61 protein-coding genes (1 of these 61 only partly in view) are annotated in these 55,794 nt (G+C 52.9%); 28 read left to right on the top strand and 33 right to left on the bottom strand.

The features are described from left to right. Positions 1–511, bottom strand: partial view of a xylulokinase gene (xylB, locus tag ACT3RT_RS05450; RefSeq protein ID WP_485900939.1) — the beginning only. The gene continues 944 nt to the left of window position 1, outside the view; 511 of the gene's 1,455 nt are visible here — the first part of the coding sequence; its start codon is at positions 509–511; its stop codon lies beyond the left edge, outside the window. Between the two features lie 90 nt (positions 512–601). Continuing rightward, positions 602–1,921, bottom strand: a complete 1,320-nt coding sequence (xylA, locus tag ACT3RT_RS05445; protein WP_496202626.1) for a xylose isomerase — start codon at positions 1,919–1,921, stop codon at positions 602–604. A gap of 408 nt (positions 1,922–2,329) precedes the next feature. Between xylA and xylF the strand changes: the two genes are divergently transcribed. The 4 genes from xylF (at position 2,330) to xylR (ending at position 7,503) form a co-directional block, all read left to right on the top strand. Next, on the top strand, positions 2,330–3,325 hold the full coding sequence (xylF, locus tag ACT3RT_RS05440) for a D-xylose ABC transporter substrate-binding protein (protein ID WP_353501878.1): 996 nt from the start codon (positions 2,330–2,332) through the stop codon (positions 3,323–3,325). 89 nt (positions 3,326–3,414) lie between these two features. Next, complete coding sequence (locus ACT3RT_RS05435; protein WP_496202625.1) at positions 3,415–4,956, top strand: xylose ABC transporter ATP-binding protein; 1,542 nt, start codon at positions 3,415–3,417, stop codon at positions 4,954–4,956. After that, positions 4,949–6,136 (top strand): sugar ABC transporter permease, encoded by a 1,188-nt coding sequence (locus tag ACT3RT_RS05430; protein WP_496202624.1) that lies wholly within the window; start codon positions 4,949–4,951, stop codon positions 6,134–6,136. Before ACT3RT_RS05435 ends, ACT3RT_RS05430 begins: the two co-directional genes overlap by 8 nt. A 188-nt stretch (positions 6,137–6,324) precedes the next feature. Then, entirely contained in the window at positions 6,325–7,503 is a 1,179-nt protein-coding gene (xylR, locus tag ACT3RT_RS05425; RefSeq protein WP_496202623.1) for a D-xylose utilization transcriptional activator XylR, read from the top strand. A 64-nt stretch (positions 7,504–7,567) separates the two neighbouring features. On the opposite strand, the gene ACT3RT_RS05420 is transcribed toward xylR, so the two are convergent. The 3 genes from ACT3RT_RS05420 to ACT3RT_RS05410 form a co-directional block, all read right to left on the bottom strand. Then, the gene (locus ACT3RT_RS05420) at positions 7,568–8,992 is read right to left on the bottom strand and encodes a CBM96 family carbohydrate-binding protein (RefSeq protein WP_496202622.1); all 1,425 of its coding nucleotides are present in this window, start codon (positions 8,990–8,992) and stop codon (positions 7,568–7,570) included. Positions 8,993–9,216: 224 nt separating this feature from the next. Continuing rightward, positions 9,217–11,541 (bottom strand): alpha-xylosidase, encoded by a 2,325-nt coding sequence (yicI, locus tag ACT3RT_RS05415; RefSeq protein WP_496202621.1) that lies wholly within the window; start codon positions 11,539–11,541, stop codon positions 9,217–9,219. 56 nt (positions 11,542–11,597) lie between these two features. Then, on the bottom strand, positions 11,598–12,986 hold the full coding sequence (locus tag ACT3RT_RS05410) for a glycoside-pentoside-hexuronide family transporter (protein WP_496202620.1): 1,389 nt from the start codon (positions 12,984–12,986) through the stop codon (positions 11,598–11,600). A gap of 225 nt (positions 12,987–13,211) precedes the next feature. Here ACT3RT_RS05410 and ACT3RT_RS05405 point away from each other — a divergent pair, with 225 nt between their 5' ends. Further along, positions 13,212–14,360, top strand: coding sequence for a PQQ-dependent sugar dehydrogenase (locus ACT3RT_RS05405; RefSeq protein WP_496202619.1), 1,149 nt, complete (start codon positions 13,212–13,214; stop codon positions 14,358–14,360). A 38-nt stretch (positions 14,361–14,398) separates the two neighbouring features. On the opposite strand, the gene ACT3RT_RS05400 is transcribed toward ACT3RT_RS05405, so the two are convergent. Together ACT3RT_RS05400 and ACT3RT_RS05395 are read right to left on the bottom strand one after the other, a co-directional pair. Then, the gene (locus tag ACT3RT_RS05400) at positions 14,399–15,019 is read right to left on the bottom strand and encodes a glutathione S-transferase family protein (RefSeq protein WP_496202618.1); all 621 of its coding nucleotides are present in this window, start codon (positions 15,017–15,019) and stop codon (positions 14,399–14,401) included. A 35-nt stretch (positions 15,020–15,054) separates the two neighbouring features. Next, positions 15,055–15,393, bottom strand: a complete 339-nt coding sequence (locus tag ACT3RT_RS05395; protein WP_486029650.1) for a GlpM family protein — start codon at positions 15,391–15,393, stop codon at positions 15,055–15,057. Positions 15,394–15,721: 328 nt separating this feature from the next. Between ACT3RT_RS05395 and ACT3RT_RS05390 the strand changes: the two genes are divergently transcribed. After that, the gene (locus ACT3RT_RS05390) at positions 15,722–16,933 is read left to right on the top strand and encodes a serine hydrolase (protein WP_353501888.1); all 1,212 of its coding nucleotides are present in this window, start codon (positions 15,722–15,724) and stop codon (positions 16,931–16,933) included. 86 nt (positions 16,934–17,019) lie between these two features. Here ACT3RT_RS05390 and ybjG read toward each other — a convergent pair whose 3' ends face one another. Both ybjG and ACT3RT_RS05380 read right to left on the bottom strand, forming a co-directional pair. Then, entirely contained in the window at positions 17,020–17,625 is a 606-nt protein-coding gene (ybjG, locus tag ACT3RT_RS05385) for an undecaprenyl-diphosphate phosphatase (RefSeq protein ID WP_485900330.1), read from the bottom strand. Between the two features lie 341 nt (positions 17,626–17,966). Next, entirely contained in the window at positions 17,967–18,701 is a 735-nt protein-coding gene (locus ACT3RT_RS05380) for a class I SAM-dependent methyltransferase (RefSeq protein ID WP_496202617.1), read from the bottom strand. A gap of 79 nt (positions 18,702–18,780) precedes the next feature. On the opposite strand from ACT3RT_RS05380, the gene ACT3RT_RS05375 reads away from it, so the two are divergent. From ACT3RT_RS05375 to ACT3RT_RS05355, 5 genes are all read left to right on the top strand, one after another. Continuing rightward, a complete protein-coding gene (locus tag ACT3RT_RS05375; protein WP_496202616.1) occupies positions 18,781–19,293 on the top strand; it encodes a GNAT family N-acetyltransferase in 513 nt (170 codons plus the stop codon). 13 nt (positions 19,294–19,306) lie between these two features. Continuing rightward, positions 19,307–19,594 carry a hypothetical protein gene (locus ACT3RT_RS05370; protein ID WP_353501892.1) on the top strand — a complete coding sequence of 96 codons (288 nt, stop codon included), beginning with the start codon at positions 19,307–19,309 and terminating at the stop codon, positions 19,592–19,594. A 19-nt stretch (positions 19,595–19,613) separates the two neighbouring features. Continuing rightward, on the top strand, positions 19,614–20,225 hold the full coding sequence (locus tag ACT3RT_RS05365) for a class I SAM-dependent DNA methyltransferase (RefSeq protein ID WP_496202615.1): 612 nt from the start codon (positions 19,614–19,616) through the stop codon (positions 20,223–20,225). Positions 20,226–20,484: 259 nt separating this feature from the next. Further along, on the top strand, positions 20,485–20,661 hold the full coding sequence (locus tag ACT3RT_RS05360; RefSeq protein WP_396130860.1) for a hypothetical protein: 177 nt from the start codon (positions 20,485–20,487) through the stop codon (positions 20,659–20,661). 107 nt (positions 20,662–20,768) lie between these two features. Continuing rightward, entirely contained in the window at positions 20,769–20,999 is a 231-nt protein-coding gene (locus tag ACT3RT_RS05355) for a DUF6434 domain-containing protein (protein WP_353501895.1), read from the top strand. Between the two features lie 168 nt (positions 21,000–21,167). On the opposite strand, the gene ACT3RT_RS05350 is transcribed toward ACT3RT_RS05355, so the two are convergent. Then, complete coding sequence (locus ACT3RT_RS05350) at positions 21,168–22,850, bottom strand: aspartate:alanine antiporter (protein WP_353501896.1); 1,683 nt, start codon at positions 22,848–22,850, stop codon at positions 21,168–21,170. A gap of 306 nt (positions 22,851–23,156) precedes the next feature. Here ACT3RT_RS05350 and ybjM point away from each other — a divergent pair, with 306 nt between their 5' ends. After that, entirely contained in the window at positions 23,157–23,525 is a 369-nt protein-coding gene (gene ybjM, locus ACT3RT_RS05345; RefSeq protein WP_353501897.1) for an inner membrane protein YbjM, read from the top strand. 76 nt (positions 23,526–23,601) lie between these two features. Here the strand turns inward: ybjM and ACT3RT_RS05340 are convergent, their stop codons facing one another. Beyond that, on the bottom strand, positions 23,602–23,868 hold the full coding sequence (locus ACT3RT_RS05340; RefSeq protein ID WP_034790052.1) for a GrxA family glutaredoxin: 267 nt from the start codon (positions 23,866–23,868) through the stop codon (positions 23,602–23,604). A gap of 318 nt (positions 23,869–24,186) precedes the next feature. Between ACT3RT_RS05340 and nfsA the strand changes: the two genes are divergently transcribed. From nfsA to rlmC, 9 genes are all read left to right on the top strand, one after another. After that, entirely contained in the window at positions 24,187–24,909 is a 723-nt protein-coding gene (nfsA, locus tag ACT3RT_RS05335) for an oxygen-insensitive NADPH nitroreductase (RefSeq protein ID WP_496202614.1), read from the top strand. 27 nt (positions 24,910–24,936) lie between these two features. Next, complete coding sequence (gene rimK, locus ACT3RT_RS05330) at positions 24,937–25,839, top strand: 30S ribosomal protein S6--L-glutamate ligase (RefSeq protein ID WP_353501899.1); 903 nt, start codon at positions 24,937–24,939, stop codon at positions 25,837–25,839. 146 nt (positions 25,840–25,985) lie between these two features. After that, positions 25,986–26,468 (top strand): YbjN domain-containing protein, encoded by a 483-nt coding sequence (locus tag ACT3RT_RS05325; protein WP_353501900.1) that lies wholly within the window; start codon positions 25,986–25,988, stop codon positions 26,466–26,468. A gap of 441 nt (positions 26,469–26,909) precedes the next feature. After that, positions 26,910–28,019 (top strand): spermidine/putrescine ABC transporter substrate-binding protein PotF, encoded by a 1,110-nt coding sequence (potF, locus tag ACT3RT_RS05320; RefSeq protein ID WP_496202613.1) that lies wholly within the window; start codon positions 26,910–26,912, stop codon positions 28,017–28,019. A gap of 156 nt (positions 28,020–28,175) precedes the next feature. After that, entirely contained in the window at positions 28,176–29,309 is a 1,134-nt protein-coding gene (gene potG / locus ACT3RT_RS05315) for a putrescine ABC transporter ATP-binding subunit PotG (protein WP_496202612.1), read from the top strand. Positions 29,310–29,323: 14 nt separating this feature from the next. Then, on the top strand, positions 29,324–30,280 hold the full coding sequence (gene potH, locus ACT3RT_RS05310) for a putrescine ABC transporter permease PotH (protein ID WP_496200337.1): 957 nt from the start codon (positions 29,324–29,326) through the stop codon (positions 30,278–30,280). Further along, a complete protein-coding gene (gene potI / locus ACT3RT_RS05305; protein WP_034790066.1) occupies positions 30,277–31,122 on the top strand; it encodes a putrescine ABC transporter permease PotI in 846 nt (281 codons plus the stop codon). Before potH ends, potI begins: the two co-directional genes overlap by 4 nt. Before the next feature lie 89 nt (positions 31,123–31,211). Next, a complete protein-coding gene (locus ACT3RT_RS05300; RefSeq protein WP_353501904.1) occupies positions 31,212–31,673 on the top strand; it encodes a YbjO family protein in 462 nt (153 codons plus the stop codon). A gap of 50 nt (positions 31,674–31,723) precedes the next feature. After that, on the top strand, positions 31,724–32,851 hold the full coding sequence (gene rlmC / locus ACT3RT_RS05295; RefSeq protein ID WP_353501905.1) for a 23S rRNA (uracil(747)-C(5))-methyltransferase RlmC: 1,128 nt from the start codon (positions 31,724–31,726) through the stop codon (positions 32,849–32,851). On the opposite strand, the gene fliR is transcribed toward rlmC, so the two are convergent. The 13 genes from fliR to fliF form a co-directional block, all read right to left on the bottom strand. Next, positions 32,848–33,633 (bottom strand): flagellar biosynthetic protein FliR, encoded by a 786-nt coding sequence (gene fliR / locus ACT3RT_RS05290; protein ID WP_353501906.1) that lies wholly within the window; start codon positions 33,631–33,633, stop codon positions 32,848–32,850. The genes rlmC and fliR overlap by 4 nt on opposite strands. A gap of 2 nt (positions 33,634–33,635) precedes the next feature. Next, positions 33,636–33,905, bottom strand: a complete 270-nt coding sequence (fliQ, locus tag ACT3RT_RS05285) for a flagellar biosynthesis protein FliQ (RefSeq protein WP_353501907.1) — start codon at positions 33,903–33,905, stop codon at positions 33,636–33,638. Positions 33,906–34,068: 163 nt separating this feature from the next. Continuing rightward, positions 34,069–34,815, bottom strand: coding sequence for a flagellar type III secretion system pore protein FliP (gene fliP / locus ACT3RT_RS05280; protein ID WP_034790072.1), 747 nt, complete (start codon positions 34,813–34,815; stop codon positions 34,069–34,071). Next, on the bottom strand, positions 34,812–35,261 hold the full coding sequence (fliO, locus tag ACT3RT_RS05275) for a flagellar biosynthetic protein FliO (RefSeq protein ID WP_353501908.1): 450 nt from the start codon (positions 35,259–35,261) through the stop codon (positions 34,812–34,814). Before fliO ends, fliP begins: the two co-directional genes overlap by 4 nt. A gap of 12 nt (positions 35,262–35,273) precedes the next feature. Beyond that, complete coding sequence (gene fliN, locus ACT3RT_RS05270; protein ID WP_353501909.1) at positions 35,274–35,693, bottom strand: flagellar motor switch protein FliN; 420 nt, start codon at positions 35,691–35,693, stop codon at positions 35,274–35,276. Further along, a complete protein-coding gene (gene fliM, locus ACT3RT_RS05265; protein WP_496202611.1) occupies positions 35,686–36,702 on the bottom strand; it encodes a flagellar motor switch protein FliM in 1,017 nt (338 codons plus the stop codon). Before fliM ends, fliN begins: the two co-directional genes overlap by 8 nt. A 7-nt stretch (positions 36,703–36,709) precedes the next feature. Then, entirely contained in the window at positions 36,710–37,204 is a 495-nt protein-coding gene (gene fliL, locus ACT3RT_RS05260) for a flagellar basal body-associated protein FliL (RefSeq protein ID WP_353501911.1), read from the bottom strand. 149 nt (positions 37,205–37,353) lie between these two features. After that, complete coding sequence (locus ACT3RT_RS05255) at positions 37,354–38,712, bottom strand: flagellar hook-length control protein FliK (protein WP_496202610.1); 1,359 nt, start codon at positions 38,710–38,712, stop codon at positions 37,354–37,356. Further along, complete coding sequence (gene fliJ / locus ACT3RT_RS05250) at positions 38,709–39,155, bottom strand: flagellar export protein FliJ (RefSeq protein ID WP_353501913.1); 447 nt, start codon at positions 39,153–39,155, stop codon at positions 38,709–38,711. Before fliJ ends, ACT3RT_RS05255 begins: the two co-directional genes overlap by 4 nt. Positions 39,156–39,173: 18 nt before the next feature. Next, positions 39,174–40,538 carry a flagellar protein export ATPase FliI gene (gene fliI, locus ACT3RT_RS05245; protein ID WP_353501914.1) on the bottom strand — a complete coding sequence of 455 codons (1,365 nt, stop codon included), beginning with the start codon at positions 40,536–40,538 and terminating at the stop codon, positions 39,174–39,176. Beyond that, positions 40,538–41,338, bottom strand: a complete 801-nt coding sequence (gene fliH, locus ACT3RT_RS05240; RefSeq protein ID WP_496202609.1) for a flagellar assembly protein FliH — start codon at positions 41,336–41,338, stop codon at positions 40,538–40,540. Before fliH ends, fliI begins: the two co-directional genes overlap by 1 nt. Then, positions 41,331–42,323, bottom strand: a complete 993-nt coding sequence (gene fliG / locus ACT3RT_RS05235) for a flagellar motor switch protein FliG (RefSeq protein ID WP_034790081.1) — start codon at positions 42,321–42,323, stop codon at positions 41,331–41,333. The genes fliH and fliG overlap by 8 nt, the downstream gene beginning before the upstream one ends. Beyond that, positions 42,320–44,044, bottom strand: coding sequence for a flagellar basal-body MS-ring/collar protein FliF (fliF, locus tag ACT3RT_RS05230; RefSeq protein ID WP_396130809.1), 1,725 nt, complete (start codon positions 44,042–44,044; stop codon positions 42,320–42,322). Before fliF ends, fliG begins: the two co-directional genes overlap by 4 nt. Before the next feature lie 316 nt (positions 44,045–44,360). Between fliF and fliE the strand changes: the two genes are divergently transcribed. Then, a complete protein-coding gene (fliE, locus tag ACT3RT_RS05225) occupies positions 44,361–44,675 on the top strand; it encodes a flagellar hook-basal body complex protein FliE (protein ID WP_353503957.1) in 315 nt (104 codons plus the stop codon). A gap of 67 nt (positions 44,676–44,742) precedes the next feature. Here fliE and ACT3RT_RS05220 read toward each other — a convergent pair whose 3' ends face one another. Then, positions 44,743–44,943 (bottom strand): DUF7736 domain-containing protein, encoded by a 201-nt coding sequence (locus tag ACT3RT_RS05220; protein ID WP_353501917.1) that lies wholly within the window; start codon positions 44,941–44,943, stop codon positions 44,743–44,745. Positions 44,944–45,261: 318 nt separating this feature from the next. On the opposite strand from ACT3RT_RS05220, the gene ACT3RT_RS05215 reads away from it, so the two are divergent. Beyond that, on the top strand, positions 45,262–45,534 hold the full coding sequence (locus tag ACT3RT_RS05215) for a hypothetical protein (RefSeq protein WP_353501918.1): 273 nt from the start codon (positions 45,262–45,264) through the stop codon (positions 45,532–45,534). 111 nt (positions 45,535–45,645) lie between these two features. Here the strand turns inward: ACT3RT_RS05215 and ACT3RT_RS05210 are convergent, their stop codons facing one another. Together ACT3RT_RS05210 and ACT3RT_RS05205 are read right to left on the bottom strand one after the other, a co-directional pair. Next, complete coding sequence (locus ACT3RT_RS05210; RefSeq protein ID WP_034790093.1) at positions 45,646–45,930, bottom strand: hypothetical protein; 285 nt, start codon at positions 45,928–45,930, stop codon at positions 45,646–45,648. Positions 45,931–46,182: 252 nt separating this feature from the next. Further along, complete coding sequence (locus ACT3RT_RS05205; protein ID WP_396130807.1) at positions 46,183–46,704, bottom strand: DUF1003 domain-containing protein; 522 nt, start codon at positions 46,702–46,704, stop codon at positions 46,183–46,185. A 213-nt stretch (positions 46,705–46,917) separates the two neighbouring features. Here ACT3RT_RS05205 and ACT3RT_RS05200 point away from each other — a divergent pair, with 213 nt between their 5' ends. Both ACT3RT_RS05200 and ACT3RT_RS05195 read left to right on the top strand, forming a co-directional pair. Next, positions 46,918–47,076, top strand: a complete 159-nt coding sequence (locus ACT3RT_RS05200; RefSeq protein WP_034790096.1) for a YqaE/Pmp3 family membrane protein — start codon at positions 46,918–46,920, stop codon at positions 47,074–47,076. Between the two features lie 252 nt (positions 47,077–47,328). Further along, positions 47,329–48,552, top strand: a complete 1,224-nt coding sequence (locus ACT3RT_RS05195; protein ID WP_353501920.1) for an MFS transporter — start codon at positions 47,329–47,331, stop codon at positions 48,550–48,552. A 51-nt stretch (positions 48,553–48,603) separates the two neighbouring features. Here ACT3RT_RS05195 and ACT3RT_RS05190 read toward each other — a convergent pair whose 3' ends face one another. Beyond that, on the bottom strand, positions 48,604–49,002 hold the full coding sequence (locus tag ACT3RT_RS05190; RefSeq protein ID WP_496202608.1) for a nuclear transport factor 2 family protein: 399 nt from the start codon (positions 49,000–49,002) through the stop codon (positions 48,604–48,606). Positions 49,003–49,101: 99 nt separating this feature from the next. On the opposite strand from ACT3RT_RS05190, the gene ACT3RT_RS05185 reads away from it, so the two are divergent. After that, entirely contained in the window at positions 49,102–49,848 is a 747-nt protein-coding gene (locus tag ACT3RT_RS05185) for an AraC family transcriptional regulator (RefSeq protein WP_496202607.1), read from the top strand. Positions 49,849–49,860: 12 nt separating this feature from the next. Here ACT3RT_RS05185 and ACT3RT_RS05180 read toward each other — a convergent pair whose 3' ends face one another. The 5 genes from ACT3RT_RS05180 to fliD form a co-directional block, all read right to left on the bottom strand. Beyond that, positions 49,861–50,037: a GhoT/OrtT family toxin gene (locus ACT3RT_RS05180; RefSeq protein WP_496202606.1), complete on the bottom strand. Its 177-nt coding sequence runs from the start codon at positions 50,035–50,037 to the stop codon at positions 49,861–49,863. A 167-nt stretch (positions 50,038–50,204) separates the two neighbouring features. Further along, positions 50,205–51,026 (bottom strand): helix-turn-helix transcriptional regulator, encoded by an 822-nt coding sequence (locus tag ACT3RT_RS05175; RefSeq protein ID WP_353501923.1) that lies wholly within the window; start codon positions 51,024–51,026, stop codon positions 50,205–50,207. Positions 51,027–51,240: 214 nt separating this feature from the next. Next, entirely contained in the window at positions 51,241–51,600 is a 360-nt protein-coding gene (fliT, locus tag ACT3RT_RS05170) for a flagella biosynthesis regulatory protein FliT (protein ID WP_353501924.1), read from the bottom strand. After that, positions 51,575–52,012, bottom strand: coding sequence for a flagellar export chaperone FliS (gene fliS, locus ACT3RT_RS05165; protein WP_496202605.1), 438 nt, complete (start codon positions 52,010–52,012; stop codon positions 51,575–51,577). The genes fliT and fliS overlap by 26 nt, the downstream gene beginning before the upstream one ends. 9 nt (positions 52,013–52,021) lie before the next feature. Then, entirely contained in the window at positions 52,022–53,458 is a 1,437-nt protein-coding gene (gene fliD / locus ACT3RT_RS05160; RefSeq protein ID WP_496202604.1) for a flagellar filament capping protein FliD, read from the bottom strand. 292 nt (positions 53,459–53,750) lie between these two features. Here fliD and ACT3RT_RS05155 point away from each other — a divergent pair, with 292 nt between their 5' ends. Together ACT3RT_RS05155 and fliB are read left to right on the top strand one after the other, a co-directional pair. Then, on the top strand, positions 53,751–54,878 hold the full coding sequence (locus ACT3RT_RS05155; protein ID WP_485900342.1) for a FliC/FljB family flagellin: 1,128 nt from the start codon (positions 53,751–53,753) through the stop codon (positions 54,876–54,878). Between the two features lie 111 nt (positions 54,879–54,989). Then, positions 54,990–55,794, top strand: an 805-nt coding sequence (fliB, locus tag ACT3RT_RS05150; protein ID WP_496202603.1) for a flagellin lysine-N-methylase, incomplete at its 3' end; no start/stop codon positions are given.

The following is a 55,794-nucleotide window of genomic DNA, read 5'->3' as shown; positions in this document are numbered from 1 at the left end:
CATCTGACATATCACTGGCAAACACGCCGGTCATGCGCCAACGCAGATAGTCTTTCGGCAGCAGCACTTTGTCGATGCGACTGAAAATATCAGGTTCAAATTGCTTGACCCATGCCAACTTCGGCGCGGTAAAGCCCGGCATCATAATATTGCCCGTGATTTCCCGCGAGTTGGGCACTGCCTTTTCAAGCCCCTGACACTGCTTGGCGCTACGCCCGTCGTTCCACAAAATGGCCGGACGCAGCACTTGCCCCTGCTGATCTAACAGCGTGGCGCCGTGCATTTGCCCCGTCAGCCCAAGGGCCTTAACTGTGGCAAGGTTATGTTCAGCCCCCAACGCGAGAAGTGAGTTATCGGTGGCTGTCCACCAGTCGGCGGGATCTTGCTCCGACCACAAAGGGTGAGGGCGGGAAAGGGGGAGAGGTTCCGTGTGCGTAGCCACGACCTGACCTTGTTCATTAAGTAAGATGGCTTTGACACCCGACGTGCCAAGATCGATACCGAGATACATAAACACTTCTCTCCCTGTAGGCTGCTGCATGAGTCTTCAGCGCCCAGCAATTATCATGCCGGGCGAAGCAGATTTTATATCTTATGGGGCTTAGCCAAATAAATAGCGGTTGACGAGATTCTCTAGTTTTTCTTGTTGACCACTCTGATGAGCCGGAGCTAACTTATGCTGCTGAGCAAACTGGGACAGGGCCTCAAGAGACATCTTGCCCTGCAAAATTTGCTGACCAAACTCAGCATTCCAGCCGGCGTAACGCTGGGCGACGTGCTTGTCCAACTCGCGACTTTCCACCATTTTAGCCGCCACTTTTAGTGCGAGCGCCATGGTGTCCATCGCGCCAATATGACCGTAAAACAGATCGTATTTGTCAGTGCTTTGGCGACGCACTTTGGCATCAAAGTTCAGGCCGCCGGTGGTAAAACCGCCAGCCTTAATGATTTCGTACATGACCAGCGCATTCTCTTCCACGCTGTTAGGGAATTGGTCGGTATCCCAGCCCGACTGTGGGTCGCCGCGGTTGGCATCAACGGAGCCAAAAATTCCCAACGCGATCGCATTGGCGATCTCATGATGGAACGAGTGGCCGGCAAGGGTCGCATGGTTGGCCTCCACGTTAACTTTAACCTCTTTCTCCAGACCAAACTGTTTCAGGAAGCCATACACCGACGCCACGTCAAAATCATACTGATGTTTGGTGGGCTCTTGCGGTTTTGGCTCAATAAGCAGCGTGCCCTGAAAACCGATTTTATGTTTGTGCTCAACAACCAGCTGCATAAAGCGGCCAATTTGCTCGCGTTCTTGGCGTAAGTCGGTATTCAGCAGGGTTTCATAGCCTTCGCGGCCCCCCCAAAGCACATAGTTTTCGCCCCCGAGTTGTTGGGTCGCTGCCATCGCATTGCACACCTGCGTTGCTGCCCAAGCGAACACTTCTGGGTCGGGGTTGGTCGCCGCCCCCGCGCCGTAGCGTGGATGAGAAAAGCAGTTCGCGGTTCCCCACAGTAGCTTAACGCCGGTGCTCTCCTGTTTGCTGGCTAATACGTCAGTCATCACCGCGAGATTATGGGCATACTCCTTGATGGTCGCGCCTTCAGGGGAGACATCCACGTCGTGGAAACAGTAGTAAGGAACATTCAATTTTTGGAAAAATTCGAAAGCGACGTCTGCTTTACCTTTTGCCAGTTCCAGAGCCTCTCCCGGCTGCTGCCAAGGGCGGTCAAATGCCCCCAGACCGAACATATCAGAGCCGTTCCAGCAGAAGGTATGCCAGTAACAGGCCGCAAACCTTAGATGTTCTGCCATGGTTTTACCCAAAATGACTTCATTGGGATTGTAATGGCGGAATGACAAAGGATTGGTGCTGTTGATTCCCTCGTAGCGAACCGCGTCAAGCTTGTCGAAATAAGCGTGCATTGAAAACTCCTTGGAAACTGGCCCAGATCGGCTGGGAAGTGAGTTTTAATCTTCGGAGTTGAACGCCTTGCTAACAATTACGTTATTTCACACTCAAATTAACTTAATTATTAAATGTGCTGTAGATCGCATAAATAAGCAGATCGGGACGATTTATTTTCAGGAGTTACGTGATGTCACGTAAATAAATTGAGCGAAGTGCAGCTCCTTACCATAAAACTATGACATCCATCAAACATTCGGAAAGAAACTAAAAAACATAACGCGGCGATTAAAATCTGCAATTGCCGAAGTGAGGGTCAGAGACAACAATTCCACGGCGACAATAACTCTTCATTGATGAGCAATCTTTGGTGGTTAAGCCAGAGCTTCTCCTTTTCAGCCTCGATATAAAAAAGGTCTTAGAAGATGAAAATGAAAAAAATCTTACTTACAGCCTGTGCCGCAATGTTGTTTATCAGCCACGCTGGTATCGCTAAAGAAATTAAAATTGGCATGGCTATCGATGACTTACGATTAGAACGCTGGCAGAAAGATAGGGATATATTTGTTGCCAAGGCGAAAACATTGGGTGCGGATGTTTTTGTACAATCGGCCAATGGTAATGAAGAAACACAGATGGCGCAGATTGAAAATATGATCAATCGCGGCGTGGATGTCTTAGTGATTATTCCCTATAACGGCGAAGTATTGAGTAATGTTATTGCCGAGGCGAAGCGAGAAGGGATCAAGGTTCTGGCTTATGATCGCATGATCAATAATGCTGATATCGATTTTTATATTTCGTTTGATAATGAAAAAGTGGGCGAACTGCAAGCACAAAGTCTGGTCCAGCGAGTGCCTCAAGGTAACTATTTCCTTATGGGAGGATCGCCTGTCGATAACAATGCCAAGCTGTTCCGTGCAGGGCAGATGAAGGTGCTTAATCCATTAATCAAAGAGGGTAAAATTAAGGTTGTTGGCGACCAGTGGGCAGATGGATGGCTACCGGAAAACGCGCTGAAAATTATGGAAAACGCATTGACTGCCAATAACAATAAAATTGATGCCGTCGTAGCCTCTAACGATGCCACGGCAGGCGGTGCTATTCAGGCGCTTTCTGCCCAGGGGCTGGCAGGTAAAGTAGCGATTTCAGGTCAAGATGCCGACCTTGCCGCGATAAAACGTATTCAAGCCGGCACGCAAACTATGACGGTTTATAAACCTATCACCAAGTTAGCGGATAAGGCCGCTGAAATTGCCGTTCAGTTAGGCAAAGATGAGAAACCGGCGTCCAATGCCACCTTAAGTAATGGCAAGAAAGAGGTGCCTTCCTATTTGTTAACCCCTATTCAAGTTGATAAAGAAAATATCGACTCAACCGTGATTGCCGATGGCTTCCATAAAAAGTCGGAACTTAATTGATATTGAGTTAATGGTTTTTGCCATCAATGGGACTCGCTCGGCATTCGACGGTTTTACTGTCTGAATGTCCGAGCAATGCGAGGTAACTCATGCCTGTATTATCGGAAAAAAGCTGTCTGCTGGAAATGCGACACATCACCAAAAAATTTGGTCAGGTTAAAGCCGTCGATAATATTAGTCTTAAGCTAGATTCCGGCGAAGTGCTTTCTCTTTGTGGGGAAAATGGTTCCGGAAAATCAACCTTAATGAAAGTGCTATGCGGTATTTATCCTTATGGTAGCTATGAGGGAGAGATCTATTTCTCCGGCGAGCCGCTATTAGCCAAAGGCATTCGTGAGACAGAACAGAAAGGCATCGCGATTATCCATCAGGAATTAGCGCTAGTGAAGCAGATGAGCGTGCTGGAAAATATGTTCCTTGGTAACGAGTGGGGCAAGTTCGGCTTCCTCGATAACGACCAGATGTATTTACGCTGTCGGCGGATGTTAGCCAAGGTTAAATTAAACATTGATCCTCATACGTTGGTGGGAGAATTAGGTCTTGGGCAGCGCCAACTGGTTGAAATTGCCAAGGCGCTCAACAAGCAAGTGCGTCTGCTGGTTCTGGATGAGCCAACCGCCTCGCTCACTGAGAGTGAGACGGAAATCTTATTAGATATCATCCGCGATTTACGCAATCACGACATCGCTTGCATTTATATTTCGCACAAACTGAATGAGGTGCGGTCAATCTCCGACAGGCTTTGCGTCATCCGTGATGGGCAACATATTGCCACGCGGGATGCAGCCGGAGTCACGGAGCAGGAGATTATTGCGATGATGGTCGGCCGAGAGTTGACCGAACTCTTCCCTGAGCGCCAGAGGCGGATTGGCAAAGAGGTGCTGCGCGTATCGCAGCTAACCGCCTGGCATCCGATTAACCGTCACATTAAGCGAGTGGATAACGTCAGTTTCCATCTGCATGCCGGAGAAGTATTGGGCATTGCAGGGCTAGTGGGGGCTGGACGTACTGAAATAGTGGAGTGCCTATTTGGGGTTTATCCGGGGCGCTGGCAGGGCGAAGTGACCATTGCCGGCAAGGTTGCACACATCAACAACTGCCGTGATGCGATGCGACTGGGATTAGCCATGGTGCCGGAAGACCGCAAACGCGACGGCATCGTGCCGGTTATGGCGGTAGGCAGCAACATCACTCTGGCGGCACTGGATAATTTCACCGGTGGCGGCGTGATCCACGAAGCCAATGAACAGCAGACCATCCGGCAGTCGGTGCGCCAACTGAACATCAAATCTTCCTCTTCCGAATTGGCAATTGGTCGTCTGAGTGGCGGCAATCAGCAAAAAGCGATTTTGGCCCGCTGCCTGTTACTCAACCCCAAAATCCTCATTCTCGATGAGCCGACGCGCGGTATCGATGTCGGCGCAAAACATGAGATTTATAAATTGATCGGTCAACTGGCGGCAGAGGGTATGGCAATCATTGTTATCTCTTCCGAACTGCCAGAGGTGTTGGGGTTAAGCGACAGGGTGCTGGTGATGCATCTTGGCCAGTGCAAGACCTGTCTGGATAACCATAATTTGACCCAGCAACACGTGATGGAAGCCGCCTTAAGGAGTGAAGTTAATGTCTAAAATATCCCCGCCAGTCACTGGCGAAACGGCTAATCAATCAGCAGGGTTTTCACTGCATCGCCTTAAGAATATAAACCTGCAGGTCTATGTCATGCTCGCCGCTATTGCGGTGATTATTGTGTTCTTTTCAATCACTACCGATGGCGCCTACATCAGTTCACGTAACATCTCCAACCTGCTGCGCCAAACAGCTATCACCGGGATTTTGGCCGTGGGAATGGTGTTCGTCATTATCTCAGCGGAGATTGATCTCTCCGTCGGCTCAATGATGGGCTTACTCGGCGGCGTGGCGGCCATTTTTGATGTCTGGCTGGGATGGCCGTTGCCGTTAACCATTGTCGTCACGCTACTACTAGGATTGCTGCTTGGTGCATGGAATGGCTGGTGGGTCGCCTACCGCAAAGTCCCATCGTTTATTGTCACGCTAGCGGGGATGCTGGCATTCCGTGGCATCTTAATTGGTATCACCAGTGGGACCACGGTAGCACCGACCACGCCGCAAATGTCGCTGATTGGTCAAAGCTATCTGTCAAATGGCCTGGGTTTTGGGGTTGGCGTGGTGGCACTGGTGCTGTTTATTGGTTTTCAGTGGCGTAAGCGTAATCAGCGGGTAGCGCTCGGTTTGCCGGTGACAGCGGCGAAAAACGATGTTACCCGACAGGCACTGACGGCGGTGATCGCTCTGGGCGCAGTCTTACTGTTGAATGAATATCGTGGCGTGCCGACCCCGGTGTTGATTCTGGTCGCGCTGATGCTGGGGGGGATGTTTATGGCTTCGCGCACGGCCTTTGGGCGGCGAATTTATGCTATCGGTGGCAATATCGATGCTGCACGACTCTCCGGCGTTAATGTTGAGCGCAGCAAGATGGCGGTCTTTGCTATTAATGGCCTGATGGTGGCGATTGCCGGTTTGATTCTCAGTTCACGCCTTGGCGCGGGTTCACCTTCGGCGGGTAACATTGCCGAACTGGATGCCATTGCTGCCTGCGTTATTGGCGGAACCAGCTTGGCTGGCGGGGTGGGCAGCGTCGCGGGGGCAGTGATGGGAGCTTTCATTATGGCTTCACTGGATAATGGCATGAGTATGCTGGATGTTCCCACCTTCTGGCAATATATCGTCAAGGGCGCGATTCTACTGCTGGCAGTATGGATGGACTCGGCCACCAAGCGGCGCGCATAAAGAGACTTATTCACGAGGCGGCTTATCCGAAAGGGGACAAATGGCGATTAAATCCAGTAAACATCACAAATTCTCACGCCGAAGGCGCGGATTTGCCGCGGTCATGTTATTGAGCTAACTCACTGTGCCCCATCTGTTTCTATACGCTGGGCACTTTCTTAACTATCTTTCGCTGAGATGGAAACGGCATGTTTGATAAGCGCTTTCGCATAACACTGCTATTCAACGCTAATAAAGTCTATGACCGGCAGGTGGTCGAAGGCGTCGGCGAGTATTTACAGGCGTCACAGTGTGATTGGGATATCTTTATTGAAGAAGATTTCCGTTGTCGTATCGATAACATCAAAGATTGGCTGGGTGATGGCGTTATTGCCGATTTTGACGATCGTGAAATAGAGCACATGCTGCACAATCTCAATGTGCCGACGGTGGGCGTGGGCGGTTCTTATCACCGCGAGGAGGATTATCCCCCCGTACACTACATTGCGACTGACAACTATGCGCTGGTGGAAGCCGCGTTTATGCACTTGAAAGAGAAGGGTATAAACCGTTTCGCCTTCTATGGCTTACCCGGCAGCGGCGGCAAGCGCTGGGCGCAAGAGCGAGAACACGCCTTCCGCCAACTGGTTGCGGCAGAGCAATATCAGGGCGTGGTCTATCAAGGGATGGAAACTGCGCCGGAGAACTGGCAGTACGCGCAGAACAGGCTGGCCGACTGGATACAAACTTTGCCCCAGCAGACGGGGATCATTGCCATGACGGATGCACGCGCTCGCCATCTGCTTCAGGTGTGCGAACATCTGGATATCGCGGTGCCGGAAAAACTGAGCGTTATTGGCATAGATAATGAGGAGCTTACCCGTTACCTGTCGCGCGTTGCGCTGTCATCCGTGGTGCAAGGCACGCGGCAGATGGGCTACCGGGCGGCCAAGTTACTTCACCAACTGCTGGATAAGCGAGAATTGCCGTTGCAGCGTATTTTGGTTCCGCCGGTAAAAGTGATGGCGCGCCGCTCTACCGATTTTCGTTCATTACGTGACCCTGCCGTGATCCAGGCTATGCATTACATTCGCCACCACGCATGCAAAGGCATTAAGGTTGAGCAGGTGCTTGATGCAATTGGCATATCACGCTCAAACCTTGAAAAGCGTTTTAAAGATGAAACCGGCCAAACTATTCATGGCATTATTCATGATGAAAAGCTGGATAGGGCGCGGAACTTGCTGGCGGCAACCTCAATATCTATCAATGAGATCTCGCAAATGTGTGGGTATCCGTCATTGCAGTATTTCTACTCGGTATTCAAAAAAGGCTATGACATGACGCCGAAAGAGTATCGTGATAAGCATGGTGAAGTCCTTTATTGAGTCATAAAAAAGCCCCCGGGCACCGGGGGCAACATAAATCACAACTTGATCAATCCCAGGCCTTTTATGGCTCTTTGACTTCCTGATATCCGACAAGCATTAATGTGGCGTTTTTCCCACCTTCTTTGCTACTCATCGAAATGACTCTCCCCTGACGTTCACCGCCTACGATGTAGGAAATTTCAGTTTTACCTGCCGCCAGTGCGGCCCTGACGGGTTTGTCTACGGTCACATAACGGAACTGCTGGTTATTGTTCAGCTGCATACTGCCATCGGCGGTGTAATTGAATGGTGGTCGAGTGTTCCACGTCACGCTCTTTTCACTCCAGGCATTAGGATCCGTCGGATAGAAGAAGATATTTCTGACTGCGGAGTCGGTGGTATTGCCATCCCAGACGCGAATTTTATAGGTAAAGGTTACGCCCGGATAATCCTCCATATTGCTCGGGAGTGGCGGAATAGTGAATTTTAATAATGCCATGCTCTGTTTATTCACATCTCGACCCGGAGGGTTCCAGTTGTCTTGAATTAACATAGTAGTTTGGTCATTAAAGTTTTTATCACTATCTTCCAAATTACTAATATAGGTATCTTCAATCACGTCGGTATAGCTATATGGAATATTCTTTCCACAATCCATCTTATAATTCATACAGCGTTCGGTCATGAATGTTGCGGCTTGGTCTGTCCATGCATTCATAAAATCACCGTGAGCTGTATAAGGGCTGCCCCAGCGAGGCGTTAATACGCCATCAACTATTGTAGGATCCATCGATAACTCTATTTTACTCACATCCAGAGAAGTAATTTGTGGCAAGACGTAGGCGATGTTCATATTGACGGTGGCGAGTTTCACCGGATAATCCGTCGGGCATTGATTATTAGTACTATAAGTTGCGTTAATGACGCCGGCGCCCGCTTTGAGATTTTTTCCATCCCAACAGTTGGGGAAAGCAATGCCGATATTTAATTGCACGGCGTCACCGGCAGATCTCAGCCCGCAGATTTGGTCTGCCTTGTTGGTGTATCCAGTACCGTTGGCACATAAGAAGGTAATATGCGGATTTGGGCCGGTACCATCGTGGTCACCGGCTAAGAGTTGCAGCCCGTGTGGATAGGGGGTTAGCGGGTTGTTAATAACATCATTGGCCTGATAGTAGTTCTTCATATAGGACGGATGGACGATCTCACCATTGGGGAGTTTCATGGTGGGAACCCAATAGGCGGTGCTGTCCGCCGCGTTGTTGCAAGTCGTGCCTGACTTGGTTAATAAGATATCGGCGGTGGAAAAGGCGTTAGTAGAGCGATTGCCAAAAAAATCATGGGACATCGCCATACCAGGTTTGCCGAACATTAAAATCGGATCGTCAGATTTCATATGGCTAAAACTACAATCAACGTCGATTTGAGAATCTGCCGCAAGAGCAGGTACGGGGAGGAAAGCCGCTAGCCCGAATAAGCAGGGCAAAGTGGTCAATACTTTTCTCATGGGATATTCCTCAAAAATAATCAATGATGCACAAGAGAATAAATTGATGAGAGAAGTATTAGCGAAGTAAATCATTTAGAGAACTTAAAATCTGCTTTCCTGTTATTAATGACAGCAGTCTATGCACTATATATGGGGTGACTAAGAAGTGGGTGGCGGAAGATAATTCTTGCAACAATCATTAATCACAAAAAATTATCTTCCTGTTCTTTTAATGCAGGTTTTTACAGCGTTATACTTAAGGGTGCATTACTTTCTGTCGGCTTAAAGAGGATGCCTTTATCACTTTCGCTGGTTGCGAAGTTTTCAACATAGCTAATCTTGTGAACATTACGCAGACAGAGACTCCAGTCTGTAGCTTCACCCTCAGCGGTAAAGATTATCTGCTCGCCTGAGCGGGTCGCCGTGAGGGTGAAAATCGTATTGCCGTGCAAATCGGTCAGCTTGCTTTCGGCGGTGTGACCTTCATCCAGCTCGAAAAGGTGGAATTCTGGCGCAACGCTATAGTCATAATCTGGCTTCTGATTATTACTGCCTAACGCCAGCAGCGTATTAGGCCGCACATAGAGCGGCAGGCTGTCAAAGCCGTGCTGCTGGTGATGCCAGCGGTTACCTTCTGCCACTTGGTTAGAGAGCAAGTGGGTCCAGCGGCCCGAAGGCAGATAGAAATCAACCTCTCCTTGTTCACTAAATACCGGGGCGACCAGCAGGTCATCGCCGAGCATATATTGGCGATCGAGATAGTCACAGGCCGGATCCTCAGGGAACTCAAGCATCATGGCGCGCATTACTGGCGTTCCACTGTTTGCTGCCTGAGTGGAGGCAGGGTAAAGGTAGGGCATCAGTCTGCATTTGAGTTCGGTAAACAGGCGCAAGACGTCGCAGGCCTCTTCATCATAAACCCAGGGAACCCGATAAGACTTACTGCCATGCAACCGGCTATGGCTCGACAGCAGGCCAAAGGCGCACCAGCGCTTATAGATATGTGCAGGAGCCGTGTTTTCAAAGCCGCCGACGTCATGACTCCAGAAACCAAAGCCGGACAGGCCGATGGATAGCCCTCCGCGTAAACTTTCTGCCATTGATTCATAGGTGGCGTAACAGTCGCCGCCCCAGTGAACAGGGAATTGCTGCGCTCCTACCGAGGCTGAACGCGCAAAAAGCACGGCTTCCGACGCGCCCAGCATGTCTTGTAATGTTTCGTAGACCAGTTGGTTGTAAACAAACGCATAGTGGTTGTGCATTTTCTGCGGATCACAGCCGTCATGCCACACCACGTCCGTAGGAATTCGCTCGCCAAAGTCAGTTTTGAAGCAGTCAACGCCCATGTCGATGAGCCGTTTTAGATGATCGGCATACCATGTGCAAGCCTGTGGATTCGTGAAATCAACAATGGCTTGACCAGGCTGCCATTTGTCCCATTGCCACACGCTTCCATCCGGGCGTTTTAATAAATAGCCGCGTTCTTTGCCTTCTTTAAACAAAGGAGATTTCTGCCCGATATAGGGATTAATCCATACGCAGATTTTTAATCCTTTATTTTTAAGCCGGCGGAGCATGCCCTGTGGGTCCGGGAACACTTGCGGATCCCACTCAAAATCACACCATTGGAAGGCTTTCATCCAGAAGCAGTCAAAATGGAAAACGTGTAGCGGCAAGTTACGCTCAGCCATGCCGTCAATAAAGCGATTCACCGTCTCTTCGTTATAGTTCGTGGTAAACGAAGTGGTCAGCCATAAGCCGAATGACCAGGCGGGAGGCAGTGCTGGTCGGCCGGTGAGCCGAGTATATCGGTCTAACACTTTTTTGGGCGTCGGACCGTCAATGACCAGGTATTCAAGGTATTCGCTTTCCACGCTGAACTGCACCTTCGACACTTTCTCGGAGGCGACTTCAAAGGAGACGGCTTCAGGGTGGTTCACCAGCACGCCATATCCGCGATTAGTGAGGTAAAAGGGAATGTTTTTGTAGGCTTGCTCGGTACTTGTGCCGCCATCGCGGTTCCAGGTTTCTACCGTCTGGCCATTCTTTACCAGTGCGGTAAAGCGTTCTCCCAGACCATAGACAGTTTCGCCGACGCCTAAATCCAGACGCTCCATAATGTAGTTTTTGCCATCACGGTTGTTCTGCACATAGCCATTGGATTTGGCTACGCTGCCGGTGATGCGCTTGCCGTGCCGCAGAAAGTCCAGCGACCAGTGCGGGCCTTTGGTCACGCGCACGCTGAGGTCGCCGCTGTGCAGCGCGCAATATTCCTCACCGTTTTCGAACCTGACGTCGTGCTGAGTTTCGACGTTGAGCGGATACTGCGGGCCGAGATCCAAACCGCCATCAAAATGGGTAATTCGTACCCCAATGACGCCATGCTGCGGGGAGAAGAAACGCAGCGTAAAGAGCGTCGTATCAAGCTGGTTGGCTCGCTCACTGGCTTCTCTCGGCGCGGCATATACTGTCATTTCTTGATCAGAAAACTGGACGTCCGACACATACAGTGGATGGGTTAGGACCAGTCCCTCTTGAATTAACCAGTTACCATCACTGATTTTCATTTTTCACTCTCCTTGCTCTCATGACCCTGAGCCAATTTAAAATGTGGATTAATGTCTTACTTGAAAAATTCACGTTGATTACGGCGAATACCGCTGGCAACTTCGTCCAAAATGCGGCGTAAGAGTGGGGTGCGCAGGATGTAAAAGCGTTTACAGATAATGGCGCTTAGCAGATAACAGGCGGCGGGAACCAGAGTAAACAGAGCAATGATGCTGGTGAGGGTGCCGCCATTTTGGGTTGCTGCGCCGGACTGATATCCCGCACCGGCCAACACCCAGCCGATGAGCGCGCCAGCAAGGGCTAAACCGAGTTTTAATACAAACAGCGTCCCGGCAAAACTGATCCCCGTCAGGCGCTTACCGTCGTTCCATTCACCGTAATCTACGGTGTCAGACATCATTACCCACTGAATCGGCGTGACCAACTGGTGGAATACGCCAATCACAAAGATGAAGGCAAACATGGTGACGCTGGCGTGAATCGGCAGGAAGAACATGGCCGCACTGAGTACTGCTAAAATGGCGTTAGTCCACCAGAAGACGCTGACCTTACACTTCCAATCGGTCAGAGGTTTAGCCAGCGCGCTGCCGAAGAGGTTGCCCACCGAGTAGGCTCCGAGGAACCAGGCAAAGAGCACTGGATTGCCCAGAATGTAGGTGACGTAATACATCATGGCCCCGCCGCGAACGGCTACCGCCATGATGTTGAGAATGGTCAACAGGCCGACAATGCGCCATTGATCGTTATGCCAGATATCCCGGAGATCTTCGCGCATCGTGCCGGTCGGTTTACCTTCATCGCTAACGCGCTCTTTGGTGGTCGCAAAGCATATGGCAAGCATAACAATGGCCACCAACGCCAGTACCGCGATCCCGCCTTGAAAACCGAGCGCCTTATCCTCGCCACCGATCAATTGCACCAGCGGCATCATTAAGACGGTGCTCAGCATGCCACCGGCGGTGGCTAAAACGAACCGATAGGACTGCAACGAAATACGTTGAGTCGGATCGGCTGTTATAACGCCACCAAGGGCGCAATAAGGAATATTAACCACCGTGTACATCAGCGTCAGCAAGGTATAAGTGACTGCGGCATAGACCATTTTTCCGGTCATGCTGAGATCGGGAGAAGAGTAGGCGAACACGCACACTATGCCGAAAGGTATGGCACCGAACAGCACGTAGGGGCGGAATTGTCCCCAGCGGGTGCGGGTTCTGTCGGCCAGTAACCCCATGCAAGGGTCGGAAATCGCATCCATCGCGCGGGCCAGCAAAAACAGCGTGCCCACGTATCCGGCGGGAATACCGAAAATGTCCGTATAGAAAAACATCATATAGAGCATGACGTTATCAAAAATAATGTGGCTAGCCGCGTCCCCTAAGCCGTATCCCACTTTTTCTTTTACCGAAAGAACCTCAGAAACCGATCGCACTTCAGAGCTCATAACGAGACGTCCATATCAACAATGTGAGCTTGCAGTTTTAATCCTTGTCGCGGGTATGGGCTATTGAGTTATTTACTTCTGAAATTACGTTTATTTATTTTTGTGATCGGGCAACAGAAAAACGGCTTAGGTTTGCAAAGTTGCGTTGTTTTGCTGCGAGGAAGCCCTGCTTTATGGCATTTGGCTCTATTCTTAACGGACGAAAAATAATCGAATGGAGATCTGATGAATACTCTTTTTCGCCCCACAGCGCTGTCCATGCTGGCCGCATTGTTCCTCTCTCCCGCCTTTGCCGTGGAAAAATCCCCAGAGTCGGTCCCTGAAGCCAAATCCGAGGTTGAAGAGCTGGCAGCGGGCTTGGATCATCCTTGGTCTTTGGCATTTTTGCCCGGCCAGCAGGCCGCATTAATCACCGAGCGTTCCGGGCAGTTGAGGCTGTGGCGGGCTAATGAAGGCTTATCTAAGCCTTTGGCAGGATTACCTAAAGTATGGGTTGCAGGGCAGGCTGGGCTGTGGGATGTCCGTCTGGCGCCTGATTTCGTCAGTAGCCGCCGCGTCTATCTCAGCTTCGCGCAGCAGGGAGATAAGGGACAGGCCAATGCGGCATTGGGCTACGGGCGTCTGGCCGAGGATGGCAGCGGCCTGAAAGACTTCAAAACTATCTTTGTGCAACAACCGGCGTTGAGCAGCGGGATTAATCTCGGCGGCAGGCTGGCTTTTGATTCGCAGGGCAATATCTTCATGTCGATGGGAGATAACAACCAGCGGATGTCGGCCCAGCGGCTCGATAGCCTCAAGGGTAAAATCCTACGCCTGACCCCTGAAGGCGGCATTCCGCAAGATAATCCTTTGGTGAATAAGGCAGCGGCCAAGGGGGAAATCTGGACTTATGGCAATCGCAATGCGCAAGGTTTAGCTATTAATCCCTGGAGTCACGCGCTGTGGGAGACAGAGCACGGACCGCGCGGCGGGGATGAAGTCAATCTGCCGCAAGCAGGCAAAAACTACGGCTGGCCGCTGGCCACCTACGGCATAAACTATTCAGGGCAGCCGATACCCGAGGCCAAAGGAACCCATCTTAACGGGGCGGAAGACCCGCTCTACTATTGGCCGGTATCGCCGGCGCTGAGTGGCATGGCGTTTTACAACGCGTCTAAATTCCCGCAGTGGGATCACTCACTATTTATTGGCGCGTTGGCGGGGAAATCTTTGATCAGGTTGACGTTACAGGGTAACAAAATCATCGCGGAAGAGCGTCTGTTAAGCGAGCGTAATGAGCGTATTCGCGAGGTGCGGCTGGGGGAAGATGGCTATATCTACGTGTTGACCGATGAAAGTAATGGCAAGTTGCTGAAGGTTGCGCCGGGAGCCTAGGGCGAAAATGGCCGGAGCTGTCTCCGGCCAGAAGCATATTAAGTCAATGCGATCATCACGTGCTGCTGATACGCCGCGCGTTGAGAAAGCTGTTGGTACCAGCGCTCAACGTTTGGGTGCTTTTGGCGCTCAATATCCAAATTGAACCACGCATATGCTAAACAGCCCAGCGGGATATCCCCCAAGCCAAACTGTTCCCCGGATAACCATTTTTGTTTCGCCAGCACCTCGTCGAGCGTGGCCCAGGCCTTCTCAAAAGCCGCCATGCCGGTAGCGATAACCTGCGCATCGCGCTGTGCTTCAGGCGTGCGGATCAGGCTGACATAGACCTGCCTGAAGGGGATCGCCAGCGTGCCGCTGGCCCAGTCCAGCCATTTATCGGCAGAAGCGCGCTGTTGGGCATTTGCCCCCCAGAACTCAGGCTGCGCGGAGCGCTCCGCCAGATAGCGCAGAATGGCATTGGATTCCCACAGCACGAAGTCGCCGTCCTGCAAGCAAGGGACTAAGCCATTGGGATTGAGTGCCAGAAAACTGGCTTCGGTGTTTTTGCCATATTGGCCACCGGCGTTGATCAGCTGATATTGCTCACCAAGCTCATCCAACAGCCACAACACTTTCTTCACATTGGTCGAATTTTCACGACCCCAGACCGTTAACATGGTGATGACTCCTACAAGTAAATAAGCAATGCGGCTCAGCTGTGAAAACGCGTCCAAAGAGAGATCAACAGCCAGGCGGCTACCGTCCAGCACAAAACGCCGCCGAGCAAGGCATAGGGCAGTTTCATTGAGCCGACGAAGAAATAGAGGGCAATCAGGTAGACCATGTAAGGGATCACGGCCCACAGCCCGAAGATGATGGTAGTGCGTAACGCTTCAATGCTGCGTTCAGTGCCGACAATATAGTGGGCTATCAGCGCAAATGTGGGAAATAGAGGTAATAATCCTGCGATATAGTAGTTTTTGGTTTTCGACAATAAGCCTATTGCCACGACCATTAGCGCACCAATCAGCGCTTTTATGAGCAGACCCATCTTTTATTTCCTATCGTATTACCGCGCTATGTTGAGAGTCCATTGCGGGTAAGCACTTTATAGTTATCGTCAATAATCAATGCCGTGGCACAAACTTGCCCGAGTCACATTATCTGGTCAAGAGGCGCGATGAGAATAAATATTGCGCAGCAAAATGCAACAAAGCTTAAAAATCGCGACTATTCTAACAATCTTTACATTGCAACGGTTTCATCGCCGCGCATAAAACGGTAGGTTTTAGTCTCGGCGAACGTTTCACTTTTCAGGCGTAAATCTGTTTGAAAGATAAGATAAATTTCAGTTACATGGACAAAAGCGCTGATAACCTATGACAATTTCTCCTAAATTCCAACGGACCTTCCTATGCGCGCTCGGCGGCGGCGTTATGCTGCTAGCGCTTCCTGCTGCACAAGCAGATACCAACCCCGTAGCCCCGCAGATTAACGCGAAATCTTGGGTATTAATGGACTATAACAGCGGCAAAGTGCTGACTGAGTCCAACCCCGATGCCCGTCTTGACCCGGCCAGCCTGACCAAAATTATGGTCAGCTATGTGGTGGGTCAGGCGATTAAATCTGGCAAAGTCACTCCTGATGACATGGTTTCAGTTGGGCAGGATGCCTGGGCGACCGGCAACCCGGTGCTGCGCGGCTCCTCGCTGATGTTCCTCAAGCCGGGTGACAAGGTGCCGGTTTCCGAGCTGAACAAAGGGATCGTGATTCAATCGGGTAACGACGCCAGCATTGCCTTGGCTGATTACATTGCCGGAAGCCAAGACTCTTTCGTCAGCCTGATGAACCGCTATTCGCAGCAGCTCAAGTTAGATAACACTCATTTCAAAACCGTCCACGGTCTTGATGCAGACGGGCAGTACAGCTCGGCGAAAGACATGGCGCTGCTGTCTCAGGCGCTGATCCGTGATACGCCGGACGAATACGCGCTGCACAAAGAAAAGGAATTCACCTTCAACCATATTCGCCAGATTAACCGTAACCGTCTGTTATGGAGCAGCAGTCTCAACGTTGACGGCATCAAAACCGGCTATACCTCCGGCGCGGGTTATAACCTGGTTTCTTCGGCCAGTGACCCAAGCGGCATGCGCCTGATTGCCGTGGTGATGGGCGCGCCAAGTGACCGTATTCGTTTTAGCGAAAGCGAAAGCCTGCTGACCTGGGGTTTCCGTTTCTTTGAAACGCTGACGCCGATTAAAGCGGGTAATGCTTTCACCACCCAGCGCGTGTGGTTCGGCGAGGAGAAAATGGTGCCGCTGGGCGTGGCGGAAGACGCATCTTTGACCATGCCAAAGGGCCAGCTCAAAAACCTTAAGGCCAGCTTCAATCTGACCAACAAAGAGTTGGAAGCCCCGCTTAGCAAGAATCAGGTGGTGGGAACGGTTGATTTTAGCCTCGACGGCAAAGTCATCGACTCACGCCCGCTGGTGGCGTTGCAGGAAGTGAAAGAGGGCGGCTTCTTCAGCCGTATCTGGGATTTCGTGATGATGAAAATCACCGGCCTGTTTGGTTCTATTTTCGGCAAATAATTTGATCATTGTCTGTAATTAAAAGGCCCGGCATGAGTATGCCGGGCCTTTTGTTTTCGTGGCTTGTGACGCGTCGCGATAAGAGATTACTCGCGAACCCAGCCTTTACGGATGAGCAGGGCAAAGCTAAAGCGATAGAGCTTGTCTAAGCCTGCTGAGATCTGCTCGCCATACAGGTTCCACACCAGCTGCGAGAACAGACAACCCACCATGCCGACCAACAGGCCGCCGAGCATATCCAACGGCCAGTGTACCCCGAGGTAAACGCGTGACCAGGCAATGCCGAGGGCGGTGACGATTAACAGCGCGCCGGACCACAGGCGATGCCAGAACAGGAAAGCAATCGCAAAGGTGAAAATCGCGGTGCCGTGGTCGCTAGGGAAGGAATCATCGGGCGCGTGATGCAGGAAGTTATAGCCAAAGCCTTCAACGAACGGACGTGCGTGCGGGAATAGCATCGACAAGGTTTTTGCGCAGCTCATTGAGAACAACAGTGCGATAACGGTTTTTGTCACTAAGGTACGCTGTAAAACGATATGTTCGCGGTGACCCCATAGCCAAAGCCCAATAATGAGCATCGGCACAATCATAATCATGTCATTGGCCATAAAAGTGGCAAATTTGATCAGCGCGGGCGGGGAGTCTGGCGTGGCGTTAATCCAGGTAAATAAAAGATGGTTTAATTGCTCCATGCTTGGTACCCCAGCACGGTTTTTTGTTCACTTTGAATCTGCAAAATCACTACCCTCATCATCATTGGAGTCAGCCAAATAGGCGGCTGAAAATGTTCTAGTAACTTACTGACCATAATTCCAAAATTCGGTTCAACGTTAGTTTGAGTTAAGCGCTGGGTAAAGGGGGATCGTCTGAATATCCCAATTTCATTGAGCTACGGTATAGGTTCAGAGTGAAATCAGTTTATGGAGTGAAAATTAAGAAATCCTTAAGCCGGGGGAGGACGAGCCTCCCGACTTAAACAGTCTGAAAATGGTGATGAGGTAGGAAAGAGCGTGTTTTTTAATGCAGTGAGTGATTAACGCGGTTTTTGCGCGGCGAGCAGGAACATCATTGGGCGTTCGGTCTCTTCTTGCAGAGCGGGCGTGCTGGCCAATTGCTCGGCAGAAGGACCCCATTCATCAAGCTGGGTGATAATAAATCCACTCTTAATCAGCAAGTTAATGTAAGTCGCCAGTTTGCGATGCTGTTTGACAACCCCTTCGGCAAACCAGTTTGTGACGCGTTCGCCTTCCCGCTGATAGCCGTCTATCGGCCAGGTTTTCTGCCCGCTGGTGGTCGTTAGCCAACCCGGTTGCGCCGGTGCGGTGAAAATCGGGTGCTCGGCCGAAAAGACAAAATGCCCGCCCGGAACCAGAGATTGATACACCTGGTCAAACAGCCCTGAGAGGTTTTGCAGGTAGTGCAACGCCAGAGAACTGTAGGCCAAAGAGTATGTTTCAGCCGGTAATCTCAGCTGATCCAAGTCTTCACGGCGATATTCAATACCAGAATCAGCCGTCATACTGCGGGCCTTTTCCAGCATCTTTGCAGAAATATCTAACCCTAAGACCTGCGCCGCCCCCTGTTCGCGCATATGGCGGCAGAACCAGCCATAACCACAGCCGAGGTCAATCACTTTTGCTCCGCGAACGTCGGGCAGCATGGCTTTTAGAGCAGGCCATTCCGGCGCGCCGTCTAAACCATGAATCGAACGGTTAAGTTGTGAATAACCCTCGAAAAATTGCTGATCGTCATAAATGTTTTGAGCCATATTAATGCTTCCTTTAAAACGTTATCCTGTGCCGTATAGGCCCACATAGTGTAGTGAAAAAAGTCCGGGAGAAAAACGTTTGGAGATTCGACAGGCGGTACTGGCTGAGATTGAGCCACTTCGGCAGCTAGGGATTTCAACTTATCGCCACTATTTTGGCGCGTTGTGGCAAAGCCCGGCGGAGCTTGAGGCGTTTCTGGAAAGTGACTTCTCCCTTGAGATTCTCACCGCAGGGTTTAGTGATCCGCAGCAACAGTGGTGGGTGGCTTGTGAAGAGGGGCGACTGCTGGGGTTTGCCAAAGTGCACGACCAGCAGCCGCTGCCGGAGAGCGAACAGCGCGGTGCTATGCTTTGTAAACTTTATCTGCAGCCTGGCGCGAAATCCCGGGGGCTGGGCTCGCTTTTGTTCAACCACGTTGAGCAACAGGTAAAAAACCGCCAGCAGAACTTACTTTGGTTGACCGTGTTGCAAAGCAATACTGCCGCTATCGCATTTTATCAACGTCAGGGCATGGTGATTCATCGTGAATCCGCCTATGTGACGCAGACGCAAATCACGCCGCTGTGGACAATGAAAAAGGAATTAGGATGAGAAGGAAGGCGCAATGGTCAGAGTAAAACTGGGCGGGCTGTTTATCACGCTGGCAGAGAATGAAGAGATCCCCGCGGATGAAGAGCTTTACGAGCATTACACCTACATTATTCGCTCCCAGCCGCGCGGTTTTGAGATCCTGCGCTACGATCCTTATGCAGGCTGGAAACGCAAACCGGACCGATGGTTCTCGACCGGGCACAACGCCTTTGTCTTTGCCTACGAGTCTTACGTTGAAGAGTGGAATCAGGTCGATGGCCGCATCGGCGGGCCTTCTCAGACCGTCAATCGTATCATTTAGGCCATCACCAGGAGCGCCCGTGGATCACCCTTCGGCAGACAAGATTATCGATTTATACCAGCGTAACAGTGATTATTGGGATGATATTCGCGGCAAACAGCTTTTCGAGTTGCCCTGGCTCGAGCACTTTCTCAACCTGCAACCCGCCGTAGCCGACATTCTGGACATCGGCTGTGGCTCCGGCAAGCCGATAGCTCAGTTCTTTGTCGAGCAAGGGCATCAAGTTACGGGCGTCGACTCCTCTGAGGCGATGATTTCCCTCTGTCGCCAGCGTTTTCCCACCCATCAGTGGCAAGTGGCCGATATGCGGCAGCTTGCGCTTGGGCAGAAATTTGATGGCATTCTGGCGTGGGACAGTTTTTTTCATCTTAAACGCGACGATCAGCGTGGGATGTTTGCCCTCTTTGAGCAGCACGCCAAACCCAACGCGGCCCTGATGTTTACCAGCGGCCCCGCCAACGGCGAAGCGATTGGCGAATTTAATGGCGAAACCTTGTATCACGCCAGTTTAGCGCCAGAGGAGTACCGCCAACTGTTGGCTGATCATGGCTTCAGCCTAGTGAAAAACGTGGTTGAAGACCCAGAATGCGGCGGGCACACCATTTGGCTGGCGCAGGCAGGCGAATCCTGAAATCTAACACATAGAGCATTAATAAATAATCACCAATGGTTATGTAAATTAATGCTTTTAAAAATTATATAAATTATCTTCATAATAAAATCATACAGATGTGTTTTTATTCCGTTCACTAGCACCTCTTACACATTGCATTTGTTAAACCATGGTCTAATTTTTAATCAGGTGCCGGCATCATGCATAAGCCGCTCACCTACATAGCCCGTATTTAATAGCTCTGGCTTAATCATTCAACTGCAATAAGGGTATATTCATGAAAGAAAACAAAGAATTGCGCGAATTGTCAATGGACGAAGTTGATGCTGTAAGTGGTGGTGGATTGATCGGTGATTTGCTGGGTAACGTGGGTCAAATTGTGACGCCAGTACCGATTGTCGGCCCGATTTTGGGCGGAATTTTAGGTACCATTGGCGGCAAGTTCCCTCTGTAACTTTCCCAAAAGTATTTGAAGAAGCCCCGTTTATCGGGGCTTTTGTATTGGTCCAATCTCAGATAACGACTAAGCTAAGCCAACTGATTTTCAGGCCGGAGCAAAGCATGACCTTCGATTGGCATAGCGCACCTTTATCCCGCGGCACGGTGATAGATAACCACTATAAAAACACCCAAAACGTACGCCGTTTTCTCACTCAGGAGTGCGGGGAAAACTTCAAATTCGACAGAGACTTTATGGCTTGGATCCGCAGCGGCGCAGCTAAGAATCTGGGCGACGTGGTGGATGAGTGGGTTAGGCGGGATGAGGGAAGTACAAAAGAAAAAACCCGATAATCTTGAACCTAAACAGGCGGGATTATCGGGCTCTCCAAAGTGGGGACTTCAAAGAAAAGCAGTGGCATTAATTAAGACTGCCTTTCCTGAACAAAGTTCGTTCAATGCTGCAAAAATCTAAAAAAATTATTGATTTTTTTAACGCGCATTGCGAATCAATGGGTTACATCAGCCTCCCGGCCAGACAATCACTATCAAGGTACCTGCCAAGGTCAGCAATACGTTAGCGATGGCGTAGGTTCCGGCATAACCGAGGGCTGGAATGTTGCTGCGCGCGGTGTCGCTGATGATCTCCATGGCCGGTGCGCAGGTGCGCGCCCCCATGATGGCGCCGAACAGCAGCGCGCGGTTCATGCGCAGCACGTAAGCACCGAAGATAAAGCAGATAACCACCGGCACCAGACTGACGATTAACCCTGAAATCAGCATCTGGCCACCAATTGCGCCTAACCCTTGATTTATCCCCGCACCGGCACTCAGGCCTACTCCGGCCATAAATACCATCAGGCCGAACTCCTTCACCATGTTCAACGCGCCCTGCGGGATATAGCCGAAAGTAGGGTGGTTGGCTCGTAAGAAGCCGAGCATTATCCCGGCGAACAGCAGCCCGGCGGCGTTGCCGACGCCAAAACTGAAGTTCTTAAATTGGAAGGTGATTAGGCCAATCATCAGGCCAAGAATAAAGAAGGCGCAGAAGGCCAGCAGGTCGGTGACCTGACTGTGAATCGAGATAAACCCAATGCGATCGGCCACGGCTTTCACGCGACGCGCGTCACCACTGACCTGCAACACGTCGCCCTTGTTGAGCACGATGCTGTCGTCGATTGGCATCTCTATCTGGCTGCGGATAACGCGGTTTAAGAAGCAGCCGTGGTCGGTCAGGTTCAGTTGGCTCAGGCGTTTGCCCACCGCGCTGCTGTTCTTCACCACCACTTCTTCGGTCACAATGCGCATGTCCAGCAGGTCGCGGTCAAAGACTTCTTTACCGTTACGGAAACTTGGATCAAGGCGCGAGTGCGCGTCAGGGTAGCCAACCAGCGAAATATCGTCGCCCACTTGCAATACGGCATCGCCATCAGGCGTCGCCAGAATGCCGTTACGGCGAATACGCTCGATGTAGCAGCCCGTCTGGCGATAGATACCCAGCTCGCGCAGGTTCTTGCCATCGGCCCATGCCACCAACTCTTGACCCACGCGATACGCGCGGATCACCGGCAGGTAAACCTTGCGCTTGCTGTCAGTGTCGAGGCCACGCTCGCGGGCGATCTGTTGGGCGCTGGTTGGCAGGTCCTGGTGCTGTAATTTGGGCAGATAGCGCGCGCCAAAAATCAGGCTCACCAGGCCGATTAAGTAGGTCAGGGCATAGCCAAGGCTCAGGTTATCCAGTTCCGGACCGAGCATTTTACTGCCGCCGAGGGTGTTCCTGAGAGTATCTCCCGCCCCCACCAGAACCGGCGTGGAGGTCATAGAGCCAGCCAGCATACCGGCGGTCAGCCCAATGTCCCACCCAAATAGCCGCCCAAGTCCCAGCGCGAGGAGCATCGCCGTGCCGACCATCACCAGCGCCAGCATCAGGTAATTTTTACCGTCGCGGAAGAAAATGGAGAAAAAGTTCGGACCCGCTTCAACCCCGACGCAAAAAATAAACAGCATGAAACCGAGATTGAGCGCCTCAGTGTTAATGCTGAAATGTTGTTGGCCGAGAAGCAGGGAAACGACTAATACGCCTATAGAATTTCCGAGTTGGACCGAGCCCAATCGTACTTTTCCCAGACAAAGCCCGAGCGCTAAAACTACAAATAATAACAGGATGTAATTCCCGTTTAACAAACTAGCGACGTTTATGTTCACAAGGATAACTTATTGTTTACCAACAAATTCTTGATATAAGGGGTTGTAAGGGATAAATTCAATTGCATTATATTTTAACCGTTTATTCTAAGGCTAAGGATATTAACGATCACTAAAACAACGCAATTTAGCGCGTTATTTTAGTCATAGATTGTTCATTCAGCCAGATAAAAGCGGGTGTTAGCATCTTTTAAGCATGTTTTGTGTTGCACAGGCAGTGCAGCTTAGCAGGGGAACTGCGGGGCGGGGACGAATTGACTCAATTTTGTTGTCGCTTATGAGCAAAACTTTAAGGAGGAAGTACTGATGCATCTGCGTTCGCGCGTCGGACCTATCATTTGTTGCGTGCTTTTCACGCTGATTTTTGTCTTACTGAAAACGGAAGTGATTGTGGTTCGCCACATTACCCCTGGTCCGGAATATGGCCTGCTGCTGTTTATTTTTCCCGGCATCATCACTGCTCACCTTGTGCAGCGGTCGGCGCTATTTTATGCCTTTCTCGGTGCGCTGCTTGCCATTCCGGTGTGTTACTTGCTGCGCATTGTCTACTTCGTACGCGTGCGTACTTTTGTACAAGAGATGGCTTATGCCGGTAGCGCCATTTTCTGGTGTGTGATGGGCGCGCTGTTTTACCTGCTGATTCGGGCCATCGTGCTGCATATGACCAAAGAGTAGTGTGAAATAAGCCAAAAAATAAAGGCGCTCATTGAGCGCCTTTTTGCTGTGTAGACTTTGCCACGTCTCAGTCAAATTAAGACTGGAACAGAGCCAGATGTTCTTTAGCGTAAGCTTCGAAATCTGTGCAACCACCAATGTGGGTGGAGTCAATGAAGATTTGTGGAACAGTTTCAACCGGCTTACCGACAGTTTTTTCCAAATCGGCTTTTGAAATGCCTTCAGCGTGGATATCAACATAACGGAAATTGAAATCATCACGTTCTTCAGTCAGTTTTTCAGCCAACTCTTTTGCACGTACACAATAAGGACACGCCGGGCGCCCGAAAATCACTGCAAACATGGAGACTCCTTGATTTTTTAATGCCAGTAAAATGAATAAGTTAAAGTGTGATGCGTTTTTATTTTGTTAACTGCATCACCTTTTGATGTCGGTACTATGCCTGTTACGCACGTCAAAAAACAGTAGGATTTACCTGTCAGTTTGATGCACTGCGCCTATCAGGCCGACGAACAAACGGGTTTATCACCTTTTTTCTGCCCTAAAAAAACGCTGCGTTTTGTTACAGCATTTGGGGTTAATGGACTTGCAAAGCCGTGAGCTAGCATCAATGATTGTCGGCTATTAGGCTTTTATCTTGTTTTCGTTCAAGGATTTCCCATGACCCCCACGATTGACCTCCTGCGCTCCCACCGTTCTATTCGTTCTTTTACCGACCAGCCGATCACCGATGAGCAGCGCGGAGCCATTCTTAGCGCGGCTCAGGGCGCATCGACTTCAAGCTTTTTGCAGTGTTCGTCAATCATTCGCATTACCGATCCCGCGCTGCGTGAGAAGCTGGTGGAATTCACCGGCGGGCAGAAATATGTCGCCAGCGCCGCCGAATTTTGGGTTTTCTGCGCCGACTTTAATCGCAATCAACAAATCAATCCGCAGGCCGAGCTAGGGTTAGCTGAGCAGCTGCTGCTGGGCTGCGTGGACACCGCGCTGCTGGCGCAAAACGCCATGACGGCGGCGGAGTCACTCGGGTTGGGCGGGGTGTTTATCGGCGGTATCCGTAATCAGGTTGAAGAGGTGATTGGCCTGCTGAAGCTGCCGAAGTTTGTCATGCCGCTGTTCGGTATGTGTATCGGCCATCCGGCGCAGGATCATCAGGTGAAGCCGCGTATGCCGCAATCTATGCTAGTGCACGAAAACAGCTATCAGCCGCTCAATCCCCAAACCTTGGCGGAGTATGATGAGCAGCTGGCCGCCTATTACTTGCAGCGTGACAGCAATGCGCGTCGCGATACCTGGAGCGATTTGATTATCCGCACGCTGAAAAAAGAGCAGCGCCCACACATGCTGGCTGCTTTGCACAAGCAGGGCTGGGCAACGCGCTAACACTCTCCATCCTTGACGGGGCGTCTGATGAAAATAGCTATTCTTTCTCGCGATGGCAGTCTCTATTCGTGCAAGCGGCTGCTTGAAGCGGCGGAGTGTCGCGGCCATTCGGTCGATATCATCGACCCCTTGTCCTGCTATATGAATATCAATCCGGCGGCGCCTAGCGTGCATTATCGCGGCCGCCAGCTGGATAAATATCACGCAGTGATCCCGCGCATTGGTTCGGCCATTACTTTCTACGGTACGGCGGTGCTGCGCCAGTTTGAGATGTTGGGCAGCTTCCCACTCAACGAATCCGTCGCCATCACTCGCGCGCGCGACAAGCTGCGTTCGATGCAGATTCTGGCTCGCGAGGGGATCGATTTGCCGACCACCGGTTTCGCCAACATGCCGGACGATACCGCTGACCTGATTGCCTTGGTGGGCGGCGCGCCGCTGGTGGTCAAGTTGGTGGAGGGAACACAGGGTATTGGCGTGGTGTTGGCCGAGACGCGTCAGGCGGCGGAGAGCGTGATTGATGCCTTCCGCGGGCTGAATGCGCATATATTGGTGCAGGAATACATCCGCGAAGCCGAGGGCAGGGATATTCGCTGTCTGGTGGTGGGCAAGAAAGTGGTGGGGGCGATTGAGCGTCAGGCCAAGCCGGGCGATTTCCGCTCAAACCTGCATCGCGGCGGTACCGCCAACAAGGTGCAAATCACCGCCGATGAAAAAGCCATTGCGGTGAAAGCGGCGGCAACCTTGGGTCTGGATGTCGCCGGTGTCGATATCCTTCGATCTAACCGAGGCCCGTTAGTGATGGAAGTTAACGCTTCGCCTGGCTTAGAAGGGATCGAAAGCACCACCGGCTTGGACATCGCGGGCATGATGATTGACTACATTGAGCATCGCGCACGCCCTGGTTTTCGCCTGAAATCCGGCGGCTGAGCGCCTTATCCCGCATTAATGTGCAGCAAGCGCGTATTGATCATAGCGCTTACTGACATAATTCCGTAAGCTATGTCCCCTTCGCGCCCTTTAAGGGCGCGCTTTTCTGCTGTCGACTTCATTGATTTAAACTTGTGAGGCATTTTATGGATTCGCTCATCGTCCCTGATTTGGCGTTGCTCCGGCGCTGGCTGGATCAGTTGGGGATATCATTTTTCGAGTGTGATTCCTGTCAGGCTCTCCATTTGCCGCATATGCAGAATTTTGATGGCGTGTTTGACGCCAAATTGGACATTGTTGATAACGTGATCCTGTTTTCCGCGCTGGCAGAAGTCAAACCCACCGCGCTGATTCCTATTGTGGCCGACCTCAGCCAAATCAACGCCAGTTCGCTGACGGTGAAGGCGTTTATCGACATTCAGGATGACAACTTGCCGAAGCTGATTGTCTGCCAGTCGCTGGCGATTGCCGTCGGCGTGACGGTGGAGCAGTTTGCTCACTTCCTGCAACAGGCGGAAGAGCAGATGTCGATGATCATCCTCGAAGCCCATGCTAATGACATGCTGTTCGTGGGCGAGCCGGACGAAGGCGAGCCGCTAACCAACCTCAATGTCCCCATTCTGCATTAATCCTCTCTCGCTTTAACACTTCCCCATTGCAAATTTCTCGCATAAGCCGCGAATTCCCGCGGCTTTGGTGATTTTTTCCGCTTCCACTACACTCTTTAACAAACAGTTATTCTGTTATTTGCACATTGTTGCCATACATTTCACTTTGTTAATGGCTTATGTGCCACAGGGCATAGAGCAAAAATGCATAATTAATCGATAAATCGTGGTTTTGCCCGTGCGGCCTAGTACCAAGGGGGCGCAGGGGGTATTCTGCTGATTCTGCGCTATAGGTTAATTACACCGTAAAACCAAATGGTTATTCGGCTCGCAGCGTTGGGCTTGGCGATGCATGCTTATGCAGATCTAAGCGCAACGGTTGGTCTGGTTATGAAAGGTTTTGTATCCATTTGAGATACAAGTTTAATTTTCCTTTTCCCCCTGTATTGGAGGTAGTAACGGATGTTCACCCTGCGTAAAAAGTGGTTATCGGGTGTTGTCGCCGGTCTGGCTATGGCCGCGTCCGTCACAGCGTCAGCGGAAGAAAAAACGCTGCACGTCTACAACTGGTCTGACTATATCGCGCCGAATACGGTGCCAGATTTCCAGAAGGAAACCGGCATCAAGGTGATATACGACGTTTTTGATTCCAACGAAGTGTTGGAAGGCAAACTGATGGCGGGCAGCACTGGCTTCGACCTGGTGGTGCCATCGGCGAGCTTCCTTGAGCGCCAACTGGCGGCAGGGGTGTTCCAGCCGCTGGATAAGAGCAAACTGCCAAACTACAAAAACCTCGATCCCGCGCTGCTGAAAATGGTCGCGCAGCACGATCCGGATAACAAATACGCCATTCCTTACCTGTGGGCGACCACCGGCATTGGCTATAACGTCGATAAAGTGAAGGCCGTGCTGGGCAAAGATGCGCCGGTGGACAGCTGGGATCTGGTGCTGAAGCCTGAAAACCTCGAGAAGCTTAAAAGCTGCGGCGTCTCCTTCCTCGACGCACCGGCCGAAATCTACGCCACCGTGCTGAACTACCTGCACCTTGATCCAAACAGCACCAAGGCCAGCGACTACACCGGAGCGGCGAATGACCTGTTGTTGAAGCTGCGTCCAAGCATTCGCTACTTCCACTCTTCTCAGTACATCAATGACTTGGCCAACGGCGATATCTGCGTGGCAATTGGCTGGGCGGGTGACGTGATGCAAGCCTCTAACCGCGCGAAAGAAGCCAAAAACGGCGTCAACGTGGCGTACAGCATTCCGAAAGAGGGCGCGCTGGCCTTCTTCGACGTGTTCGCTATCCCGGCCGATGCAAAAAATCTGGATGAAGCCTATAAGTTCCTCAACTACCTGATGGAGCCGAAGGTGATCGCGCAGATCAGCAACACGGTTTACTACGCCAGTGGCAACCTTGCCGCCACGCCGCTAGTGAATGCCGACGTGCGTAACAACCCGGGGATTTACCCATCGGATGCCGTGCGCGCCAAAATGTTTACGCTGAAAGTTCAGGACCCGAAAATCGACCGTGTTATTACCCGTTCTTGGACTAAAGTGAAAACCAACAAATAATACTCTTCATCCTTCGAGCTGCCGCCATGATGCAACTTGAATGATATTGATTATTACCCCAGTGGCTCTGCGAAATAAACGCGCCGAGCCACTGCTTCTATTTCGGTTCCTCAATCTATGCGGCTTTTTACCGCCTTCTGCCGGAGATGTTTCTGAGTGAATGATGCAATCCCCCGTCCTCAGCCGAAAACTCACAAAGGCTTCACGCCTTTGCTGGAAATCCGCAATTTAACCAAATCTTTTGATGGTCAGGCCGCCGTGGATGACGTCAGTTTGACTATCTATAAAGGCGAAATCTTTGCCCTGCTGGGCGCGTCTGGTTGCGGCAAGTCCACCTTGCTGCGCATGCTGGCGGGCTTTGAAACCCCAACGCAGGGACAAATCGTACTCGACGGCGTCGATCTGTCGCAGGTGCCGCCTTATCAGCGCCCGATTAACATGATGTTCCAGTCTTATGCGCTGTTCCCGCACATGACCGTCGAGCAGAACATCGCCTTTGGTTTGAAACAGGACAAGCTGCCGTCGGCGGAGATCAAAAGCCGCGTGGCCGAGATGCTGACGCTGGTTCATATGGAGGAGTTCGCCAAGCGTAAGCCGCACCAGCTCTCCGGCGGGCAGCGCCAGCGCGTGGCCTTGGCGCGCAGTCTGGCGAAAAGACCTAAACTGCTGCTGCTTGATGAGCCTATGGGCGCGCTGGACAAAAAACTGCGCGACCGCATGCAGCTTGAAGTGGTGGATATCCTCGAACGCGTCGGCGCGACCTGCGTGATGGTGACTCACGATCAGGAAGAGGCGATGACCATGGCGGGGCGTATCGCCATTATGAATCGCGGTAAGTTTGTGCAAATAGGCGAGCCGGAGGAGATTTACGAGCACCCGACCAGCCGCTTTAGCGCGGAGTTTATCGGCTCGGTGAATATCTTCGAGGGGGTGCTGCAAGAGCGTCAGGACGAGGCGCTGATCATCAGCAGCCCGGGCTTAGTGCATCCGCTGAAAGTCGATGCTGACTCCTCGGTGGTCGACGGCGTGCCGGTGTTCGTGGCGCTGCGGCCGGAGAAAATCCTGTTGTGCGAAGAGATCCCTGAAGATGGCTGTAACTTCGCCGTCGGCGAAGTGGTCAACATTGCCTATTTGGGCGATGTGTCCATCTACCACGTCAAGTTACACAGTGGACAGATGATCACCGCACAGCTGCAAAACGGCCATCGCTTCCGCAAAGGCATGCCGACCTGGGGCGACGAAGTGCGCCTGTGCTGGGAAGCCGACAGCTGTGTCGTGCTGACCGTTTAAGGGGAGTTGAAGCCATGTCTTTTATTTCCGCGCATCCCGAGCCTGCCAAACCACCGGGTGGGTTAAAAGCCTATATCGGCCGCATGCAGCAAAAGCACGGCCGCAAGCTGGTGATCCTGCTGCCGCTGGTCTGGTTCCTGCTGCTGTTCCTGCTGCCTTTCCTTATCGTGTTCAAAATCAGCCTGGCGGAGATGGCCCGCGCCATTCCTCCTTACACCGATTTAGTCACTTTCTCGGACGGCATGCTGGATATTGCCCTGAATCTCGGCAATTACATCTCGCTGACCGACGACCCGTTGTATATCGAAGCTTATCTGCAATCGCTGGAAGTGGCGGCGATTTCCACGGTCTGCTGTCTGTTGATTGGCTATCCGCTGGCGTGGGCGGTGGCGCACAGCAGCAAATCCATGCGCAATATCCTGTTGTTACTGGTTATTCTGCCGTCGTGGACCTCATTCCTGATCCGCGTCTACGCCTGGATGGGTATCTTAAAAGATAACGGGGTGCTGAATAACTTCCTGATGTGGCTGCACGTCATCGACCAGCCGCTGGTGATTTTGCACACCAACCTAGCGGTCTATATCGGCATCGTTTACTCCTATTTGCCGTTTATGGTGCTGCCGATTTACACCGCGTTAACCCGTCTGGACTACTCGCTGGTGGAGGCCTCGCTGGATCTCGGCGCCCGCCCGCTGAAAACCTTCTTCAAAGTGATTATGCCGCTGACCAAGGGCGGGATAATAGCTGGCTCGATGCTGGTGTTTATCCCGGCGGTGGGGGAGTACGTTATTCCTGAGCTGCTGGGTGGGCCGGACAGCATCATGATTGGCCGAATTTTGTGGCAGGAGTTCTTCAATAACCGCGACTGGCCGGTGGCCTCTGCGGTGGCGGTGATTATGTTGCTGCTGCTCATCATGCCAATCCTCTGGTTCCACAAATACCAAAACAAAGAGCTGGGAGACAAAGAATGAACAATTTGCCGGTTGTTCGCTCACCGTGGCGAATTCTTATTCTGGTGCTTGGCTTCACCTTTTTGTATGCGCCGATGTTGATGCTGGTTATTTACTCATTCAACAGCTCCAAGCTCGTTACGGTCTGGGCTGGCTGGTCAACTCGCTGGTATACTCAATTATTCCATGATTCTGCAATGATAAGCGCAGTAGGCATGAGTCTGAGTATCGCCACGGCGGCGGCCACTATGGCGGTCATCGTCGGGACCCTCGCCGCGGTGGTGATTGTACGTTTTGGCCGTTTTAAAGGCTCTACCGGCTTCGCCTTTATGCTGACCGCGCCGCTGGTGATGCCCGACGTGATCACCGGTCTGGCGCTGCTGCTGCTGTTCGTGGCGATGGGGCACGCCTTTGGCTGGCCCGCCGAGCGCGGCATGTTCACCATCTGGCTGGCGCACGTTACCTTCTGTAGCGCCTACGTGGCGGTGGTGGTGGCGGCGCGTCTGCGCGAACTGGACAGGTCTATCGAAGAGGCGGCGATGGACCTCGGCGCGACGCCGCTGAAGGTGTTTTTCATTATCACGGTGCCGATGATTGCTCCAGCGCTGGTGTCCGGCTGGCTGCTGGCCTTCACGCTGTCCCTCGACGACTTGGTAATTGCCAGCTTCGTGGCCGGGCCGGGTTCCACCACCTTGCCAATGCTGGTGTTCGCCAGCGTGCGCATGGGGGTGAACCCAGAGATCAACGCACTGGCAACGCTGATCCTGCTGGTGGTTGGCATCATCGGCCTGATTGCCTGGTGGTTTATGTCGCGGGCGGAGAAGCAGAGAATCAAAGATATGCAGCGCGCTTATCGGCATTAATTTTTAACCTTATACATAAACCCAAAGTCATGGGCGTTGATGCTCTCAGCGCCGCGGCAACGCCCAAAACCCAGGGGATCTAAGGAAAGATGAGATTTATACCCGTACCCGTAATGATTGGCGCGTCGGCGATCGTCGCCACGCGCTGCCTAGAGTTTATTTTGCTGTTCGATGCCATGGGCGTGGCGGGTGTGGTGGATTTTGTTCAGGCCAGCGCGGAGTCGTGGGTTAACTGCTTTATCCTGCTCGCCAGCCTGCTGATTGTATGGATTGAGTGCCATGCGTCCTACGCCATGATGCGCGGGCGCAACTGGGGGCGCTGGGCCTTTGTCGGCTGTCAGGCGGTGGTGGTGAGCTACATGCTGCTGGCGTCGTTCGAGTGGTTCGGGCCGAAGATCTTCCGCTTCGAAACCGAGACTCAGGGGCAATTTCTCTATGCACTCTTGATGCAAAAAGTCCCCGACATGGTGGTGCTCCTGCTGCTGTTTGCGCCACAGAGTAGCCGTCAGTTTTTCCTGCGCCGCAGAGCAGCCTTTCAGGCCGCGCGGTGATACACTGCGCGCCACGTTTTTCTCCGCTCATTCAATAACGGTCAATTTTCATGCATTGCGCACTCTATACCGCCGGGACCTGCCGTTCCTGCCAATGGCTGGACAAGCCTTACGCTCGCCAACTGGTCGATAAACAACAGGATCTGCGTCAGCTGCTGGCCGACCTGGCGGTAGGCGAATGGCTGGAACCGGTCACCGGGCCGGAAAGTGCGTTTCGCAATAAAGCCAAAATGGTGGTGAGCGGCAGCGTGGAGCGCCCGCTGCTCGGCATGCTGCATCGCGACGGCACTCCGGTGGATTTGTGCGACTGCCCACTTTATCCCGCCAGCTTCCCCGAGGTGTTTGGCGTGCTAAAAAGCTTTATCGCCCGCGCCGGATTAACCCCCTATAACGTCGCCCGTAAACGCGGCGAGCTGAAATTCCTGCTGCTAACTGAAAGTCAGAAAGAGGGCGGTATGATGCTGCGCTTTGTGCTGCGTTCAGAAGCCAAGCTGGCACAGCTCCGCGCCGCGCTGCCGTGGTTACAGCAGCAGTTGCCGCAGTTGAAGGTGATTTCCGCCAATATTCAGCCGGTGCATATGGCGATTCTGGAAGGCGAGCGCGAGATTGCGCTGACCGAGCAGCAGGCGCTGGAAGAAGAGTTTAACCAGGTGCCGCTGTTTATCCGCCCGCAAAGTTTTTTCCAGACTAACCCGCAGGTGGCCGCCGCGCTGTACGCCACGGCGCGCGACTGGGTGCGCGAGCTGAACGTCGGCAGCATGTGGGATCTGTTCTGCGGCGTTGGCGGTTTTGGCCTGCACTGCGCCACGCCGGAGATGAAGCTGACCGGAATTGAAATCAGCGCCGAGGCCATTGCCTGCGCCAAAGCGTCGGCTGACAGATTGGGGCTGAAGCAGGTGGAATTTCAGGCACTGGATTCCACCGGTTTTGCCACCGGCAGGCAGAGCATTCCCGATCTGGTGCTGGTCAATCCGCCGCGTCGTGGCATTGGTCAGGCACTGTGCGACTATCTCAGCCGCATGGCCCCGCAAACTATTCTCTACTCCAGCTGTAATGCTCAGACCATGGCGAAAGATTTGGCCGCTATGCCGGATTACCGCGTCGCGCGCGTGCAGCTGTTTGACATGTTCCCGCACACCGCGCACTACGAAGTGTTAACGCTGCTTTCGCGCCGTTAGCGGTTCGCCATCTGGCCAAGGATAAGCACCAGCTTATCGAAGGTTTCACTGAACAGGTGCTCGCTGAACGGCGCGAGCATCGGCATCATCAGGCTTATCGCCAAAATCCCAATACTTAGCGTCAGCGGGAAACCAATGACGAACACCGACAGCTGCGGCGTGACGCGGTTAAGCAGGCCGAGGCAGACGTTGAGCGTCAGCAGCAGGGTGACAATCGGCAGGGCCAGCATCAGGCCGCTGCTGAAGACCATACTTCCTCCTTTCGCCAGCGCCATAAAACCGTTGCCATTCAAGGGTTGAGAGCGAATAGGCAGGGTCTGGAAGCTGTCGGCCAGCAGGGAGATCAGCCACAGATGGCCGTCAAAACTCAAAAACAGCAGTACCGCCAGCAGGTTTAAGATCTGTGCCAGAATCGGTGAGTTAAGGCGGTTGCTGGGGTCGAAGAAGGTAGCAAAGGAGATACCCATTTGCAGGCCGATGATCTCGCCCGCCATGCGTACGGCGGCAAAGGCCAGCTGCATGGTTAAGCCCAGGGCGCTGCCGATAATAATTTGCTGAGCCGCTAGCCAGAGCGCGCCGCTAGAGAACATCGGCACCTCAATCGGTGGCAGGCTGGGGGCAATCAGGAAGGTGATCATCATGCCGAGGCCAAGCTTCACGCGCTTCGGCACCTGCTTTTCACTGGTCACCGGCGCGGTGCTGATCAGCGCCAAAATGCGCAGCAGTGGCCAGAAGTACATGCTGAGCCATCCGGCAAGCTGGGTGCTGTCGAAGGAAACCATGGCTAGCCGATGATGTAAGGCAGGCTGGTGAACAGCGTGCGCATGTAGTCCAGCAGCAGATTGAGCATCCACGGCCCGGCGATAACGATGGTTGCCACCACGGCCAGAATCTTCGGAATAAAGGACAGGGTTTGTTCGTTAATCTGCGTCGCCGCCTGTAACAAACTGACGACAAGACCCGTGACCAACGCGGCTAAAAGCAGCGGCGCAGCCACGGCCAGCGCTATTTTCATTGCCTGGTTGCCTATCGCCATTACCGATTCAGGAGTCATTTACTTTGTATTCCAATGTGAATGTGCTTGGGCTAGCTTACTTGCCATTTTGTCCCCCGGCAGTGCTCGCGCTCCTCACGTACTCATGTACGCTGCGGGCTCTGCGCGCTGGCGGTGAACAAACTGGCTACGACGCTGACACCCATTACGTTAACTGATTGAGTTAGCTATAAAAACTCTGTGCCAACGATCCCAGCAGCAGCTGCCAACCGTCGACCAACACAAACAGCATCAGCTTAAAGGGCAGCGAGATGGTGGCGGGTGGCACCATCATCATCCCCAGCGCCATCAGCACGCTGGCGACCACCAGATCGATGATCATAAAGGGAATAAATACGGTGAAACCAATCTGGAAGGCGGTTTTCAGCTCGCTGGTGACATAGGCGGGTAGCAGAATACGCATCGGCACGGCTTCCGGGCCTGCCAGCGGCGGCAGGTTGGCTAAACGGGCATATAGCGCCAGGTCGGTTTCGCGGGTCTGGCGCAGCATAAACTGGCGCAACGGCTCGGCGCCTTTGTCCATCGCCACCTGCATACTGATCTTGTCTTCACTGAACGGCTGGTAGGCATCGGTATAGATTTTGTCGAACACCGGTGACATAACGAAAAAGGTCAGAAACAGCGCCAGCCCGAGCATCACTTGGTTCGGCGGCGCAGAAGGGGTACCCAGCGCATTTCGCAGCAAACCCAGCACGATAATAATGCGCGTAAAGCTGGTACACATCAGCAGCATGGCGGGCAGCAGGGTCAGGGTGGTGATGAACACCAGCGTCTGCACCGGCAGCGACCAGCTCTGTGCACCGTTCGACAGTTGCTGACTGACAATGCCCGGAAGTTGCGCGAAGGCGGCAGGGCTTGCCAATAACAGCAGCGGCAGGCTCCAGCGCAGAGAGGATTTCAGTACGCTCATTCTTTATTTCCCGGACGTTTCAGCACTTTGGTTAACAGTTGAGCAAAATCAATCGGTTTCTGTGACGTTGTCACCTCAGCACTCTCCGGCATAACTGGCGGTGAAGTCAGGGTATGCAGCGGGGTGATTTGGTGCGAGGTCACGCCCAGCACCAGCCACGTGTTATCCACTTCGACAATCACCACTTTCTCTGAGCGCCCGACCTGACAGCTGGCGGTGACTTTTAACAACTTAGAATTCTTGGTCTGCGGCGCGAAGCCCAGACGCTTTGCCACCCAGCCAATCAGCAAGATCAGCAGCAAAATGCCGCCGAGCACGGTGCTCACCTGTGTTAACGCCGAGCCGGTTGGAATAGCGGGTGCAGCCTGTTGCTGCACCGTGCCGTGCGTCGCGGCTGGCGTGATATAAGGTGAATCGCTGCTGGCCGAGCTGTTAGCGGTAGTCAAGGGAGTGTCTCACTAGCGGCTCAGGCGACGCATACGCTCTGACGGGGTGATGATGTCAGTGATGCGCACGCCGTATTTATCAGCAACCACCACCACTTCGCCTTGGGCAATCAGATAGCCATTGATCAGGATATCCAGCGGCTCGCCCGCCAGTCCGTCCAGCGCCACTACAGAACCCTGCGAAAGACGCAGCAGCTCTTTGATGGTCATCTTGGTGCGGCCCAGTTCCACCGTCAGCTTGACCGGAATATCCAAGATCATGTCGATATCTTGCAGGCTGCCGGTGCCTTCTTGCGCGCCCAGCGCCGCGAATACGCCATCGGTGGAAGCTTTTTCGTTGCCACCGGCGGCTTGCTGTTCGTTAAACGCATCAGCCCATAAATCGTCTACGTTTTCCGATCCGCTGTCAGACGGTTTATTGATGTCACTCATGGGGCTGTTCCTCATCCAGGGAATTCAAAATTGGGTTAATCAAATGTTCAACGCGCAGGGCGTATTGTTCGCCAAGCGTGCCGTATTTACTGGTCAAGACCGGGACGCCGTCGACGTGAGCGATCAGGCGGTCCGGCTTCTCAATCGGTAAAACGTCGCCCGGCTGTAATTTGAGGATTTGTGACAGTCGCAGTGGAATATCTACGAAGTTCGCCACCAGTTCGAGCTGTGAATGCTTCACCTGATGTACTAAGTTTTCGCGCCACTGACTCTCTTCATTGCGAGAGTTTTCTACCGGTGGGTTGGTTAACAGCTCGCGTATAGGTTCAATCATGCTGAACGGGATACAGATGTTGAAATCGCCGCTCAGCGCGCCGATCTCCACATGGAAGGGGGTCGTCACCACAATGTCGTTTGGCGACGAGGTGATGTTGGTGAACTTCACCTGCAACTCGGCGCGCACATACTCCACGCTGAGCTTATACACGCCGCTCCACGCATCCTGATAGGCGTCGAGCGCCAGCGTCAGCATGCGTTTAATCACGCGCTGCTCGGTATGGGTAAACTCGCGGCCTTCCACTTTGGTGGGGAACCGACCATCGCCGCCGAACAGGTTGTCCACCGCGATAAACACCAGACTTGGCGCGAACACGAACAGCGCCGAACCGCGCAGCGGCTTAAGGTGAATCACGTTGAGGTTGGTCGGCACCGGCAGGTTGCGAGCAAACTCATGGTAGGGCTGGATCTTGATCGGGCCAACCGTGATATCCGGGCTGCGGCGCAATAAGTTAAACAGCCCCATGCGGAAGTGACGGGCAAAGCGCTCGTTGATGATCTCCAACGCCTGCAAACGCTCGCGGATAACGCGTCGCTGCGTAGTCGGGTCAAACGGCTTTACGCCATCGTCAGCCTTGAGGGGACTGGTATCAACCTGTTGCGCACTGTCGCTGTCGCTATCGCCGTTAAGCAGTGCGTCAATCTCGGCCTGTGAAAGAATGCTGTCGCCCATAATTTGATTATCGCAGTATGAAAGCAGTGAAAAGCACGTCGCTGATCACCTGATTAGGCTGACCTTTGACAAAAGGAGTACTCAAAGCTTGTTTAATGTCCGTGATCAGCTGCTGTTTACCCGCTTCGCTGACCAGATCAGAGCTTTTCTGGCGAGAGAGCAATAACAGCAGGCGGCTGCGGACTTCTGGCAAATATTCGTTCAGCGCGGCGCGGTTTTTCTCATCCGGCAGGCGCAACGTCAGGCCGATATATAGCACGCGATCCGGGTTGTTATCCGCGTTTTGCAGATTAACCGTGAAGGTGTCCAGCGCCAAAAAAACAGGCGGAGCAGGCGGTTCCTCTTTCTTAACCTGAGCTGCGCCCGGCGCAGACGAATGACCTTGCAGCATCCACCAGGCGTAACCACCTCCGGCCGCGGCAATCAGAGCCAGCAGAACCAATATGATGATTAATTTTGAGCGCTTACCTTTTCGCTTGGTCGCAATAGCAGAGTCAGACATGGATAAGGGAATTTCCTGTAAATGATAATTCTGTGGATGATTATCCCGCCTATCCCCAATTTCAATAGAGGGAATAGGCGGGTTAAACGCGGTTAGCTCTGCCGTTTACCCGCGATCTTTCAACGTATAGCGGGGGCAAATAGGGTCAATCAGGCGAAGATGTCGACGCCGCCTTTGCCGCTGGCTAACTGCTGAAGCGAGGCTGGAACGGGAAGGGCGTCGCTGGCGGAGGCCGCGCCAACGCCGTTAAACGCGGCCCAGCTGGCGTCGCTGCCTTGCGATGAACCTGACTGCTGGCCAAATTGCTGCTGTGCGCCGTTAGAGGCTTGCTGCCACTGCGAGGTATCGCTGCTGACGTTGGTCTGGTTCAGGTTGATGCCGCTATCAGCCAGCGAGGTGCGCAGCTGAGGCATGGCCGCTTCCAGCGCGGCACGCACGCCGCTGTGGCCGGAAACAAAGTGCATCTGCGCCTGACCGTCTTCAATCTTCATGCTGATCTGGATAGAACCCAAATCTTGCGGATGCAGGCGAAGTTCGGCGGTCTGCTGGCCTTGACGGTTAAACATCAACACCTGCTGACCTAGCTGCTGCTGCCACTCCGGGCTACCCAACTGGGCGTTGAGCTGCGGCACGTTAGGGGCGGATACCAGCGTGGTGCTGGTTGGCGTGCTGGACACCGGCACCGAAGAGGCCGCCATCGCCGCGCTGTTGATCTGATTAATATTTTGCAGCAGTACGCCGTTATCGCTGTTTTTCAACTCGCTATTCGGCTGCTGGCTGGCTGCGCCGTTAGCCGTGCTCATTGCCGTCAGGGCATTATTGAAATCGCTAGATTTGCTGCTCGCCGCGCGGGCATCGCCGTGCTGGCTGACCCCTTTGCCGCTGGTGTCGGTCACGGCGGTTTTATGTTCAGCAGCCTTGTCGTCACCCTGCGTGAGCAGTGATTTGGCGTCGCCACTGAGTGACTGAAGCAGGGCGGTTTTATCTTTGCTATCGCCGCTATTTGGCAAAGCGCCATTTTGCGCCGTCGCTGGCGTCACCTGGGCCGCCGGTTGGGCGGCGAGCATGGCAAACAGTGCCTGAATCGGCAGGGCGTTGGCGTCTTGGCTTGCCGGGTCTTTGGCGTCTTCTTTATCGCTCAAATCGGCATTTTTCAGCTGGCTGGCATCGGCGGTTTTTAAATTGCCGTTTGGCAGAGCCTGAATCGCCGCCATGATTTGGCTTAGCTGATTGTCATCGAGCGACAGCGTGCCCTCCTGCTCGCCGGTATTCACGGCTTGCGTCAGGCTGTTTTTATCCACCACCTGCCCCTTGGCTGCGAGCTGCTGGCCTAACTGACCCAGCTGGGAACTGAGTTTTGGCCCGAGCTGGGCTTCCAGCTGGCTGGCAAAATCCTGCGTCGCGTTACCGGCGTCGAGATCGGCCAGCAGGGCGGCTGCCCCGGTAGGTTTGCTGTGACCGGCACCTTTCACCGTGGAGGCCGCGGCGGGCTGAATATTCATATTCATGACTGTGATTTCCTATAGGTGCCGCGCTGGGCGAATTCATCCGTTTGCTTTTGATCCAGCCGATTGGCCTGCACGCGTTGCTGCTCGCTGGCGCGACTTTGCAGGGTCTGGTAGGCATTGAGCCGCTGCTGCTTGTCCTGCCACTGGCTGACGGCGGCGTCCAGACGCTGGTTCCATTGCATCAACTGCTGACGATGCTGGTCAATAGCCACTTCCAGCGTCGAAATAAACTGCTGGTAGTTCTGCCACGTGTTGGCGGCAATCCCGCCGGTCATGGTGGTGTTGAGCTTCTGCCGGTACTCATTCTGGTAATTGAGTAGCATCGACAGCTGTTCTTGCACCTGACTGTGCGACTGTCGGACCTGACCTAAATGGTTGGTCGCCTGATCCAAGGCTTTCTGCGCCAGAGAGCAGAGAGTGACTAAAGGTGATGAACTTTCCATACACAAGTCCTCTGGTTATTAGCTCGGTAACATCATCTTCAATTGCAAACAGGCATCTTCGTAGGAGCTGCGCTCCATGATGTCCTGCTGCAAGAAGTCTTCCATTTGCGGGTAGAGCCGAATGGCGCGATCCAGCATCGGGTCACTGCCTGCGGCATAAGCGCCGACGCTCACCAGATCGCGGTTACGCTGGTAGCTCGACAGCAGTTGTTTGAAATCGCGCACGCGCCCGTACTGGGCATCGTCAATCAAGGCGGTCATGGCGCGGCTGATAGAAGCTTCAATATCAATCGCCGGATAGTGGCCAGATTCCGCCAGACGGCGCGACAGCACCACGTGACCGTCGAGGATGGCGCGCGCGGAGTCTGCAATCGGATCCTGCTGGTCATCACCCTCGGTCAGTACCGTGTAGAAGGCGGTGATCGAGCCGCCGCCGCTGATGCCGTTACCGGCGCGCTCAACCAGCGCGGGCAGTTTGGCGAACACGGATGGCGGATAGCCTTTGGTGGCCGGAGGCTCGCCGATGGCCAAGGCAATCTCACGCTGGGCCATGGCGTAGCGTGTCAGGGAGTCCATGATCAGCAACACGTGCTGGCCGCGATCGCGGAAATCTTCCGCAATACGGGTGGCATAGGCCGCGCCCTGCATACGCAGCAGCGGCGACACGTCGGCCGGGGCGGCGATCACCACCGCGCGAGCGCGGCCTTCGTCACCCAAAATATTTTCGATAAAGTCTTTAACTTCGCGCCCACGCTCGCCAATCAGCCCGACCACGATCACGTCGGCCTGGGTGTAGCGCGCCATCATGCCGAGCAGTACCGATTTACCCACGCCGGAGCCGGCGAACAGGCCCATACGCTGCCCGCGGCCGACGGTCAGCAGGGAGTTAATCGCCCGCACGCCGACGTCGAGCACGTCAGTGATTGGCGTGCGCTGTAATGGGTTGAAAGGAGGGGTTATCAGCGCGGCGCGATAGCCGGTATCCGGCGGCGGCAGGCCGTCGAGCGGCTTGGCACTGCCGTCGAGCACGCGGCCAAGCAGCTGTGGCCCGAGGGGCAGCTGTTTACCGGCGGTGTGGCCCTCTGGCGAGATGCGGGCATACACCCGCGCGCCCGGCAGAATGCCTTCCACTTCTTCCAGCGGCATTAAAAACAGGTGTTGGCCGTTAAAACCGACCACTTCGCTTTCGACTTCCTGCACGACGTTGCCGTCATGGCGTTCAATCAGGCAGGTCGCGCCAAGAGGGAGTTGCAGGCCGGTGGCTTCGAGCACCAGCCCGGTCGCGCGGGTTAGGCGACCGTAGCGGCGCAGCGCGGGAGTACGCTCCATGCGCTTTTCAGCGTCATCGAGGGTTTTCAGCAATCGGCTAAGGCGGGCGGTCATCAGAGATCACCCGGCGCCGCGAGGCGGCAGAGTTCGTGCCAGCGAGTGGCTAGCGAGGCGTCCATGTCGCCATCTTCTGCGCTGACTTTGCAGCCGCCGGCGTGGATCTGGCTGTCAGCCAGCAGACGCCAGCTGTGCAGGCTCAGGGTGACGCCAAGGTGCTGCTCAACGCGTTCGAAATCAGCCGGGTTAACCCGCAGCTGCGGCTTGCCTTTGAACATCGGCTCTTGCTGGATCAGCTGTTGAATTTGGGTCAGCAGGGCGGAGCCGTCGCAAATCGGCGGCTGGCCGAGCACCTGCTTGGCGGCGGTCAGCGCCATTTGCATCAGGCGCGAGGCGATCACGCTGTCCAGCGCGTCCAGCGTTTGCTGGAAGTCAGTGACCAGATGCTGCCAGTGCTCGGTGAGCACCGCCTGATGCTGTTGGGCTTCTTGCAGACCTTGCTGCTGGCCCGCTTCCTGACCGGCCTGATAGCCAGCCTGATAACCTTGCTGCTTGCCCGCCTCAAAGCCTTGCTGATGACCCTGCTGCTGTGCCTGAATTTGCAGACGTTGCAGCTCGTTCTGATCAACCTGAAACTGGCTCAGGGGCTCGCTGCTCTCAGTGTCATGCTCTTCGCCATCTTCTTCACCAAGCAGCGGTTCGATGGCGTTTTTATACTCTTTACTGGAGTAAGAGGGCGTATTGAGGTCGTTGAGCTTCCACGGCTGCCACGGCAGGGCGTTGAGCTGTTCGGCTTTGCGCTCGGCCAGCGTCTTTTTCTCGGCCGGCGGGTCTTGTGGCGTCAGGGCATCAGACATAGGTATCCTCGCCTCCGCCAATCATCATCTCGCCAGATTCGGCCAGACGACGCACGGTTTGCAGAATGGCTTTCTGTTCGTTTTCCACCAGCGACATGCGCATCGGGCCACGGTTTGCCAAGTCGTCGCGCAGAATATCGGCAGCACGCTGGGACATGTTGCGCAGGAATTTCTCGCGCAGCGGCGCTTCGGCACCTTTTAGTGCAACCAGTAGCGACTCGCCCTCGATCTCTTGCAACAGGCGTTGGATGCTGCGGTCGTCGACGTCCACCAGATTCTCGAACAGGAACATTTCGTCGATGATTTTCTGCGCCAGCTCGCCGTCGTAGCCACGCATGGCTTCGATAACCGCTTCTTCCTGCTGGCTTTTCATCAAGTTGATGATCTCCGCCGCAGTACGAATACCGCCCATCTTCGAACGTTTGAGGTTTTGGCCGTCGAGCAGGTTGTTGAGCACTTCGGTCAGCTCGGCCAGCGCGGCTGGCTGTACGCCGCCGAAAGTGGCGATACGCAGCATGACGTCGTTACGCTGGCGCTCGTCGAACAGAGCCAGAATATCGGCTGCCTGGCCGCGTTTCAGGTGCACCAGAATGGTGGCGATGATCTGCGGATGCTCGTCGCGGATCAGGTCGGCCGCAATCTGTGGCTCCATAAAGTTGAGGGTTTCCATGCCGGTGGTGGTTTCGCGCGACTCGAGAATGTCTTCCAGCAGGCTGGCGGCGCGCTCTTCGCCCAAGGCTTTGGTCAGGACCGAACGCAGGTATTCGCTGGTGTTGACACTCAGCGCGGCGTACTGCTCGGACTCATCTTCAAACTCGCTCAGCACGTCGCTTAGCTGTTTGTTGGAGATCTGATGGATGTTAGCCATCGCGCCGCTGATTTGCTGAACTTCACGCGGGTTGAGGTGCTTGAACACCTCCACCGCGCGGTCTTCACCCAGCGTGACCATTAGGATGGCGCTTTTTTCGGTTCCGGTCATAGTCATGGTTGTTCTGTACTCATCCATTGGCGGATAACCAGGGCGACGATGCGAGGATCTTTATCCGCCAGCTCCTGAATTCGTTGGGTTTGAACTTCAACACTGACGCGCTGCTGTGAACGGCGGCGCTTCGCCAGCTCGTCGTTAGACAGTTTGGCTGGCTGCGTGCCTTCCGGCGCTGGCATGGCTGCCGCGACGGTCGCCGCAGCCTGAGCTTCGCGGTCGGCCTGCTGTTTGAGCAGGAGAGGGCGAACCATCTTGCGCCACAGCAGCCAAGCAACAATCAGCACCAGCAACCAGCGACCGGCGTTCAGCAGTTGGTCGAAGAAGGCCGGAGATTTCCAGAAAGGCAGTTCGGTGGATTCATCGGCGGTTTCATTAAATGGCGTGTTAACCACGTTCAGGGTATCGCCACGCTCGGTGGAGAAGCCCATCGCTTCGCGCACCAGTGAGTCAACCTGCTTCAGCTGCTCGTCGGTCAGTGGCTTGGCTTTGCCATCCACACCCGGCTGGTAGTTAACCACTACCGCCGCCGACAGGCGCTGAATGCCGCCCGCGCTGTGCTGGGTGTGGGTGATGGTGCGATCCAGCTCGTAGTTGGTGGTTTCATCATGGCGATTGCTGCTCGGACCGGACGGCGCGGCGGTGGCCGCATTGCGGTTAGCCGCGTTGTTCTGCCCATTCGCCTGCTGGCCATTGGCGGCGTTCGGGTTATTAACGTTGGTCGCCTGATTAGTAATAGGCGCTGTCGCCGGAGCCGTGGGCTGGTTGGAGAGGGCACCCGGCACGCCGCCGACGCCTGAACCGCCAATTTGCTCATTGGTGCTCAACTGGCGGGAGCGCACTGCGGCTTTATCTGCCGAACCGTTCGGCTGGTAGTTTTCGTCAGTCTGCTCGCGCACGGCGTAGTCAATCTGCGCGGTGATTTGTGCATGCACGTTGCCGCTGCCGACCACGGGTTGCAGGATGGCTTCGATCCGGCGCTGCAGGCGGCCTTCGACTTCATTGGCGTATTTCAGCTGCGCGGCGTTGAGGTCGCGCCCGTTGCCGTCGGCCTGAGTCAGCAGGTGGCCGCTCTGGTCAACCACGGTAACGCTGGCCGGAGGCAGGCCGGAGACGCTGCTCGATACCATATAAACGATGGCGTTGATCTGGCCGTCATCCAGCGCGCGGCCGGATTGCAGATTCAACGTCACCGAAGCTGAAGGGTTCTTCTGTTCGCGCACGAACAGTGAAGGTTTAGGGATAGCTAAGTGAACGCGGGCGCTCTGTACCGGCCCCAGAGTCTCGATGGTGCGCGAGAGTTCGCCTTCCAGCGCGCGTTGATAGTTGATCTGCTCGCTGAACTGGCTGATACCAAACTTCTCTTGGTCCATCAGTTCGAAGCCTACCGCGCCGCCCTTTGGCAAGCCGGAAGAGGCCAGTTTCAGGCGAGTTTCATAGACTTTATCCGCCGGGATCAAGATGGCACCGCCGTTATCAGAGAACTGATAAGGGATATTCATTTGGGTCAGCTGGGTGACGATGGCGCCACCGTCTTTGTCGTTCAGATTGCTGAACAGTACGCGATATGTCGGCGCTTTGGCCCACAGCGTCAGGACAACAACAATGGCCACTGCGGCTGCTGCGGCAATGGCCAGAGGGATTTTTGGATTCGCACGCAGGCGGTTGATAAACGCTGTCAATCCGCTTTCAGGGTTTTCTGCGCCAGCAATTGCAGAACTCATACCAGATCCCTATTCAGCTGTTGAACGTTGATGTTCGTGTTGTGTCGTGACAAAACAGACTCCCAAGTGCGCAATCCTGCTGATGTAAAACAGACAAGCGTGTCATTTTTTTAGCCCCTCTCCACAATAAGAGAAGAACCTGATTTTTCAGGTGAGCCATTATTTGCTGCTTTATGCAAAGTTAATGGCCCGATAAGCCATGGTTTTTGCGGTCAATTAGCGCGTTTAGGGAAATTCCTATGTGATAGGGTGTCGTTCCATGAAACACAAATCGGTTTCATCCCCCATTCAGAACCGTGCGAAAATTGAGGAATCTATGGCAATTCAAGGCATTGAGAGTGTTTTGCAGCAGTTGCAGGCCACCGCGCTGCAGGCAGGAATGAAGCAACCTGTTGAACCCCTACAGGAAGCCGGTTTCGCCAGCGAGATGAAAGCCGCGCTGGGCAAGATCAGCGAAACGCAAAACACCGCCAAATTGCAGGCGCAGAAATTCGAACTCGGCGTGCCGGGCGTAGGCTTAAATGACGTGATGGTCGATATGCAGAAATCATCAATTTCTCTGCAATTGGGCATTCAGGTGCGTAACAAGCTGGTGGCGGCGTATCAGGACGTCATGAACATGAGCGTCTGATTGCTCAGAAAGCTTTTTGCCCACATGCAGCGATGGCCTGTGGGCGGGGGCGAAAAAAGCGTGATGCTTACTCCGGCATCAATCCATTAAAATCTTCTTCATACAGTGCTTTACACTCGTCCATAAACTCTGGATAGCCAAGTTCAGAGGTTTGTACTTCGCGGCCGAGGCGGGCTTCCAGATCAGCGTGGAACCACTCAAACTCGCCGTGGAGAATGCCGGTAAACCCGGTGAGGATCACACACTGCTCTTGCGTTAACTTTTGCATTTCAATTCCTTGTTTCGTTTCAGGCTGACGGTAGCGGGCCATCGACAGGACATTCATTTCACAAATCTTCCATCAGCAGAGATCAACACTCCGCCCTCGGGTTGTCAGGGATGCCGTCATTATTACGGCCATGGCTATGCCATGCAATCACCCATTCTCAGTATAGGTCGACGGCGTCAATCTCAGGTTACGCAGCGGCTCGCGGTGCAAATCCACGACGGTCTGCGACACGGATTCCAGAAGACTTTCATTTTCAAGCGGCGGCACCGGAATTGTTCTATCCTCTTATTAATCAACCTGAAAATAAGGAAAAGCCAGATGAATGAGGACATTTTCGAACAAGCCCCATTGCCGATGCTGACCCGCTGGCAAGTTGGGGATAAGGTGAAACTGCTGACTTTTCCCGTGGGTGATGACTCGGCGAGCTACCAGTTGGATGTCGCCATTCGCCAAATCATCGATGGCGAGTTTGAAGGGGAAGTGATTAAAGCCGCGCCGGTAGGGCGCATTCCAGCCTCGGCAAAACGCCATTTCGAAGCCGGGACGGTAGTGGAGTTCCGCGCCGCGCATATTCAGGGCAATGCCGGGTGAGATTAAGCATTCCGACCCGCTAAAAACAAGAAACCCCGCGCAGGCGGGGTTTTTACTTCATTGAACGTCACTTCACAGCGCTGATGAGAGTAGAACTTAGCAGCCGCTGTGTTACATCATGGGCTTAACGTTGTTATCAAGTATCAAATCAGTCAGTTCATCCACGGGGATCTCAGGTCTTGCCCCACAGTAACCGACCAGATACCAATTGCCGTCAGCACATTTCTCTGGAGATACTTTATAACGCTCGTTTTGCACTGCAAAAATTGCTGAGTCAGACTGACGCTCTTCGAGCCGATTGTCTGCCCAGAAATAGAGTGAAAACTGATGACAACGGTCGACATGTTTCTGTCCATGCCGACTTCCTCCCAGAAGCAAATAATGGTATTCAGACATTATTACTCCTCCAAATAAGTGATTGATGATACAAGCACTTTCTCCCACACGGGAACGCTCAAATGAGGCGCTGCGAACAATGAATGAAATCGCGCAGCAAAAACAGGACATCAAGCAACCCGCCAATTACCTGCCTGAATGGCAGATAATTAGCTTGGTATAAATTATAGGGCAGGACTGAGAACACGACTTAAGCAAAAACTTAAATGTGATCGCTATCACAAAATGTTTTTGGCAGTAGAAGGGCGACAATTACTGTTCGAGCATTTTCTTATGTAGCTGCGAGGTCAGAATTTCAATCCGTTCGCTTAGCTGTTTAGTGATATTGGTCAGGTCAGTATTCTGTTTTAACAGCTCGAGCATCTGCTGAGTGTGCTGCGCCGCCATCTCCTGTCGCTGCTCATTGGCCTGAGCTAACTCTTCGCGATGCTGGGCATCGGCATCGGCATGGGCCTTATCCCGCTCCGCCTGGCGAGTTTGCGCTAGTAGGATCAGCGGCGCGGCATAGGCGGCCTGCAGGCTGAAGGCCAGATTGAGTAAGATAAACGGGTAAACGTCGAACTTCACCAGCCCGGTGACGTTGATGATGATCCACACGGCCACCACCAGAGTTTGTGCGCCTAAAAACAGCGGCGTGCCGAAGAACCGGGCGAAAGCTTCTGCTTTCAGCGCAAACCAGCCCTCGCCGAAGGTCGGAGCTAAATGGGAATGTTTACGGTGAAAACGGAAGGGGTCGCGTTTTTTGGCTGGCGTATCTGAAGAGATGGGCTGCATAAATACTTCCTTTGTAGGTGCTGAGTAGCGTGCTGATAAGAGTCACCTTAGGATGAAATGCCAGAAACCGATATCTTATTATTGTCACCCTTGCTGTTTGTTGACTGATTATTTATCTATCAGGAAGCTCGGCAACTTTTCCCGAACTATCTGATTGTTAGGTCGGATTTACTGCGCTACTTTTAACTCAGCAATCATGAAAAGGAGAGAAGTATGGGTTTTTGGAGAGTTTTGATTACGATTTTGGTACCGCCGCTGGGCGTGTTGATTGGTAACGGCCTTGGCTTGCAGTTCCTGCTGAACATTGTGCTGACACTGTGCGGCTATTTGCCAGGTTTGATCCACGCATTCTGGATCCAGACGCGTAAGTAATAAATTAAGGCGCTTTTTGCCTAAAAGTTCCTCAATTTCATAAGCCCGACCAATAGGTCGGGTTTTTTATTGCCTAAATATCACAAACATTTAACACGAAACGAAAAGACTCTTTATTGCCTCTCAGGCATCATGTCGCCTCTAAATTGAGCTTTATATTGATGTTTTTGTTAGCCGCCGCGTGCATTGGGCAGGGTATTCGGCTGCTCTTTTTAATTGAAATCATGCCTCTCTGTGAAATAAGGAACTTTCATGTCTAATCCATACGCCGAGATATTCCGGCGCCCAGGAACCAAAGGCTTTTCTGCCGCAGGCTTTATTGCTCGTCTGCCTCTGCCGATGACCACCATTGGCATTGTGGCTATGTTATCCCAAACCCATGGTGAATATTGGCTGGCCGGCGCGGTGTCTGCCACTTTTGCCATGGCCAATGCCTTTATCGCTCCACAGATTTCGCGCTGGGTGGATGTCAAAGGGCAGGCGAAAGTGCTGATCCCGATGGTGACCTTGGCATTTTTGGCATTAATCGGTTTATGCCTGGCGGCGTGGCTCAATGCACCCAATGAAATGCTGTTTATACTGGCGTTAATCGCCGGCGTAATGCCGAGCATTGGCTCCATGGTGCGCGCGCGCTGGACCGAGATTTATCGCGGCAAGTCGCAGCTGCACGCGGCCTTTGCCTTTGAATCCGTGCTGGATGAGCTGGTGTATATGGCCGGGCCGGTGTTTGGCATCGGCCTGAGCATCGCGCTGTTCCCCGAGGCGGGCGTGCTGGCGGCGGCGACCTTCCTCGCCGTCGGGGCATTACTGTTTGTGGTACAGAAATCCACTGAGCCAAAAGTGAATCCTATCAAGCAGAAGCGCACGCAGTCGGTAATGAAGCACGGCGCGATGTGGTACGTGGTGACGGTGTTTGTGGGTATCGGCATGATTTTTGGCACGGTGGAAGTGGCGGTCATTGCCTTCGCGCAGGATCTAGGTAACAAGGGCGCCGCGACCTATATCTTATCCACCTATGCTCTAGGTTCTTGCGGCATTGGGCTGGTATTCGGCGCCATCAAATTCAAAAAGCCGTTGGCGAATCGTCTGTTAATCGCAAGCGTGGTGGCGGTGCTGACTACCTTGCCTCTGCCTTTCGTCACGTCGCTGTGGATGATGACGCTGATGGTGTTTGTGGGCGGGGCGATCAGTTCTCCCACCTTCATTACCGGCATGACCCTGATCGAGCGTATCGTGCCCACCACGCAGATAACCGAGGGTATTACGTACGCCATGACCGGCGTGCTGATTGGCTTCTCCGCCGGATCGGCCGCGTCGGGCTGGACTATCGATAACTTCGGCGCTTCAAACGGATTCTGGATCGCGGTAGTGGGCGGCGGTGTGGCATTAGTCGCCATGCTGACGGGTTATCGCCTGCTGGCGGCCCTGTCGCAGCAGGGCGCGCAGGAAAATGACCTTCATCTGAGTCACGAGTAATAACACCCTTCCGGCAGAGAGCAATCTGCCGGAAGGGGCCTTGGCCTAAGCCTAATGGTGGCGCGTGCCTAAATCCCTGTCTTCATCCTCCCCTTCGAGCAAATGACTGAGTTCATCCACGCGACGAATCAGCCCATTTTCCACCTCATACAGCGCCACGACTTTCACTTTTAACCTCTGCCCATTGTGTTTGATGGCATCAACGATGTGTACGCTAGCCAGTGACTGGCCGCAGGCGATCACCTTTTCAAAAATGACGGTGGCGGATTGAAGCGTGGCCTTTAAGGTGCGGGCGTGCTCGACGAATAAGGCGTGATCTAACACTTTCCCATCGGCGAATTGCTGATACTCCGGGGCGAAATAGCGGCCCGTCTGCTCCGCCGTTTCAGCAGGATCAAACAGCGAATTGAAAATCTGGCCGAGAAATTGGCGTGCCTGAGTGTGTGTCATAGGATGTTCCTCGCGTTGGTTGCATTGACGAGGTTGACTATAGAGGGTTATTTTTGGCGTCATGACTGCTATCAGGCCAACTTATACGGTGATTACGCCATGATCTCAGAATCTGACATGGGGAACGGATTGCGCTGGACAGATTTCGTCGAGCCGCAAGGAAAAACCACGCCTGTACATCACCACGCTGACGGCCAGCTGCTGGGCACTCATCGGGGGTTGCTGAGTCTGGATTTTGAGCATAGCCAGCGGGCTATCCCTTCAAGCTACGCCGTCTGGGTGCCTTCTGGCTATCCTCACGGTATGCGTTCGCACGGCGCTTTTGACGGCTGGAGCCTCTACATCCGTGAAGATTTGACCCACGAGCTGCCGCAAACGCCGAAAACCTTTCGTGTGGAAGGGTTACTGCGCGAAGCGTTAAAGCGCGTAAAAAGCTGGGGCGAAGAGAGTGTCCCAGAGCAGGCCAGAGGGGCATTGACGCAGGTCATTTTGCACGAAATCAGGACGTTGCCCGCAGCGGCGTTGGAACTGCCGATGCCCCAGGATCCGCGTTTAATGCGTCTTGTGCGGCGATTGCTGAGTGACGTGAGTGTGCAACTGCGGGAAGAGCAGTGGGCAGAGTATGCAGGATTATCTGTTCGGACGCTGGTGAGGCTATTCCCGGCGCAGACCGGTCTAACTTTTACCGCCTGGAGGCAGAGGGCCAGGATGATGCGGGCGATGGAGCTTTTAGCTCAGGGGATGGCGGTGCAGAACGTCGCGCTGGAGGTGGGTTACGACAACGCCAGCGCTTTTATCGCGGTGTTTCGTAAACTGTCCGGCACGACGCCGGGTCACTATTTCTGAACAATTCAGTCGTTAGAACAGAGAAAACAGCACCACCACGGGCAAACTCATTGGCCACGTAAAACCGATCAGCGCCGAGGTTAACAGACGGATTTTGAACGTATCGCGGCTGACCAACAGGGTAAACACCGCTGCCAGCGTCAAACCACCCCAGTAAATTGTTTTAATGACTTCCCACCACACGTGCACGACATACCCCTAATACAGCCAAAATAGATAAAGCAGGGCATATTCTAGGGCGTTAACATTTGGTAATCAAATAATGTGTGTTTTAGGTCACATTTTTACAGAGTTTACATCTGCACATGAGATTTACGCGTTGAAATAACAGGGCGTTAACGTTCCGCCCTGAAAGCTTACAGCGAGCGCAGGTGGCCGCGGATCGAGGTGGGCGCAAAGCCAAAGCGTTTGCGAAAACGTTCGGCAAAGCGTGAGCTGCTTTCGTAGCCAACCTGATGGGCAATGTGGGAAATGGCTAAATCCGTGCATTGCAGCAGGCGCAGGGCGTGGGTCATGCGCACATCTATCATCAAATTACGCAGCACGCTGTTCTCTGTCGCCAGCCTGCGGCGCAGCATCACTTCATTCATCATCAATTTTTCAGCCACTTCGGCAGCCGTAAATGACTTGTGCAGATTGTTGACCAGTAAATCGCGAACTTGCTGAGTGATGCTTTCACTATGCTGCCTCGAGTAGCTGATCCCCAGATGAGACAGCCACAGCAGTTGCTCAATCATGCGATGGCGGGCAATGGTCGGCGGCAGGCTCTTATGCCACATCATCGAATGGTGGGTATCAGTAAACGATTGCCTAAAGGCCGGCGGAATGTGCGGGATGACGCGAATGTCTTCGACCGTGGTCAGTACGCCTTCAAATGGCGAGACGTAGAGGCGGGAATCGCAAAAAAGCGAGCTGTCCCACGCCATAATCGCGCAGCTGAAAATGCCCTCATCAGAGGGAACATTGGTAATGCTCAGCGAGTGGCCGCTATTGACCGCCAGCATCTCGCCACTTTGAATGCGGCTTTCTTGCATGCCGTGGCGCAGTGTGGAATGCCCCTGCAGGATTAATATGAGTTCGGGTTTATCGACGAAAATATCGCTGGTAAGCAGCTCACTGTGCTGAATAAGCAGTGAGGATGTACCAATCCCTGGAGATACTTTTATTTTACGAACCATCGCGATTTTGCCCGAAGCCGCACGTCATATTGCCGACGTTGTTCCAGAGTTTAATTACCCTTGAACAGTTGCCGATATTTTCGTCGGTGAAAACGATATTAGTGAGGGCGACAGAGAAAAGACACCGGGTAAGGGCGGCTTATTCTCTGTCTCTGAAGCCTTTAATATACACAAGAAGCTAAGAAAGTGGCTAGCAATGGTATTAGGGAAACTATTATTGATCGCGCATAGCGATTGCTCTGTCGGTAAAACGCCCATAGGTCGAATTGACCTCCTGCTGTTTTACGGACTGGCCAATAAGCTCAGCCAGCTGATCCATTCGTGCCTGCAATAGCGTTTTAATCTGAGTTTCATTATCCAGAATACGTCGCAGACTCTGACGAATAATATTCTGGATATTTAATGAGGTCTCTTCTGACAGCGGCAGTGTAGTGGTTGCCTCTACCGCCTTCAGGTAACTGACTTCAAGTTCTACCAATTCATCCCACTTTTCGTCTTTCGCCAGCAGCAACATTTGTTCGCTTAGCGTCAGGATCATCTGATACTCATTAACCAGGTACTGATGTCGATCCATTATATTGGTCCTGCGAGGGGTGATAGTTAGGGCCGATCTGCCGCCAGGCATCGGCTATATTTTCCAGCAATGCCATAACTTCAGTAATAGCCTGCTGATCGTTATGCAAATTGGCATGAATTAAACGGCGAACCATGTAGGAATAGAGCGCCTCCAGATTATCAACTAATTCTGGATCGCCTTTCTCACGGCTTAAGCCAGCAATGAGTCCGTTATCGATAATATTAATGGCCTTCGACAGCGCATTGCCTTTCCCTGGAATATCCCCCTGCTGGATAAGAATACCGGCGCGGATAAGGGCGCTGCGCGCCCCGTCAAATAACATCACCACCAGCTGATGGGGTGATGCACTCATTACCGCACTTTCCAGACCGACTTGCGCATAGGCTTTAACGCCGGAGTTCTTGTACATAATCAGTCCTTATTGACTTCCACTCATCGCGGCAAATTGCTGCGTTAAGTAGCTACCGGTGTTGGTTAATTTGTTAACCAGTACGGATAGGTTAGTAAATTGGTTTTTGTAGTTAGTCAGATTGAGCGTGATGCTGGCTTGGGTCTTGGTCATTTGATCTGACAGGTTTTTCAGCGATTTATTGATACCGTCTTCAGCGGCTTGCACTGTGCCGTTGGTTGGGTCGAGCATCTTGGTCAGCATGTTGGTCGCTTGCGTACCGAAACCGGTAGTTTTGCCGTCGCCCGCGAAGAACTGCACCACGCTGCCCGGCTTTTTAGTGATCGCGTTGTTTAATTTGGTGCTGTCTACCGTCAATTTGCCATTGACGTCTTGGGTGATACCCATGCTGGCTAAGGTTGAGAAGTCAGTATTTGGCTGGGAAGACGCAATACTGCCGCGCAGCTGGGTAGAAATAGTACGCACGGTGCCGTCGCCGAACAGGGCGCCGTTGCTGGCGTTTTGGCTATCAGCCCCTTTATCAACCGCGGTGTAAGTAGTCTGGCTGGCGATAGTGGTTTGCAATGAGTTATAGGCATCAACGTAGTTTTGAATCGCCTTGGTCATCGCGCTAGGATCTTGCGTCAGCGTTAAGGTCTCAGGGCCAGAACTGTTGGCGTTGGCGCTGGTCAGCGATTTTAAGGTCAGCGTCACGCCATCCAGCGCGTCGGAAACCACGTTGCTGCTACGGGTGATTTCAACATTATTATTGATAGTGAATTTGGCGTCTTGCGCTGCCGTGGTGACTTTCATGCCGTTGGTGCTGGAAGAGGGGTTGTAACCCACTACGCTGTTCAGCGCGTCATCACCAGATACGCTGACGGTCATGGCATTCGCTACGCCGGTATCATTTGCGGTGATAGACAAATAATAGGTGTTGTCGTTCGCTTTAATCACGCTGGCCGTGACGCCGGCCTGCTTGGCGTTGATGGCATCGCGCATACCGTTCAGGCTGGTTTGATCATCCGTCAGCGGAATAGTGACCGGATCTTTGCCCGTCTGCGCAATAGTGATAGAGCGGTTAGCTGCGCCCGTGGTGCCTAACGCGGCTTTTGGGTCAGACTTTGCAGCCGACAGCAGAGACTGCGCCTGCGCCAACTGCGTGACATTGATTTGGTATGAGCCTGCCGGAGCAGAAGCATTTGGCGTCAACGCTGCGCTAAAAGAGGTATTGGTGCTGGTAACAGAAGTGCCCGCGATTTGGCTGGCGTTTTGCAGCGCGGTGGCGGCAGTCTTCAGCTTATCCAATGATGTTTGCAAAATACTGAAAGAGGTCAGTTTCGCTTTATAAGAAGTTTGTTGATTGGTCAGCGGTGTTAGACGGTCATTTTCAGCTTTGGTCAGTGAATCCATCAAGCTGTTAAGGTCAAGACTGGTACCTGCACCGAGAGAACTTACACTAGCCATTATTTATATTCCTTAGAGAGAAGGGTGTTACCAGTGTTATCGGCAAGGATGGCACGAAGTTTATACCCGGCTGGATAAATTTTATGGCAAGAATAACCGCGCATATTAGGGGCAATTTGCGCCATTATTTGCAGGTGCAATAAAGGAAGGAATTTGCTTTCGGGGATTATTTTATAATTTTTTTAAATTCTGACTAAAGGTTCTGGGTGTAGCGCCGATACAAGTTTGGACGGTGATAAAGCCGTAGGCCGAAAGCCTAAACCTAAATAACAGAATTTAAGGAAATCATACTATGGCGGTAATCAACACTAACAGCTTGTCCCTGATGACTCAGAACAACCTGAACAAATCTCAAGCATCCCTGGGCACCGCCATTGAGCGTCTGTCTTCAGGTCTGCGTATCAACAGCGCAAAAGACGATGCAGCGGGCCAGGCGATTGCCAACCGCTTCACTTCTAACATCAATGGCCTGACCGTTGCTTCCCGTAACGCAAACGACGGTATCTCTCTGTCACAGACCGCTGAAGGCGCACTGAGCGAAATCAACAACAACTTGCAACGTGTTCGTGACCTGACCGTTCAAGCGCAGAACAGCTCTAACTCCGCATCTGACATCGACTCCATCCAGTCTGAAGTTAACCAGCGTATGGAAGAGATCAACCGCGTTACTAAGCAAACTGACTTCAACGGCATCAAAGTTCTGGACAACCGTACTGCTGCTACCAGCAACTACGATTTCCAGGTTGGTTCTAAAGATGGCGAGCAAATCAGCATCGGTATCGGTTCAAGCGCTGGCTGGAACCTGGCTGCTTCTAACGGTGACGGCACTTCTAGCGACAACATCAACACTTACAAACCAACTACGCTGACTGCGTTGAAAACTGCACAAACTGCAGCAACCACGTCTAACACTGCTTACTTGGCAGCTAAAGCAATTTCTGACGCAGATCCAACTGATACAACTAAAGCTGGTAACACTGCAACTGCTAAAACTGACTTAGACACTAAAAATACTGCAGTAACTACCGCTCTGAAAACCTCTACCGATGCTAAAGAAGCGGTAAACGGCAACGCGCGTACAGTGGCTGCAGAAGGCTTCGACGTTCTGAAAGGTACCGTTAAGAATGATGGTACTGCAGCAGGTTCAAGCCCACTGGCTGACATCGATGCTGCTCTGAAAGCGGTTGATACTCAACGTTCAGCTCTGGGTGCTTCTCAGAACCGTTTCGAATCTACCATCACTAACCTGAGCAGCACTGTTGATAACCTGACTTCAGCACGTAGCCGTATCCAGGATGCTGATTACTCTACCGAAGTTTCCAACATGAGCCGTGCGCAGATCCTGCAACAGGCTGGTACTTCAGTACTGTCTAAAGCTAACCAGGTTCCTCAGTCAGTGTTGTCTCTGCTGCAGGGCTAATCGCTTCTCAGTTTTAACGCTTATAAAGGCGGCCATTTGGCCGCCTTTTTCTTTGATTGAAAGTAAGACTCGCGGGGCATACTGCGGGTTGGTTATTGGAGGTATGATGCGATGAAAGAGATTCTGGTGAGCCAACCTGAGTATGTGCAGAATTTCCGCTGTATTGGTTCTGCATGTGAAGATCACTGTTGTAAGCAATGGAATATCACGCTGGATAAACCCACGTATAATAAGTACCTAAAAAGTGAAATCCCCGGCGTTAAAAATATTGCGGTTGAAAGCATTATCAAGACTAAAAAAAGCCACAGTAATTGGGCGCTGGTTAAGCTCAATGGGGAGGGTAACTGTTCATACTTAGAGTCCGATAATCTATGTAAAATCCATAAAACTATGGGGCCGGAAGCGCTGAGTGATACCTGTTCTGCCTACCCGCGACAATATGTATTATATAAAAAAGAGCGTATTGAGAGTCTCAGCCTCTCTTGCCCGGAAGCAACGCGCAAGGTGCTGCTCAATGACACCGCACTCAATATTAATAATCACTCTGTGGCGCAGACTAATTTCAATGCTAGAGCTGATATAAGCGTTGAAGGTAAAATTATTAATTTATTCTGTGCCAATCTCATGATGTCCAACCAGAATAAAGTCGAGCATAATCTCTATGCTATGGCGTGTTTCCTGCTTTACGCGGAGAAACTAACGGGGTCGCTAGATCACAAATTCTCCAGTATGGAGCAGGTTTACACAGCACTCGCTCAGCAATTGTCCAATGGCGAAATTTCGCAATCTATTGCGAAAATCAATGGTGAACCTTTACTAGAACTTGCTCTGTTTAGTGGAATACATGGCGCGATTCAAACGAACCCTCATACACGTGGAAGAGGGACGTTGTACCACTATACTGAGAGACTCAACC

Source organism: Ewingella sp. AOP9-I1-14, assembly GCF_052375995.1.
GTDB classification, from domain to species: domain Bacteria; phylum Pseudomonadota; class Gammaproteobacteria; order Enterobacterales; family Enterobacteriaceae; genus Ewingella; species Ewingella allii.
The sequence above is the reverse complement of the archived record's forward strand: the minus strand, read 5'-3'. Positions and strand labels throughout refer to the sequence as shown.

Excerpts from the sequence above, each read along its gene's own strand:
- xylA (WP_496202626.1), bottom strand. The coding sequence starts at position 1,921 with ATGCACGCTTATTTCGACAAGCTTGACGCGGTTCGCTACGAGGGAATC.
- xylF (WP_353501878.1), top strand. The coding sequence starts at position 2,330 with ATGAAAATGAAAAAAATCTTACTTACAGCCTGTGCCGCAATGTTGTTT.
- ACT3RT_RS05435 (WP_496202625.1), top strand. The coding sequence starts at position 3,415 with ATGCCTGTATTATCGGAAAAAAGCTGTCTGCTGGAAATGCGACACATC.
- ACT3RT_RS05430 (WP_496202624.1), top strand. The coding sequence starts at position 4,949 with ATGTCTAAAATATCCCCGCCAGTCACTGGCGAAACGGCTAATCAATCA.
- xylR (WP_496202623.1), top strand. The coding sequence starts at position 6,325 with ATGTTTGATAAGCGCTTTCGCATAACACTGCTATTCAACGCTAATAAA.
- ACT3RT_RS05420 (WP_496202622.1), bottom strand. The coding sequence starts at position 8,992 with ATGAGAAAAGTATTGACCACTTTGCCCTGCTTATTCGGGCTAGCGGCT.
- yicI (WP_496202621.1), bottom strand. The coding sequence starts at position 11,541 with ATGAAAATCAGTGATGGTAACTGGTTAATTCAAGAGGGACTGGTCCTA.
- ACT3RT_RS05410 (WP_496202620.1), bottom strand. The coding sequence starts at position 12,986 with ATGAGCTCTGAAGTGCGATCGGTTTCTGAGGTTCTTTCGGTAAAAGAA.
- ACT3RT_RS05405 (WP_496202619.1), top strand. The coding sequence starts at position 13,212 with ATGAATACTCTTTTTCGCCCCACAGCGCTGTCCATGCTGGCCGCATTG.
- ACT3RT_RS05400 (WP_496202618.1), bottom strand. The coding sequence starts at position 15,019 with ATGTTAACGGTCTGGGGTCGTGAAAATTCGACCAATGTGAAGAAAGTG.
- ACT3RT_RS05395 (WP_486029650.1), bottom strand. The coding sequence starts at position 15,393 with ATGGGTCTGCTCATAAAAGCGCTGATTGGTGCGCTAATGGTCGTGGCA.
- ACT3RT_RS05390 (WP_353501888.1), top strand. The coding sequence starts at position 15,722 with ATGACAATTTCTCCTAAATTCCAACGGACCTTCCTATGCGCGCTCGGC.
- ybjG (WP_485900330.1), bottom strand. The coding sequence starts at position 17,625 with ATGGAGCAATTAAACCATCTTTTATTTACCTGGATTAACGCCACGCCA.
- ACT3RT_RS05380 (WP_496202617.1), bottom strand. The coding sequence starts at position 18,701 with ATGGCTCAAAACATTTATGACGATCAGCAATTTTTCGAGGGTTATTCA.
- ACT3RT_RS05370 (WP_353501892.1), top strand. The coding sequence starts at position 19,307 with ATGGTCAGAGTAAAACTGGGCGGGCTGTTTATCACGCTGGCAGAGAAT.
- ACT3RT_RS05360 (WP_396130860.1), top strand. The coding sequence starts at position 20,485 with ATGAAAGAAAACAAAGAATTGCGCGAATTGTCAATGGACGAAGTTGAT.
- ACT3RT_RS05355 (WP_353501895.1), top strand. The coding sequence starts at position 20,769 with ATGACCTTCGATTGGCATAGCGCACCTTTATCCCGCGGCACGGTGATA.
- ybjM (WP_353501897.1), top strand. The coding sequence starts at position 23,157 with ATGCATCTGCGTTCGCGCGTCGGACCTATCATTTGTTGCGTGCTTTTC.
- ACT3RT_RS05340 (WP_034790052.1), bottom strand. The coding sequence starts at position 23,868 with ATGTTTGCAGTGATTTTCGGGCGCCCGGCGTGTCCTTATTGTGTACGT.
- nfsA (WP_496202614.1), top strand. The coding sequence starts at position 24,187 with ATGACCCCCACGATTGACCTCCTGCGCTCCCACCGTTCTATTCGTTCT.
- rimK (WP_353501899.1), top strand. The coding sequence starts at position 24,937 with ATGAAAATAGCTATTCTTTCTCGCGATGGCAGTCTCTATTCGTGCAAG.
- ACT3RT_RS05325 (WP_353501900.1), top strand. The coding sequence starts at position 25,986 with ATGGATTCGCTCATCGTCCCTGATTTGGCGTTGCTCCGGCGCTGGCTG.
- potF (WP_496202613.1), top strand. The coding sequence starts at position 26,910 with ATGTTCACCCTGCGTAAAAAGTGGTTATCGGGTGTTGTCGCCGGTCTG.
- potH (WP_496200337.1), top strand. The coding sequence starts at position 29,324 with ATGTCTTTTATTTCCGCGCATCCCGAGCCTGCCAAACCACCGGGTGGG.
- potI (WP_034790066.1), top strand. The coding sequence starts at position 30,277 with ATGAACAATTTGCCGGTTGTTCGCTCACCGTGGCGAATTCTTATTCTG.
- ACT3RT_RS05300 (WP_353501904.1), top strand. The coding sequence starts at position 31,212 with ATGAGATTTATACCCGTACCCGTAATGATTGGCGCGTCGGCGATCGTC.
- rlmC (WP_353501905.1), top strand. The coding sequence starts at position 31,724 with ATGCATTGCGCACTCTATACCGCCGGGACCTGCCGTTCCTGCCAATGG.
- fliR (WP_353501906.1), bottom strand. The coding sequence starts at position 33,633 with ATGGTTTCCTTCGACAGCACCCAGCTTGCCGGATGGCTCAGCATGTAC.
- fliQ (WP_353501907.1), bottom strand. The coding sequence starts at position 33,905 with ATGACTCCTGAATCGGTAATGGCGATAGGCAACCAGGCAATGAAAATA.
- fliP (WP_034790072.1), bottom strand. The coding sequence starts at position 34,815 with ATGAGCGTACTGAAATCCTCTCTGCGCTGGAGCCTGCCGCTGCTGTTA.
- fliN (WP_353501909.1), bottom strand. The coding sequence starts at position 35,693 with ATGAGTGACATCAATAAACCGTCTGACAGCGGATCGGAAAACGTAGAC.
- fliM (WP_496202611.1), bottom strand. The coding sequence starts at position 36,702 with ATGGGCGACAGCATTCTTTCACAGGCCGAGATTGACGCACTGCTTAAC.
- fliL (WP_353501911.1), bottom strand. The coding sequence starts at position 37,204 with ATGTCTGACTCTGCTATTGCGACCAAGCGAAAAGGTAAGCGCTCAAAA.
- ACT3RT_RS05255 (WP_496202610.1), bottom strand. The coding sequence starts at position 38,712 with ATGAATATGAATATTCAGCCCGCCGCGGCCTCCACGGTGAAAGGTGCC.
- fliJ (WP_353501913.1), bottom strand. The coding sequence starts at position 39,155 with ATGGAAAGTTCATCACCTTTAGTCACTCTCTGCTCTCTGGCGCAGAAA.
- fliI (WP_353501914.1), bottom strand. The coding sequence starts at position 40,538 with ATGACCGCCCGCCTTAGCCGATTGCTGAAAACCCTCGATGACGCTGAA.
- fliH (WP_496202609.1), bottom strand. The coding sequence starts at position 41,338 with ATGTCTGATGCCCTGACGCCACAAGACCCGCCGGCCGAGAAAAAGACG.
- fliG (WP_034790081.1), bottom strand. The coding sequence starts at position 42,323 with ATGACTATGACCGGAACCGAAAAAAGCGCCATCCTAATGGTCACGCTG.
- fliF (WP_396130809.1), bottom strand. The coding sequence starts at position 44,044 with ATGAGTTCTGCAATTGCTGGCGCAGAAAACCCTGAAAGCGGATTGACA.
- fliE (WP_353503957.1), top strand. The coding sequence starts at position 44,361 with ATGGCAATTCAAGGCATTGAGAGTGTTTTGCAGCAGTTGCAGGCCACC.
- ACT3RT_RS05220 (WP_353501917.1), bottom strand. The coding sequence starts at position 44,943 with ATGCAAAAGTTAACGCAAGAGCAGTGTGTGATCCTCACCGGGTTTACC.
- ACT3RT_RS05215 (WP_353501918.1), top strand. The coding sequence starts at position 45,262 with ATGAATGAGGACATTTTCGAACAAGCCCCATTGCCGATGCTGACCCGC.
- ACT3RT_RS05210 (WP_034790093.1), bottom strand. The coding sequence starts at position 45,930 with ATGTCTGAATACCATTATTTGCTTCTGGGAGGAAGTCGGCATGGACAG.
- ACT3RT_RS05205 (WP_396130807.1), bottom strand. The coding sequence starts at position 46,704 with ATGCAGCCCATCTCTTCAGATACGCCAGCCAAAAAACGCGACCCCTTC.
- ACT3RT_RS05200 (WP_034790096.1), top strand. The coding sequence starts at position 46,918 with ATGGGTTTTTGGAGAGTTTTGATTACGATTTTGGTACCGCCGCTGGGC.
- ACT3RT_RS05195 (WP_353501920.1), top strand. The coding sequence starts at position 47,329 with ATGTCTAATCCATACGCCGAGATATTCCGGCGCCCAGGAACCAAAGGC.
- ACT3RT_RS05190 (WP_496202608.1), bottom strand. The coding sequence starts at position 49,002 with ATGACACACACTCAGGCACGCCAATTTCTCGGCCAGATTTTCAATTCG.
- ACT3RT_RS05185 (WP_496202607.1), top strand. The coding sequence starts at position 49,102 with ATGATCTCAGAATCTGACATGGGGAACGGATTGCGCTGGACAGATTTC.
- ACT3RT_RS05175 (WP_353501923.1), bottom strand. The coding sequence starts at position 51,026 with ATGGTTCGTAAAATAAAAGTATCTCCAGGGATTGGTACATCCTCACTG.
- fliT (WP_353501924.1), bottom strand. The coding sequence starts at position 51,600 with ATGGATCGACATCAGTACCTGGTTAATGAGTATCAGATGATCCTGACG.
- fliS (WP_496202605.1), bottom strand. The coding sequence starts at position 52,012 with ATGTACAAGAACTCCGGCGTTAAAGCCTATGCGCAAGTCGGTCTGGAA.
- fliD (WP_496202604.1), bottom strand. The coding sequence starts at position 53,458 with ATGGCTAGTGTAAGTTCTCTCGGTGCAGGTACCAGTCTTGACCTTAAC.
- ACT3RT_RS05155 (WP_485900342.1), top strand. The coding sequence starts at position 53,751 with ATGGCGGTAATCAACACTAACAGCTTGTCCCTGATGACTCAGAACAAC.